The 42,516-nt window shown below is 35.9% G+C and carries 41 protein-coding genes; 16 read left to right on the top strand and 25 right to left on the bottom strand.

Annotated features, from left to right (window positions below; all coding sequences use genetic code 11):
- Window positions 1-140: 140 nt before the first annotated feature.
- From ACFSAH_RS14980 to ACFSAH_RS14940, 9 genes are all read right to left on the bottom strand, one after another.
- A complete protein-coding gene (locus ACFSAH_RS14980) occupies window positions 141-1,502 on the bottom strand; it encodes a right-handed parallel beta-helix repeat-containing protein (protein WP_379663546.1) in 1,362 nt (453 codons plus the stop codon).
- A 104-nt stretch (window positions 1,503-1,606) separates the two neighbouring features.
- On the bottom strand, window positions 1,607-2,800 hold the full coding sequence (gene nagA, locus ACFSAH_RS14975; RefSeq protein WP_379663545.1) for an N-acetylglucosamine-6-phosphate deacetylase: 1,194 nt from the start codon (window positions 2,798-2,800) through the stop codon (window positions 1,607-1,609).
- A gap of 8 nt (window positions 2,801-2,808) precedes the next feature.
- Window positions 2,809-4,122, bottom strand: coding sequence for a sugar MFS transporter (locus ACFSAH_RS14970; RefSeq protein WP_379663544.1), 1,314 nt, complete (start codon window positions 4,120-4,122; stop codon window positions 2,809-2,811).
- 168 nt (window positions 4,123-4,290) lie between these two features.
- Window positions 4,291-5,274 (bottom strand): aldo/keto reductase, encoded by a 984-nt coding sequence (locus ACFSAH_RS14965; protein WP_379663543.1) that lies wholly within the window; start codon window positions 5,272-5,274, stop codon window positions 4,291-4,293.
- A gap of 280 nt (window positions 5,275-5,554) precedes the next feature.
- Window positions 5,555-6,112: a biliverdin-producing heme oxygenase gene (locus ACFSAH_RS14960; RefSeq protein WP_379663542.1), complete on the bottom strand. Its 558-nt coding sequence runs from the start codon at window positions 6,110-6,112 to the stop codon at window positions 5,555-5,557.
- 35 nt (window positions 6,113-6,147) lie between these two features.
- Window positions 6,148-6,789 (bottom strand): hypothetical protein, encoded by a 642-nt coding sequence (locus tag ACFSAH_RS14955; RefSeq protein WP_379663541.1) that lies wholly within the window; start codon window positions 6,787-6,789, stop codon window positions 6,148-6,150.
- 16 nt (window positions 6,790-6,805) lie between these two features.
- Window positions 6,806-9,115, bottom strand: a complete 2,310-nt coding sequence (locus tag ACFSAH_RS14950) for a TonB-dependent receptor (protein ID WP_379663540.1) — start codon at window positions 9,113-9,115, stop codon at window positions 6,806-6,808.
- Between the two features lie 207 nt (window positions 9,116-9,322).
- A complete protein-coding gene (locus ACFSAH_RS14945) occupies window positions 9,323-10,108 on the bottom strand; it encodes an HmuY family protein (RefSeq protein ID WP_379663539.1) in 786 nt (261 codons plus the stop codon).
- Between the two features lie 43 nt (window positions 10,109-10,151).
- On the bottom strand, window positions 10,152-10,949 hold the full coding sequence (locus tag ACFSAH_RS14940) for an HmuY family protein (RefSeq protein WP_379663538.1): 798 nt from the start codon (window positions 10,947-10,949) through the stop codon (window positions 10,152-10,154).
- 247 nt (window positions 10,950-11,196) lie between these two features.
- Between ACFSAH_RS14940 and ACFSAH_RS14935 the strand changes: the two genes are divergently transcribed.
- From ACFSAH_RS14935 to ACFSAH_RS14925, 3 genes are read left to right on the top strand one after another with little or no spacing between them, the layout of a single operon-like run.
- Window positions 11,197-12,030, top strand: coding sequence for a heme/hemin ABC transporter substrate-binding protein (locus tag ACFSAH_RS14935; protein ID WP_379663537.1), 834 nt, complete (start codon window positions 11,197-11,199; stop codon window positions 12,028-12,030).
- Entirely contained in the window at window positions 12,031-13,071 is a 1,041-nt protein-coding gene (locus tag ACFSAH_RS14930; protein ID WP_379663536.1) for a FecCD family ABC transporter permease, read from the top strand.
- A gap of 54 nt (window positions 13,072-13,125) precedes the next feature.
- Window positions 13,126-13,938 (top strand): heme ABC transporter ATP-binding protein, encoded by an 813-nt coding sequence (locus ACFSAH_RS14925; RefSeq protein WP_379663535.1) that lies wholly within the window; start codon window positions 13,126-13,128, stop codon window positions 13,936-13,938.
- 112 nt (window positions 13,939-14,050) lie between these two features.
- Here ACFSAH_RS14925 and ACFSAH_RS14920 read toward each other — a convergent pair whose 3' ends face one another.
- Window positions 14,051-15,010, bottom strand: coding sequence for an AraC family transcriptional regulator (locus tag ACFSAH_RS14920; RefSeq protein WP_379663534.1), 960 nt, complete (start codon window positions 15,008-15,010; stop codon window positions 14,051-14,053).
- A 411-nt stretch (window positions 15,011-15,421) separates the two neighbouring features.
- On the opposite strand from ACFSAH_RS14920, the gene ACFSAH_RS14915 reads away from it, so the two are divergent.
- The gene (locus ACFSAH_RS14915; RefSeq protein ID WP_379663533.1) at window positions 15,422-15,547 is read left to right on the top strand and encodes a hypothetical protein; all 126 of its coding nucleotides are present in this window, start codon (window positions 15,422-15,424) and stop codon (window positions 15,545-15,547) included.
- 8 nt (window positions 15,548-15,555) lie between these two features.
- On the opposite strand, the gene ettA is transcribed toward ACFSAH_RS14915, so the two are convergent.
- Window positions 15,556-17,235 carry an energy-dependent translational throttle protein EttA gene (gene ettA, locus ACFSAH_RS14910; RefSeq protein WP_379663532.1) on the bottom strand — a complete coding sequence of 560 codons (1,680 nt, stop codon included), beginning with the start codon at window positions 17,233-17,235 and terminating at the stop codon, window positions 15,556-15,558.
- A 196-nt stretch (window positions 17,236-17,431) separates the two neighbouring features.
- Between ettA and ACFSAH_RS14905 the strand changes: the two genes are divergently transcribed.
- Window positions 17,432-19,972, top strand: a complete 2,541-nt coding sequence (locus tag ACFSAH_RS14905) for an ATP-dependent Clp protease ATP-binding subunit (RefSeq protein WP_379663531.1) — start codon at window positions 17,432-17,434, stop codon at window positions 19,970-19,972.
- A 62-nt stretch (window positions 19,973-20,034) separates the two neighbouring features.
- On the opposite strand, the gene ACFSAH_RS14900 is transcribed toward ACFSAH_RS14905, so the two are convergent.
- Window positions 20,035-20,238: a hypothetical protein gene (locus tag ACFSAH_RS14900; protein ID WP_379663530.1), complete on the bottom strand. Its 204-nt coding sequence runs from the start codon at window positions 20,236-20,238 to the stop codon at window positions 20,035-20,037.
- Between the two features lie 533 nt (window positions 20,239-20,771).
- Here ACFSAH_RS14900 and ACFSAH_RS14895 point away from each other — a divergent pair.
- Both ACFSAH_RS14895 and ACFSAH_RS14890 read left to right on the top strand, forming a co-directional pair.
- Window positions 20,772-21,197 (top strand): hypothetical protein, encoded by a 426-nt coding sequence (locus ACFSAH_RS14895; protein WP_379663529.1) that lies wholly within the window; start codon window positions 20,772-20,774, stop codon window positions 21,195-21,197.
- 54 nt (window positions 21,198-21,251) lie between these two features.
- Entirely contained in the window at window positions 21,252-21,404 is a 153-nt protein-coding gene (locus ACFSAH_RS14890; protein ID WP_379663528.1) for a hypothetical protein, read from the top strand.
- Between the two features lie 115 nt (window positions 21,405-21,519).
- Here the strand turns inward: ACFSAH_RS14890 and mnmC2 are convergent, their stop codons facing one another.
- The 4 genes from mnmC2 to ACFSAH_RS14870 all read right to left on the bottom strand — a co-directional run bounded on the left by mnmC2 (window position 21,520) and on the right by ACFSAH_RS14870 (window position 24,898).
- The gene (gene mnmC2, locus ACFSAH_RS14885; protein WP_379663527.1) at window positions 21,520-22,206 is read right to left on the bottom strand and encodes a tRNA (5-methylaminomethyl-2-thiouridine)(34)-methyltransferase MnmC2; all 687 of its coding nucleotides are present in this window, start codon (window positions 22,204-22,206) and stop codon (window positions 21,520-21,522) included.
- 7 nt (window positions 22,207-22,213) lie between these two features.
- The gene (locus ACFSAH_RS14880; RefSeq protein ID WP_379663526.1) at window positions 22,214-22,708 is read right to left on the bottom strand and encodes a rhodanese-like domain-containing protein; all 495 of its coding nucleotides are present in this window, start codon (window positions 22,706-22,708) and stop codon (window positions 22,214-22,216) included.
- Window positions 22,709-22,956: 248 nt separating this feature from the next.
- Window positions 22,957-23,814 carry an N-acetylglucosamine kinase gene (locus ACFSAH_RS14875; protein ID WP_379663525.1) on the bottom strand — a complete coding sequence of 286 codons (858 nt, stop codon included), beginning with the start codon at window positions 23,812-23,814 and terminating at the stop codon, window positions 22,957-22,959.
- Between the two features lie 109 nt (window positions 23,815-23,923).
- Window positions 23,924-24,898: a CobW family GTP-binding protein gene (locus ACFSAH_RS14870; RefSeq protein ID WP_379663524.1), complete on the bottom strand. Its 975-nt coding sequence runs from the start codon at window positions 24,896-24,898 to the stop codon at window positions 23,924-23,926.
- A gap of 112 nt (window positions 24,899-25,010) precedes the next feature.
- Here ACFSAH_RS14870 and ACFSAH_RS14865 point away from each other — a divergent pair, with 112 nt between their 5' ends.
- The 5 genes from ACFSAH_RS14865 to ACFSAH_RS14845 all read left to right on the top strand — a co-directional run bounded on the left by ACFSAH_RS14865 (window position 25,011) and on the right by ACFSAH_RS14845 (window position 28,819).
- Entirely contained in the window at window positions 25,011-25,595 is a 585-nt protein-coding gene (locus tag ACFSAH_RS14865; protein ID WP_379663523.1) for a riboflavin synthase, read from the top strand.
- A 16-nt stretch (window positions 25,596-25,611) separates the two neighbouring features.
- Complete coding sequence (locus ACFSAH_RS14860) at window positions 25,612-26,271, top strand: heme exporter protein CcmB (RefSeq protein ID WP_379663522.1); 660 nt, start codon at window positions 25,612-25,614, stop codon at window positions 26,269-26,271.
- 127 nt (window positions 26,272-26,398) lie between these two features.
- Entirely contained in the window at window positions 26,399-27,064 is a 666-nt protein-coding gene (gene ccsA, locus ACFSAH_RS14855) for a cytochrome c biogenesis protein CcsA (RefSeq protein ID WP_379663521.1), read from the top strand.
- 7 nt (window positions 27,065-27,071) lie between these two features.
- The gene (locus ACFSAH_RS14850; protein ID WP_379663520.1) at window positions 27,072-27,278 is read left to right on the top strand and encodes a CcmD family protein; all 207 of its coding nucleotides are present in this window, start codon (window positions 27,072-27,074) and stop codon (window positions 27,276-27,278) included.
- Window positions 27,279-27,385: 107 nt separating this feature from the next.
- Window positions 27,386-28,819 (top strand): Glu/Leu/Phe/Val family dehydrogenase, encoded by a 1,434-nt coding sequence (locus tag ACFSAH_RS14845; protein WP_379663519.1) that lies wholly within the window; start codon window positions 27,386-27,388, stop codon window positions 28,817-28,819.
- A gap of 407 nt (window positions 28,820-29,226) precedes the next feature.
- Here ACFSAH_RS14845 and ACFSAH_RS14840 read toward each other — a convergent pair whose 3' ends face one another.
- Entirely contained in the window at window positions 29,227-30,438 is a 1,212-nt protein-coding gene (locus ACFSAH_RS14840) for a porin (RefSeq protein WP_379663518.1), read from the bottom strand.
- A 102-nt stretch (window positions 30,439-30,540) separates the two neighbouring features.
- Entirely contained in the window at window positions 30,541-31,494 is a 954-nt protein-coding gene (corA, locus tag ACFSAH_RS14835) for a magnesium/cobalt transporter CorA (RefSeq protein WP_379663517.1), read from the bottom strand.
- A 64-nt stretch (window positions 31,495-31,558) separates the two neighbouring features.
- On the opposite strand from corA, the gene mnmL reads away from it, so the two are divergent.
- Window positions 31,559-32,515 carry a tRNA modification radical SAM protein MnmL/YtqA gene (gene mnmL, locus ACFSAH_RS14830; RefSeq protein WP_379663516.1) on the top strand — a complete coding sequence of 319 codons (957 nt, stop codon included), beginning with the start codon at window positions 31,559-31,561 and terminating at the stop codon, window positions 32,513-32,515.
- Window positions 32,516-32,522: 7 nt separating this feature from the next.
- Here mnmL and ACFSAH_RS14825 read toward each other — a convergent pair whose 3' ends face one another.
- On the bottom strand, window positions 32,523-32,996 hold the full coding sequence (locus ACFSAH_RS14825) for a ribonuclease H-like YkuK family protein (protein ID WP_379663515.1): 474 nt from the start codon (window positions 32,994-32,996) through the stop codon (window positions 32,523-32,525).
- 279 nt (window positions 32,997-33,275) lie between these two features.
- Here ACFSAH_RS14825 and ACFSAH_RS14820 point away from each other — a divergent pair, with 279 nt between their 5' ends.
- Window positions 33,276-33,680, top strand: a complete 405-nt coding sequence (locus ACFSAH_RS14820) for a PIN domain-containing protein (RefSeq protein ID WP_379663547.1) — start codon at window positions 33,276-33,278, stop codon at window positions 33,678-33,680.
- A 137-nt stretch (window positions 33,681-33,817) separates the two neighbouring features.
- Here ACFSAH_RS14820 and clpB read toward each other — a convergent pair whose 3' ends face one another.
- From clpB to pyrE, 3 genes are all read right to left on the bottom strand, one after another.
- Window positions 33,818-36,415 carry an ATP-dependent chaperone ClpB gene (gene clpB / locus ACFSAH_RS14815; protein ID WP_379663514.1) on the bottom strand — a complete coding sequence of 866 codons (2,598 nt, stop codon included), beginning with the start codon at window positions 36,413-36,415 and terminating at the stop codon, window positions 33,818-33,820.
- An 812-nt stretch (window positions 36,416-37,227) separates the two neighbouring features.
- On the bottom strand, window positions 37,228-37,623 hold the full coding sequence (locus ACFSAH_RS14810) for an SRPBCC family protein (protein ID WP_379663513.1): 396 nt from the start codon (window positions 37,621-37,623) through the stop codon (window positions 37,228-37,230).
- A 2-nt stretch (window positions 37,624-37,625) separates the two neighbouring features.
- Window positions 37,626-38,288, bottom strand: coding sequence for an orotate phosphoribosyltransferase (gene pyrE, locus ACFSAH_RS14805; protein ID WP_379663512.1), 663 nt, complete (start codon window positions 38,286-38,288; stop codon window positions 37,626-37,628).
- Between pyrE and ACFSAH_RS14800 the strand changes: the two genes are divergently transcribed.
- On the top strand, window positions 38,287-38,889 hold the full coding sequence (locus tag ACFSAH_RS14800; protein ID WP_379663511.1) for an NUDIX hydrolase: 603 nt from the start codon (window positions 38,287-38,289) through the stop codon (window positions 38,887-38,889). The two genes, pyrE and ACFSAH_RS14800, sit on opposite strands and share 2 nt — an antisense overlap.
- Here ACFSAH_RS14800 and coaD read toward each other — a convergent pair.
- The 3 genes from coaD to ACFSAH_RS14785 are packed head-to-tail and all read right to left on the bottom strand — an operon-like array spanning window position 38,875 to window position 40,687.
- Window positions 38,875-39,351: a pantetheine-phosphate adenylyltransferase gene (gene coaD / locus ACFSAH_RS14795; RefSeq protein WP_379663510.1), complete on the bottom strand. Its 477-nt coding sequence runs from the start codon at window positions 39,349-39,351 to the stop codon at window positions 38,875-38,877. The genes ACFSAH_RS14800 and coaD overlap by 15 nt on opposite strands.
- 23 nt (window positions 39,352-39,374) lie before the next feature.
- Window positions 39,375-39,923 carry an RsmD family RNA methyltransferase gene (locus tag ACFSAH_RS14790; RefSeq protein ID WP_379663509.1) on the bottom strand — a complete coding sequence of 183 codons (549 nt, stop codon included), beginning with the start codon at window positions 39,921-39,923 and terminating at the stop codon, window positions 39,375-39,377.
- Window positions 39,911-40,687, bottom strand: coding sequence for a DUF3822 family protein (locus tag ACFSAH_RS14785; protein ID WP_379663508.1), 777 nt, complete (start codon window positions 40,685-40,687; stop codon window positions 39,911-39,913). Before ACFSAH_RS14785 ends, ACFSAH_RS14790 begins: the two co-directional genes overlap by 13 nt.
- Before the next feature lie 62 nt (window positions 40,688-40,749).
- Here ACFSAH_RS14785 and ACFSAH_RS14780 point away from each other — a divergent pair, with 62 nt between their 5' ends.
- Window positions 40,750-42,144 carry an ATP-dependent DNA helicase gene (locus ACFSAH_RS14780; RefSeq protein WP_379663507.1) on the top strand — a complete coding sequence of 465 codons (1,395 nt, stop codon included), beginning with the start codon at window positions 40,750-40,752 and terminating at the stop codon, window positions 42,142-42,144.
- Window positions 42,145-42,516 lie beyond the last annotated feature (372 nt).

Raw genomic sequence — 42,516 nt, 5'->3', positions numbered from 1 at the left:
GCTTCCTTTTTAAAGGATTCAAAATCAAAATCGTATTGTGTTGCCATATTTATGTCGATAGTTTAAAGTTACACTATTGACACAGTTCGTGAAACACCCTCCCTTTTAATAAAGCTCTCTTTGTATAGGATATATTAAAATTAATAATTCATCTCATACATTTTAAGAACAGATAAAGGTAGCTTGGCACCTTTGTTTTTAATTGTAGGGAAAGTTGTTTTTCGAGAATTGAGCTGAACCTGTTTTAATCCGTCAGAATTAACCAAAATTTTATTGTCCGTTTCAGAATTGCTAATTGTATAATGAGTTGTTGGAGAAATAGCATTGAGATTAATCAATAGGCAATTGTTAAGAGTTAGTGTATTATCTTTATTTTTACTTCTTCCTACGCTTGCTCCATTTATTAATGTACAATTTTCAAATTTAATAGCGCCCTTGTCTATCATTGCAAGGGATTTTGACTGATCAAAACCAGTAATTATACAGTTTTTTAGAAGCATGGTTGATTGACCTCTTTGCCATATTTGCTCAAAAGGATGGTTATTGCTTATGATGCAGTCCTCATATACTGCTTTTACTGTTTCAGTAGTATAAATACCAGTTTCAAAAGAGTTGTCTCTGAAAACACACCTTTTATAGGTCACCTCACAATTATTTACATCGCAAGTACCAGAGCTGGCGTTTCTTGCTGCATAACTATCTTCAATCAGAACTTTTGTGTTTCCATGCATTGAAAAGCCTTGTCCGCAGTTGTCTGTAGATATACAATTACGAAAAGTAATATTTTCTACCTCTCCATGCGCGCTAAATCCATCATTAAATGAATATCTTGATCTTAAATTTTGAATAATAACGTTTTTGATGGTCCCCCCTATATTTAAGCCAGTTCCTGCACTTATTCCTGACTGAGGCATTTTTATCTCCATAGATTCGAAAGTTTTGTTTTCTGGTAAATGAAACCATACGGTTTTTTCAGCTTTGTTCCACCAAAAACCTTCTGGGGTATTTTCTAGCTCAGTCTTCGTCTTACAGTTTATTCCCGGTTTACCATTAATCCACCAAACTGTTGGTATTCCTATCCAGTAATCATAATTTTTATTGGACTTCAGGCTGTTAGACATTGGCCAAAAAGACCTGCTATATATACGATTATCTATTAATTTCCATTCTTTTGGGTTAATAATACCTAACCCATTGATTTCGGAGCCATTTCCTTCAATAATTAGCGGGGCGTCATACGTACCTCCAGTTTTAACTTTATTGCCAGCGAGATAAGGAGTTCCAGTATTGATGATTTCGATCCTGCCGGAAGATTTAACTAGGTCCAGGGCCTTTTGAATACTTTTTAATGGTCCGGTATCTCCATTGACTGATTGGCTTAACCCATTAAATTTATCGTTTCCAATTAGATTGTTAACATATAAAGTACCCTCTTTAGAAAGTGCTGAAAAAGACAAAAATGTCAGAACAAAAAGAATGGCTTTTGCTTTATAAATATTCATGATTTCGTTTATACTTGTTAAAAATAGGCTTTGTTTTATTGATGCTCTCCACTCCCTCTTTAAAATTCTTTTATAGGAGAGAAAGAGAAATAAATAAAGGTTCTCTAAGAAGTTTGTGAATTAAAAATCTCTCTACCTTGAATAATGGTTCTTTGGATATTGATATCTTTATCAAAAATTACAATATCAGCATCTTTACCTAAAGTCAAAGAGCCTTTTTTGTTTTCAATTCCCATAATGCGGGCAGGGGTTGTAGCTGCCATTCTTATAGTTTCAATAAGGGGAACATCGGCCATTGTGATCATGTTTCTTACCAATCTGTCAAAAGTAGCTACGCTTCCGGCGAATGAACTTTTATCTGGTAATTTGGCAACCCCACCCTCAATAATAACCTTTAAGCCATTCTTGAGACTACCCAAAATGCTTTCTCCTTCTGGTATGCCGGCACCTCTCATGGCATCAGTAATTAATGCCGTTCTATCAGGACCTTTTATTTTGTAAATAAGTTTTAAAAGAGGGGCAGGAAGGTGAATGCCGTCAGCGATAATTTCGACATCCATTGCATCAATTAAATAGCCAGCTTCTACTACACCAGCATATCTGTAGGCATCTCTTCTGGTTACACCAGACATAGACGAATAGAAATGTGTTGCCAGAGAATATCCGTTCTCAAATGCCTCCAGAGCTTCTTCATAAATAGCATCTGTATGAGCAATTGCAGCCAGTATGCCTTTAGATTTTAACCGTCTTCCAAATTCAATAGCACCTTTTAACTCCGGGGCAGCACTCCATCGGGCAATAGATGCCGAATAGTTTAAAATTTCTTCGTATTCAACAGGATCCGGATTTCGTATATATCTTGGATCTTGGGCTCCACGCTGACTTAAAGCAAAATAAGGCCCTTCTAAATGCATCCCAATAAACTGCGCACCTTTCAGGTTGTTTTTATGGGCAATTTCGTAATTGTCCAGTGTCTTAAAAAGGTCTTCCTTTTCACTGGTTAATGTTGTTGGAGATAAGGCAGTAGTACCATATTTAGCATGTGCTTCTGTAATTTTAAGAAAGGCATCAGCAGTGCCATCCATAAAATCGTGACCGCCACCACCATGTACATGAATGTCTATAAATCCAGGAGAGATGTAGTTGCCTTTTGCATCTATAACCTCGCTATCAGGAACAGCAATATCTCCTTTTTCAATAGCTATTATTTTTCCGTCCCGGATTAATACTGTTCCAGACTTAATGATAGTATAAGGGGTGATGATGTCACCGTTATATATTTTAAGGTAATTGCTCATATTCTTTATTAATTGATTGTCCAGCGTTTTAGTTTATAGCCACGCATGGCGTAAAATACTAGGAAAAGATAACAGGGGAATAGTACCCAATAAGCTTGTCTGGTGTCATGCAAATCTGCAAAATGGCCATAAAAAAGCGGAATTATTGCGTTTCCGCATAATCCCATGATCATGATAGAGGCACCAAGTTTGGTGAATCGCCCCAGGCCGTCTAAAGCTAAAGGCCAAATACCCGCCCAAACCAATGAGTTAGCTAAACCTAACAGTACAACAAACCAAATAGATATATCTGTAGTATGTCCCAATAAAGTGACTTCTCCTTTAGCAAATATAATCAGCAAGGTAAAAATAGTACCTAAAAGAGTACATATCCTCAGTGCATTTTTTTGACTGATAAATCGGGGAATAATAGCGATGCCAATAATATAGCCTATAATGGTTGCTGCCAGTGTGTAAGAAGGAAAAGTTTTTGCTTCCATTAAATCAATTCCCATAGAAGACGCATAACCAATAATAGTATCTATGGCTACTACTTGTGTACCTACATGTAAAAAGATAGCAAGAGCTCCTAAAATAAGATGCGGAAATTGGAATATACTGGTTTTTGTAGAATTGGCAGCAGCAGTAGATTCGTCTTCAGCCTCAGTATTGATTTCAGGTAAAGGCGAATAAAAGACAAAAATACCCAGACATACCAATACGGTACCCACAACAGAATAAGGGATAATCACTCTCCTTATAAGGTCATTTAATACAAGTTCGCGCTCAGTATCCGACATGAGTGGAATTTGCTTAAAAAGCTCTCCATCTGTTGACTTTAGAATAACAGCAGCAAATAGGATAGGAGCTAATATACCTGCTCCTTTATTACATATTCCCATAATGCTAATGCGTTGGGCAGCACTTTCTTTGGGCCCCAGTACAGTTATATACGGGTTTGCTGCGGTTTGAAGGATTGCCAGACCTGCGCCTAAAGAAAACAGACCAATTAGAAAAATCTCATAAGTTCGGGTGTAAGCTGCGGGAACAAATATAAAAGCACCAATGGCCATAATCCAGAAGCCAATCATCATTCCTTTTTTAAAACCTACTGATTTTAACAGATAAGAAGATGGTACGGATACTACGAAATAAGAAATATAAAAGGCAAATGCGACCAGATAAGATTGGAAATTGGTCAATTCGCAAGCTATTTTAAAATAAGGAATTAAAATAGCGTTTACCCATGACACAAAACCAAAAATAAAAAATAGCATTCCAATGATCAGGATGGAAATAGTGGTGTCTCTTTTGCTTAAATAATTAGCTTCTATAGCCTGCATGATAGTTGATTTAGGTTATAGAAGCTAAACTATTTAAAATATAGGGGCTTATTATAGCTTTAAGCCATAAAAATGAATGAGAACGTTCTCGATAGCGTTTTCAATAAATAGTCTGTATTCACCTCTTGATGGCAATGTGTACAAACTTCTTTATACCAAATTTAGTTATTACCACAATTGGTGCACCTGAGGTTTTATTTTATTCTCGTAAAGGGCCTTAACAGCGCTCATCTGTTCAGCAGATAGAGGAGCCAATTTTTCTACCTTAAGGTTGTTTTCTATTTGCTCAGGGGTAGAAGCTCCTGGAATAACACAGCTGATTTCATCAAATTGCAGAATCCACTTTAGAGCAACTAAAGCTAACTCTTGATTTGGGAATATACCTTTTAGCTCATTTACCGCTTCTAATCCAAGTTGATAATCTACACCGGAAAATGTTTCACCTTTATCAAAAGCTTCACCGTTTCTGTTGAAAGAACGATGATCATCTTTACCAAAGTTAGTTGTTTTCGAGAATTTACCGGTCAATAATCCACTGGCCAGAGGCACACGGGCAATTAAACCAATATTATTTGCTTTCACTGCAGCAAACAATTCTTCAATAGGTTTTTGTCTGAACATATTGAAGATAAATTGTATAGTGCTAACATTACTATATGTTATGGCTTGTAATCCTTCGGAAACTTTCTCAATGCTTACTCCCAGATTTCTGATTTTACCTTCTTCTTTAAGTCTATCGAAAAGCTCAAAAATTTCATCTCTGTAAAAAACTTCGGTAGGAGGACAGTGCAACTGTATCAAATCTATAGAGTCCAATTGCATATTTCTGAGCGAATCCTCAACGTATTTACGTAGTGCTTCTACCGTATAAGATTCATTAATATGAGGAGAAAGCTTTCTACCACATTTTGTAGCAACAAAAATTTCCTCCGATCTGGATTTTATTACTTTACCTACGGCTTTTTCACTCTCTCCATCACCATAAACATCAGCAGTGTCAATAAAATTGATGCCATTGTCAATGGCAGAATTCAGGATTCTTTCAGCATTAGTATGGTTAAATTGTTCACCCCATTTACCACCAACCTGCCAGGTGCCCAAACTCACCTCAGATATATTAAAACCTGTTTTTCCTAATAATCTATAATTCATATTGTGTACAAGCTAAACTCAAAGGTAGAAAATAAAGTTGATGGAGGTGAGTGAAGGATAAAGATGCTAAAATTATAGAAAGGGAGTCTTTTTAGCTTTTATATCGAAAAAATAAGGCTAGCTGAAAAGTACTGAGCCATCACATTTTCATTCCGACGTGAGGAGAAATCTCATAGCAGCTTATTCTGATAGAGATTTCTCCTGTTGGTCGAAATGATAAAATGATTTTTTGAACAGTTTCCAGTAATTTATTTACCGAAACTGATCAGAAGGTTATTAATTAACCTGCATTTACCGGTGTAAATACATTTCCGAATAAAGAAAAAGTTTGTCCGGCAGTTTCTATAGCTTGTGCCTGTTCTTCTTCAGTTTGTGCGGTTTTGTTCATGATACCTACAAACATACCCCATTTTTGTCCGGTTTCTGCTCCATAGCCGGAGAAGAAAGAAACACCTTTGGTAATTCCTGCTTTTTCTAACATTTTAACAATGGCGCTACCACCCATGATAGATCCTTCCATTACGTATAAAGCACCTATAGCTTGCTGTGTGTTAGTAATAGTAGGCACAATAGCTGATAAATTGTCTGTGTTTCCACCCAGTTCTTCAATGTCTTTTTTAAGATATGCAGAAGTACGTCTGGTACTGTAGTCTGGCAATACTTCAGGAGTAATAAATGGTTGAAATGCTTTTTCTAAACTGGAGAAATAAGCGTAAAACCCATTTAAAAAGTCAATATAATCAGCTTCTGATTGTATGGCTTTTAATTTTTGTACAACCACTTTTTCCAATTCCTGATGTGGTTGTTTGGTTGCTTCTTTTATTTTTTCACTTAACATGCTCTTGTCGGTTTTGAGATGAGTTACTATTTAAATTATTGTTTTGTGTATATTTTAACACCAAAATTTACTTGTCCTTTATAGGTTTTTGCGGTAGCATCTATAGTGATGTAACCGATACTTGTTGGCTTTATTACATAAATTTTTTCTGCTTTTTCCAAGCTTTCGCCTTTATAAATAATAGCAAATCTGCCTTCAATAGCTGATGGTTTATGGGTTGTCATGTTATAACCGTACCAACCTATACTACCATTATATTCTAAACCCAAAGGTTCTGTATAATAGGCTATCTGAGCTGTTTTTAAATATTCAAAAGTAATATCTTCTATGTTTTTATTGACATCATTGAACATTCCCAGTTTATAGGTGTCAAAATCAGTTACAGCTAAGTTTAGGTTAAACCCTCCGGTGAAAATAACTTGGCCAGATTTAGTTGCAGAAGATTTTTGAGCGTCCAGATCATAAAATATCTCGGGCCAGGTGTCAGCTTGTTTTAAAGCAGTCGGAGATTCAACTAAAATATCGGTTTTAACAATGGCTTTAGACTCTTCTATTTTTGGTTCAACTGTATTAGGTTCTTCCGTTTTAGGATCTTCTGTGGGGTCATTGTCTTTTTTACAAGCTGTAAATGCTACGAAAAGAGCAAATGTTAATGATAAGATGTGTTTTGTTTTCATGTTATATTATATTGATTTAATTTTTAAAGAATCTATATGAAATACCGGCGAGTATAATTCTTCCCGGCTGACCGGGAATATCTCTGTGATAATAATCCAACAGGTTATCAGCGGTTATCTGAATACTTAATTTTTCTTGTATTTTTTTCTCGACAGAAAGATTAAACAGAAAATAACCATCAACGAAATGATCGTACTTGTCGATAAATTGGTTGTTGTTAGTATCTGCAAAAGGATATTTTCCACGATAATTAATTCTGAAGTTGGTTGTTACCCCCATTTCGGGCCAGTAATAAAGTGTTTTAAAATTGAACATGTGTCTAGACCTGTTCTCAATTCCCCAATAATCAGAAGGTTTTGATGTCTTTGTTTCGCCCGTTTCGTTATCCCTGATCTTATTATAAGGATATTCTCCATTTTTAATTTTTTCCAGCACACTCAAATCTTTAGATATTAGGTATTGATAACCGAAATTGACCTCCACGTTCTTAAAAGGATTTATAGAAAAAGAGAACTCGCCCCCTTTATTTACTACCTCAGGTAAGTTCTGGTAAGTATATATATGCCCATTATTTATACTGGTAGCTACTTGTACAGCATTAATTTGGTCGTATATTTTGTGATAGAATATACCAGCCTCTATTTTTAGTTTCTCGGCAGGTTTGTAACCTAAACCCAGGTTGATAGAATTAGATTTTTCGGCTTTTAAATTTTTATCCAGCTGTTTAACCAAATATTCCCTTATTTCACTAATCTGACCTGCATTTTGCAAATCATCCAGGGTTTCCTGTAAAACTTCTGTCCCTATGACTCTGTAATTTGCAAGGGGATTGTAGAAAACCAGATATCTGTTTTTAAAATCGGGAGCTTTAAATCCGCTTCCGGCAGCAAGTTTTAAATTTACCTTTGGACTAATCTGATATTGTAAGCCTAAACTAGGGTTTAAACGTCCACCATAACTATTATGATGATCGTAGCGTAACCCACCAACTATTCCAAACTTTTTATTGATAGTCCAGTCTGCCTGTGTATAGGTGAATCCGGAAAAAACATTACTTGGGTCTGTTGAGAATGTTTTATTGCTCATGCTTTCTATGCTGCCGCCAAAACCGCCCACCAGTTTTAGTTGATTGTTAAAAGCATAATTAATTTGTTGCTCAAACCGATTGAAATTTTGTATAAAAACATCTTCCCCGGCAATCCCCCCGGTTTTCCATTCTACCTGATTGTCATTTTGATAATGGGTATAATAATATCTGCTTAGGCTTTGTATTCTATTTTTAAAAGTCTTGTTGAAATTAGCAGATAAATTAAGGTCTTGTTCGTCTTGCTTATCCTCCGTAGTGTTGTTTAATCCAAAGTCTTTATTCATAAAAGATCTTCTTAAAGCATAACGACCAGAGATGCTGGCAAAAGCAGATTTTCCGGTCTGGTATCTTGCTCTACCTTGAATGTTATAATTATTGTAAGGTGGTGCAGTAACTCCGCTAATGTATTTTGGATCGGTATTAAAGCCGTCTGTGTGGTAGTAGTTTGCAGAAATATTGATAGATCCTCTCTGAGAAGCAAAAGGAGTTTCGCCTTCAAGGGTGGCATCCATGATGTTTAGAGAGCCATATTTTAGAGCCGCATAAGCCTGTGGTTCTATAGCGCCATGTTTGGTGACAATATTAATTGCACCGCCTAATGCATCACTACCAAACAGACAGGAAGAGGCACCTTTTATAATTTCTATGCGTTCTATATTGCTGACACTAATCCGGGACAAATCAAAATTGCCGTCATTACGTCCAGACATGGGTTGTCCGTCTATCAATACCATAATGTATTCGCTGCCAAATCCTTGCATTTGTAAGCCTACAGATCTGGAGCCACCTTTAATATTGTTCACTATGGCAAGTCCGGTTTGTTCTTTCAACACTTCGTCTAATCGTCTGCTTCCCAATAATTCAATGGTGCGTCTGTCTATAACAGTCACAGGCATGGCACCCCGTTCTATATTCAACAGGTTATCTGGGGCATTTACTTTAGAAGAAACCGAAACTTCATTTAACTCCATCTGTCCAGTAAATAATTTAATGTTGATTTCTGTTGGCTGACTGTTTGTAACCTCTACTTTTTGAGTATGGTTCTCATATCCCAATAAAGAAACGTTTAGTTCATAAGTGCCTTTGTAAAGCGACTTGATTATGAATTGTCCATTTTTATCCGATTGTGTATATATTTTATCCGGATTTAATGTAATACTAGCTCCGGCTATGGGTTGATTGTACTGATCACGAATAACTCCATATATCTTCCCGCTTTTATCGTTAGCAAATAACATTTGTTGAGATAATGGTATGGTATAAAAGCAAATCAAAACGAACCGTATATAAAAATTGTTTTTAATTGTAATCATTCTAAATAATATTGCAAATGTTCAAATACTTTTAATACGATTCTTACTCAATCGGGATTATTTAATACTCAATCGGGAATAAATGATGTAAAAAGTAATGTCAATGACATCATTGTGGACTTGCTAATACGGTTATTGATTAATTTCGAATTTGGTACTGCCTTTTGGAACTAAAATATATTCAAACGTAAAGAAAGGAGATTCGCTTTGCCGATTCATATCAATGGGGGCAAAAACATTTTTATAAAGGCTTATCATCTTTATTTTAGCATAATTACCCTTAGCCGTTTTTACAATTAATGTTCTAACCAATGTTCTAACCAATGTTTTTCCATTGTTTAAATTTAAAGGGTTACCCAAGGCATAACATACGTGAGCCTTGTTGTCATCACCGTTACCAATAGTTGTTCCTGTAAAGTCGTAAATAGCCCATCCTATGCCATCTCCAAAAGAACCATTGCTATCCAGAAAAACACTAGTTTTAAATTCACTATCCGCAGGAATATCAATAACCTCATCAAAAGGTTTTTCTGTAATATAAATGCCGCCTATTCCGGAAGATCCGGTACCTAGACTAGAGGTAGATTTTCCATTGTTGCTGCCAATTTTAGCATTATAGATATCAGAGAAAGATAAATCCCAACGATTGCTTTTTTGGTAATTTTCAGATATTCCTTTTTTGGTATCCAAAGAAAAGAAAATAGCATTTCTGGCTCCGTCAACAGGACCATCATATTCTGTATCGCCACCAAAATTTTCTACACGCTGTAATTGGTAAAACATGCTGGCGTCTGTTGGGGTATTATCATCCAAAGAAGGCTCATCTGCTTCTGGTTTCTCCTTTTTACTGCAAGAAATATTCATCAATAATATTGATGCAGATAAAAATGTAATGTATTTGATTTTTGAAATTTTCATGTCCTTATTTTTCTAATTGTATGCCCAAACTTATTTTTGCTATTTATCTTGTTCTCAAATCCTTCGAGCCGTTCTCCTGTACAAAATACCTGAATGTATAATAGGGAGCAGGCCAGTTTAAGTCGGTCACAGAAGGTGGGTTTCCCTGGTATGCATTAAGAATTTCTAACTTGGCGTATTTCCCATCCGGAAGATGTATAAGATATGTTCTGTTCTTAATGGCAACCATAATATGAGAATTCATGCTGTAATAAAACCAGCCATTTTGCTCATTGTCGGATGCCCATCCAATTTTATTGACGTTACTTTGATTAAACTCTTCATCCGAAGGAGCTGTATCTACTTCTGAATACGGTTTGTTTACTTTAACCACGGTTCCGGTTGCGGGTCCCCCGAACCCGGGATTAAATTCATAGCTACCATTATTGATGTAGAGTTCGCTGTTATATGGGCCTGTGAATGCAATGTCCCAGTCTTTTGTTTTTAAATATTGGGTAGAATCGACTTCATTTCTAAGCCATATTTGTTTTTTGTCTTTCAGTCTGAACAAAAAAAACTTAAAATCTCTTTTGTCTTTTCCTTCTCCATTATTACCCATGGCAGAACCGGTATCTCCGGCTAGATCATAGATTACAGTACTTTTTCCATCTTCTAATAAAGGTTCGGAATCTTTTTTCTTGCAACCGGATAGTATAAAGGGAAAAATAATCAGTATAAAACATCCTCTAAAAGGCGAGAAAGCTTTTAGTTTGGCTCCAATAAAAAAATATGAATCTAACGATGAAAATGCTTTTTTTAAGCTTATGTAAAAAAAACATATAATCCGTACTTTGTTTGACATTGCTTTTTATTTATACTAATTCTAAATAATATGCAAATGTTCAATTTTTTTTACAACAAAAATTACTCAATCGGGATTATTTCTTACTCAATCGGGATTATTTTAATGAAAATATAGGTAATTTTTCGCATTATAAATCTGTCTTTTTGTTGTTTGAAAAAAAATGTTCTACAGGTTATTTTTGATTTTTTTAATTGTTTTTATTTAGATTGATTATATATAGTTTTGGGGTCTAAAAAATGCTGTCTTGAAAAGAATACTGTTTTTATTAATTATTTGTCTGGAAGGTCTTAGCCTTAAAGCAGCTAAACCTGATAGAATTATTACTTTAAGTAGTGCCTTAACCGAAACTGTGGATGCTTTTGGTTATGGTTCTAAAATTGTAGCTACTGATGTTACCAGTACTTACCCAGCTTATGTGAACACTTTACCAAAAGTGAGCAGGAATAGGAGTGTAAGTTTAGAATCATTGGCTTCTTTCAGGCCTGATCTTATACTGGCTCCGGAAGGAGCGCTGAGTCAGGCTGTACAGACTCAGCTAAAAGCATTGAAAATAAAATATGTGATTATAGAGCAGGAGTTTTCTGTAAAAGGGGCAACTAACTTTATAAAAGCGATTGGAGTAGCTTTAAACGAACCTAATAAAGGCATATTATTGGCTAAACAAATGGAAGCCGAAGTTAATAAAGCATTACAAACGGTAAAAACGAGTATGAAAAGCTCTCCGAAAGTAGTTTTTATTTACGCCCGTGGCACAGGTACTATGAGCGTGGCAGGAAAGGGAAGTAGTTTGGATGCTATTATAAAACTTGCAGGAGGTAGAAACCCCATTCAGGAATTTTCAGAATATAAACCTTACACAACGGAGGCTTTGGTAAAAGCCAACCCCGATGTAATATTGATGTTTGATTTTGGTATTTCCAGTTTGGGAGGTAAAGATGCGGTGCTGAAAATGCCGGGAATGAATTTAATTAATGCCGGGAAAAATAAAAAAATCATTGCTATGGATGGTAATCTGCTCATTAACTTTAGTACAAGGTTAAGTGAGGCTATTTTAGAACTAAACAAGCAACTGAGATAGATGAGAAGAAAGCTTATTTATCTTGTACTGATTGTAGGTCTGGTGTTTTCTATTGCCTTTTCTTTAGGGATTGGAGCTGTTAAAATTCCAATAAAAGACGTTTTCTTAGTGTTTGCCCAAAAGATAGGCATGTTTAAGAGTTTGTCTGTTGACGAGATGTATGATGGTGTAATTACTGTTGTACGTTTACCTCGGGTAATGATGGGCGTTTTAGTTGGAGCTGCTCTGGGAGTTTCAGGAGCTGCAATTCAAGGGGTTTTTCGTAATCCTTTGGCAGAGCCCAGTTTGATAGGTATTTCTGCGGGGGCTTCTTTATTTGCAGTTCTCATTATTGTTTTGGAGTCGGTAATGTTGGCTGCTATGAGTAAGCTTTTGGGAATTTACCTGTTGGCCTTAGGTGCATTTATTGGTGCTTGTATTGCTGCATTTACAGTATATCAGTTGTCTAAAATGGAAGGAAAACCTAATGTGGCGACCATGTTGTTGGCAGGTATAGCTATCAATGCTTTAGCTGGGGCATTAACCGGATTGGTAACCTACCTTTCGACAGAACAGGAACTTAGAACAATTACTTTTTGGATGCTGGGAAGTTTAGGAGGAGCTTCGTGGGAAGCGGTTATTGCTTTGTTTTGCTTTGTTTTGGCACCTGTTTTTATTCTTCCTTTTTTGGGGAAACCACTTAATGCTTTTGCCCTGGGTGAAGTACAGGCTGAGCAGTTGGGAATACCTGTAAACAGAGTAAAGCTACAGGTGATTATTCTTTCTACTATGGCTGTAGGGGCTGCGGTTGCTGTTTCGGGGGTAATTGGTTTTGTGGGTTTGCTGGTACCTCATAGCATGAGGCTTTTGGGCGGGGTTGATAATCGGTTTGTAATTCCGGCATCGGCAATTTTTGGCGCGTTGATACTGACGCTTGCCGATTTGGTTTCCCGCGTAATTATTGACCCGATAGAATTACCCATTGGTGTAATAACAGCTTTAATAGGAACGCCTATGTTCTTATACATCTTGTTTAAAGATAAAAAGAGAGTGTTGAATTAATGAAAATGATACCGTAGCTACTGGTTTTTTTAGGATTCCAAGGAAAATAAGAATATGTTAATTGTTGATAATGTAAGTTTAAAGGCCGGAGAAAGATCATTGATAAAAAATGTCAGCTTTACCCTGCATCCGGGAGAGTTATTGGCGGTTTTAGGAGCTAATGGTGCCGGAAAATCAACATTGCTGAAAATAATAAGTGGAGAAAAGAAAAAATTTGAGGGGAATGTGTTTCTGTATGGCAAAAATGTCAATGTATACAGTATTAAAGAACTTGCCCGTAAACGTACCGTTCTTAACCAGAAAAATGTAGTTAATATTGATTTTCTTTGTCAGGAGATTGTATTGATGGGAAGGTATCCTTATTTTACCAATGTACCCAAAGAGTCTGATTTAAAAATTGTTGAAGAAGCCATGGAAATTTGTGGCGTTTCGCATTTAACCGACAGATCTTACCTTACCCTTTCTGGTGGCGAACAACAACGCATCCAATATGCCAGAGTTTTATCGCAGATATGGGATCAGAAAGAGGCACTTATCCTTCTGGACGAACCTGTAACAGGAATGGATATTCAGTTTCAGCATCAGACATTGGCAATAGCTAAAGCTTTAACAAAAAAAGGTTATATGGTTATTGCAGTATTACACGAACTTAATTTAGCTGCGCAATACGCTTCCCGTATCCTGATGCTTAAAAATGGCAGAAAATGGAAAGATGGAAATGCATACGAAGTACTCAATCAAAAAAATATATATGCCGTATTTAATATAGACTGCCAGGTAAATATAGATGAAGATACTTTGTCTGTTTATATACAGAACAAAATGGTGGTTTTAGATGCTGATGACTTTTGTAATCCTCTAAAATGAGACTTCTGTAGAGAGTATCTATTGCTTCCTGTTCATAACTCTTTGTGTAAGAGTTAGCGTTTATAATTTGTGGTTTCTCCTCCCATAAAAACCATCAGCAGCTATTAAACAATTACCTGATTTCTTTAGGTGATATACCAAAATATTTTCTGAAAGCGTTACTGAATGCAGGAGGATGCTTAAACCCTACTTTTAAAGCTATTTCATAGATATTCATGTTTTCCTGCAGAAGGTATTCTTTGGCTTTTTCCATTCGGATACGGGTTACATAATCATAAATAGTGGTGTCCAAATATTCCTTAAAAGTTTTCTTTAACTTAAACTCATTTAAAGAAACCTCTCTGCTTAATTCTTTGATGGTTGGTGGGTTGGTAAAATTAACATCCAGAATCTTCCTTGCTTTTTCAATTTTAAATATATCAGATGATGTGGTGACATAATCCGTAGAAGTGTTATCATGCAATTGCTCCATTTGGTACATTAACAGTTCCAGTATTTTGGTTTCAATATGAAGCTTTTTAATATCTCCTTGTTTCTTGTTGTTAATCAGTTCAAAAATAGCTTTGAACATATCATGTGTAACGTAATTGTCCTGATCAAAAAAAGAAGAATAAACCTGATTATTGATGTTTTCTACAAAAGATTCGTGTAAGCGTGAGTTTTGATTGATGAGATGAAAATAATATGGCTTGGAAAGTAATATCATAAAATAATTGATATCGTAACCACCTTCTATATTATATTTTTTTACAAAATGGGGGATGTATCTAATATTGTGTTTACCCTGTGTATGAGCTTTTTTGTCTTTCAACTCTGAGTTGTAAAATACAAACTGACTGGCTATGCATTCTCCGTTGACCTCAATATGAAGTGTTTTTTCTTCATTAAAGAACATCGTGGAATGCAAAATAAATAAACTATCGGTAATAATCTGAGAATTGGTTATTCTGTAATCCTGATGAATAACCTGAGCTTCCTGCTCTCGTAAACTTTCATTTGGCGTGTTAAAATCAGGAATGTTTTCAACAAAAAGCCAATGATCTGTTCCTTCTATTTTACTTCTAACAACCATAGCCCGAAAATTATATTCCAAATATAACTTTATTTAGAATAAATATAAATAGTAAGGTTCAAATAATCAAACAATTTACCTCAAGTTAACGTGGAGTTTGTGATGAGCTAGGTGTTAATTTAAGTGTCGGATTATAAGAGTCAATTGCTCATGTTTTATACACTAAGCTATTATCTTCTTCATCCGCCATATCTATACATGTTCAACACATCTCTAACACATCTTCAACACATCTCAAAGGCATCTATGAAGTATCTCAATCCGTAGGTAGGGGTGCTTTTTAGAGGAAAACAGCCTTTAAAGTATATTAAAAGAAGAAAATAAGGTACTAAGCGGCTTAGGATAAGATGATTTTAGATTTATTGGGTTTGAGTTTGAAATCACTTATATTATCGGAATAATACACTAAGGTTGAATATAATGAGAGCTACCGTGGTTAAAGTAATTGAGAAGGTTTTAGGTTTGACTGGTGGGTATGGTACTTATCATGAGGCTGTTCCGTATGGTTATCATCTGCAATCATACAGAACAGCCTGATGTAAAGGCTAGGCCAGTTTTTTATATTTTATCCGCTTAGGAGCAATATCTCCCAAACGTTTTTTACGGTTTTCTTCGTATTCGGTATAGTTACCTTCAAAGAAGTAAACCTGAGAATCACCTTCGAATGCCATAATATGTGTACAGATACGATCCAGGAACCAACGGTCGTGGGATATAATTACCGCACAGCCACCAAAGTTTTCCAGTGCCTCTTCCAATGCCCTAAGCGTGTTAACGTCAATATCATTGGTAGGTTCGTCCAGTAGCAAAACGTTAGAACCTTCTTTTAAGGTAATAGCCAGGTGGACACGATTTCTTTCACCACCAGATAATACATTAACTTTTTTCTGCTGATCGGCACCATTGAAATTAAATTTAGAAACGTAGGCTCTGGAATTAGTCATTCGGTTGCCCAACATCATGGTTTCAGAACCACCGGTAATATTTTCCCAAACTGTTTTTTCAGGATCAAGGTCGTTATGCATTTGGTCAACATAACCTAATTTAACAGTTTCACCCACTCTAAATGTACCAGAATCTGGTTGTTCCTGTCCGGTAATTAACCTGAACAAAGTAGTTTTACCAGCTCCATTAGGTCCAATAATTCCCACAATTCCAGCAGGAGGTAAAGAAAAAGTTAAGTTATCAAAAAGAACCTTGTCTCCATAAGCTTTAGAAACGCCGGTAGCTTCAATAACCACATTCCCTAACCTTGGCCCAGGAGGAATAAAAAGCTCCAGTTTTTCTTCTCTATCCTTAGTTTCTTCAGAAGCCAGTTTATCATAATTACTTAAACGGGCTTTAGATTTGGCATGACGGGCTTTAGGAGCCATTCTTACCCATTCCAACTCACGCTCTAATGTTTTTTGACGTTTGCTTTCTGTTTTCTCTTCCTGAGATAAACGTTTAGCTTTTTGGTCTAACCAGGAAGAATAATTTCCTTTCCATGGAATGCCTTCGCCCCTGTCCAGTTCCAGTATCCATCCGGCTACATTATCCAGAAAATATCTGTCGTGGGTTACTGCAATTACTGTTCCCGGGTATTGTTGTAAATGTTGCTCTAGCCAATCAATAGATTCTGCATCTAAGTGGTTGGTAGGCTCGTCCAATAATAAAACATCCGGTTGTTGTATCAATAAACGACATAATGCCACGCGTCTGCGCTCGCCACCTGACAAAGTGGCTATTTTAGTGTCCGGTTCAGGGCAACGTAATGCATCCATCGCTCTCTCAAGCTTAGAATCTAATTCCCATGCATTTAAAGCATCTATTTTATCTTGTAGCTCACCTTGTCTGGCCATTAGCTTTTCCATCGCATCCGCATCCTCATAAACTTCCGGTAAGCCAAACTTTTCGTTAATATCTTCGTATTCTTTTAATATATCTGTAATTTCTTTTGCGCCTTCTTCAACAATTTCTTTTACTGTTTTTTCGTTGTCAAGTTCTGGTTCCTGAGCTAAATAACCTACGGAATATCCCGGAGAGAATACAACTTCGCCCTGATATGATTTATCTAATCCGGCGATAATTTTCAGCAAAGACGATTTACCAGAACCATTTAAACCAATTACACCAATCTTAGCACCATAAAAAAATGATAAATAAATATTTTTAAGGACCTGTTTCTGTGGCGGATAAATCTTATTTACTCCAGCCATTGAAAAAATAATTTTCTCGTCTGACATTATTTCATAAATTAAGATTCAAATATCGTCAATAAAGTCACAAGTGGGTAAAAATTGTTAAATTGGTATAAGTGGTAGCGGTTTTTATAAGTTTGGACGTATTGTTGATAAATACTAATAAATGTTCGCTTTGCTATTAAGAACAAATTAATACATTAGAGCGTTCACAACACTTAATAGAGAAGAAAGGTATTATATGGAAGCTAAATTTTCGCCCAGAGTTAAAGATGTGATTTCTTATAGTCGCGAAGAAGCTTTAAGACTAGGTCACGATTATATTGGTACTGAACACTTGCTACTGGGATTGATCAGGGAAGGGGATGGCGTAGCAATAAAGATTTTAAAATCTTTGGGTGTTGATACTTCTAAACTTCGCAAAGCGATAGAAGATGCTGTAAAAGGAACTTCTGGCACTACTGTTAATTTGGGCAACATTCCGTTGACCAAACAGGCCGAGAAAGTTTTGAAGATTACTTATCTTGAAGCTAAGATTTTTAAAAGTGACATGATAGGAACCGAACATCTGTTGCTTTCTATTTTAAGGGAAGAAGACAATATCGCATCTCAGATACTTGCTCAGTTTAACCTGAATTACGAAACTATTAAATCCGAAGTAGAAATGAATAAAGGAAACTTCAGAGACGAACCTTCTAATGCTGCAACCAGCGGAGACGATGATTACAGAGAAGAAGAATCTTTTACACAACCTAAAAAGGTTTCGGATATCAAATCTAAAACCCCGGTTCTTGATAATTTTGGTCGCGATCTGACCAGAATGGCTGAAGATGGGAAATTGGATCCGATAGTAGGTCGTGAAAAAGAAATAGAAAGGGTTTCGCAAATCCTGTCCCGTAGAAAAAAGAACAATCCTATATTGATAGGTGAACCGGGAGTAGGTAAATCTGCTATAGCCGAAGGACTGGCCCTGCGTATTGTACAAAGAAAGGTTTCACGTGTATTGTTTAACAAACGTGTGGTGACTTTGGATCTGGCTTCTTTGGTTGCCGGTACAAAATATCGCGGACAGTTTGAAGAGCGTATGAAAGCGGTGATGAACGAATTGGAGAAATCTCCGGATGTAATCCTGTTTATTGATGAGATCCATACTATTGTAGGTGCAGGTGGCGCTTCGGGTTCGTTGGATGCCTCCAATATGTTTAAACCTGCTTTGGCAAGAGGAGAAATCCAATGTATTGGTGCGACTACTTTAGATGAATATCGTCAGTTTATAGAAAAAGACGGAGCTTTAGATCGTCGTTTTCAAAAGGTAATGGTAGATCCGGCAACACCAGATGAAACCATTGAGATATTAAACAGAATTAAAGAAAAATACGAAGAACATCACGGGGTTTCTTATACTCCGGAAGCTATTGATGCGTGTGTGAGTCTAACTTCAAGATATATTACAGACAGGTTTTTACCAGACAAAGCTATTGATGCACTGGATGAAGCAGGTTCACGTGTACACCTGACCAATATCCATGTTCCGCAAAATATCATTGATATAGAACAGCAGATAGAGGAAATAAAGGTTGAGAAAAACAAAGTGGTACGCAGTCAGAAATATGAAGAGGCAGCTAAACTTCGTGATACCGAGAAAAATCTGTTAGAGCAATTGGATAAAGCTAAGGCTGAGTGGGAAGCGGAAACGAAGTCTAAAAGATATACCGTTACAGAAGAAAATGTTGCTGAGGTTGTTTCTATGATGACCGGTATTCCTTTGCAACGTGTTGGACAAACAGACAGTCAGAAATTGCTGGGTATGTTTGATAAAATCAATGAAAAAATCATTGGTCAGGACGAAGCCATCAAGAAATTGACTAAAGCTATCCAACGCACAAGAGCAGGGTTAAAAGATCCTAAGAAACCAATTGGTTCATTTATATTCTTAGGACCAACCGGTGTAGGTAAAACCGAATTAGCTAAAGAACTCGCTCGTTTCATGTTCGATGCGGATGATGCATTGATACAGATTGACATGAGTGAGTACATGGAGAAATTTGCGGTTTCAAGATTGGTGGGAGCGCCTCCGGGATATGTAGGTTATGAAGAAGGTGGACAGCTGACCGAAAAAGTGAGAAGAAAACCTTATGCAGTAGTTTTACTGGATGAGATTGAAAAAGCGCACCCGGATGTGTTCAATATCCTGTTACAAGTTTTGGATGAAGGACAGTTGACCGACTCTTTAGGAAGAAAGGTTGATTTTAGAAATACCATCATCATCATGACTTCTAATATTGGAGCTCGTCAGTTGAAAGACTTCGGTCAGGGCGTTGGTTTTGCTACATCAGCAAAAGCAGCTCAAACAGAAGAGCATAACAAAACAGTTATTGAGAGCGCACTGAAGAGAGCTTTCGCTCCGGAGTTTTTAAACAGGATAGACGATGTGATTGTGTTTAATTCTTTAGAGAAAGAGGAAATCTTCAAAATCATCGATATTGAACTAAAAGCCCTTTTCGGAAGAGTTGAAGGCTTGGGCTATCAGGTTAATTTAACTGAAGCTGCCAAAGATCATATTGCGGAGAAAGGTTTCGACTCTAGTTTTGGAGCCCGTCCGTTGAAAAGAGCCATTCAGAAATTCCTGGAAGACCCTATTGCCGAAGAAATCCTTAAAGGAGAATTGGCAGAAGGTGATACTTTGGAAGTCGATTATGATAAAGCTTCAGATCAGATTTTGGTAGCTCCCAAAAAAAATAAAAAGAAAAGAAAAGAAGAGGAGAAGGAAGGAAGCGAGTAATATTAGTTTAGAGTAACAGTACAAAGGGTTATGTTTTTAAAAACATGACCCTTTGTTTTTTATCAAGTTTTGTCTTCGTCCTTATCATCCTCTTCATTATCATTTGTGGTTTCATCGGTTAGCACTTCTATTTTTACCTCCATTAGATTTTCTCTTCTTTTATTGATAGGAATAGGGATGCCGCCCGTTAAACCAATACCTAATGTAGATAACGTAATTAATGATGAAAGGATCAAAAGCCTAAAGAGCTTTTTTACCCATAACATAATACATAAATTAAAGTTATAACTAAAGATGTTGGAATGCTTTAGATTTTATTCCTTTAAGGTTTTTGACTGTAGTATGTGGTTGGGGAAAAAATACAGCTTTATTCTATTTAATAGCAGGGCATCTATATCCAGGGAAATGAACCTGATATGAGCTAGTAAATGTAAAATAAGCTTGTTGAGATATATTAAAAGGATATTTAATACAGAAAAAAGGACATTGAAGGGGTGGTTTTTCTTAATGAAATAAAAGAAAGATACTCCTTTATGACGTTTTAATCTATTATCGTATATCTCTATTTTATGTGTAGAGGATCCACGATTAATACTGTTTCCGACGGGATTAAAAAAAGAAACAAAGCTCAGAAGAATTCCTAAAGCAATCAGATGCGGCTTTATGTAATTATTTAACCTCATTTTCTGTTAAAAGTACTATTTAATACCCTGAATTTAAAATATGGTTCTTTTTTTGCTATAGAGGTGTAACAAGAGGCGCTTTTGCTTCGTCTATAATTATAAATATGAGCGTAGAGATGAGAAAATTACTTTTTTTAATGTTAGGTGTGGTTATACTAGGTTTTACTTCATGCCAAAAAGATTACCATAATTACTATACAGTATCCAATAAGACTATTTATACTAATGTGAAAAGCAATGAGTGGGTGCTTTATAGAGACGCAGATCCCAATAAGGATAGAACTTATTTTACTGCATCATTCGATTTTTACGAGTCAGATAATTTTTACAATGAGTATGATGGTATTTTAGTATATGTAAGTTATGCAAATGGTATTTATGAACAAATACCTCAAGTTATAGGTAAGCTATCTTATAATTATGCTACAACTAATAATAATTTAACTGTTTTTATCCAAAATGCAGATAATTCCCCATTTCCTGTAGGAACTACTATGTCTCCGGCATCGTTCAAAATTGTATTGATACCATCTCAGGAATAATTTGTTTTGTGGCATGGTTTTTTGATAGTTATTGTTAAATAAAATCAGAGAGTTATGAAAGATTCGGCGCATCAAAAATTTAATATTCTTATTAATATTGGAGCCAATGAATATAAAGCTCTGCCATTAGAGATACAGCCCGAAGAAACAACGGATGGGCTCCCTTTTTTGTTTGTCAGACAAATGGAATTGAAATTTCTCCGGTAAGAAGAAAAGAGAACAATCAGTGGGAGCAAATCTGGGGTGACTTAGATGAACGTACCGTTAAAAATATTGGGAAAGCAATAGAAATGCATGATTTAAGCCGGTTATAAGCCGGCTTTTATAATTTTAAGGCTCTTAACATTTCTCTTTTACCTGCAGAACCTGGAGCCTTTTCTATTTTAAGACCTAAAGACTTCATTATTCTTTTAAGATTACCGGTAATGGCATAGGTAACAAAGACCCCTCCGGGTTTTAAAAAACTTACGGTATGCGAAATAGCCTCAAAATTCCACATTTCAGGTTGGTTTCTGGAGGCGAAAGCATCAAAGTAAATAATATCAAATTGCTCATCAGAATGGAAGTCTTTTAACTCGGTATGAGCGATATTATATTCACAGAAGCTGTTAAGCATAACCTTTTCTTTTAATGCCGATTCGTAGGTTTTAATATAAGCATTCCAGGTATTCTCAGAAACCAGTTGATGGTAATCAGTAGCTTCCAGTAATTTTTTATCCAATGGATAGGCTTCTACTCCTACATACCTTAAGGGTAATTCTGTTCCTGTACAAAAATCAGCAGTGACTAAAAAATTAAGGCCCGTACCAAAACCAACTTCTAATACCGAAACCTTTTGATGCTCTTTTCCGGCAAGAAAATACCTCAATCCGGAATTTAAAAATACATGGTTGCTCTCTTCTATGGCACCATGCAGACTATGGTAATTTTCACCAACACGAGGGTTATATAAAGTTTTTGAATTATCAGCAGTGATAACAATAGATAGTTCTTCCGTATGATCAGACATATTTTATTTAGTACGTTATGGCGCCCCTGTTCACAAAATGAGACCACTTTTCATTAAAAGTATGTATTTCAGTAGTCTGTACTCCATCTTTTCTATAAATGGGCTTATTCCTGTTTACCCATTCTATCATGCCGCCATATAAGACATGAATATTCTTATATCCGGCTTTTTTTAGCTTTTCTGCAATTTTTTCGCTTCTGTTCCCAACGGTACAGTATAGTACAATTTTAGAGGATTTGGGTACATCGTATAAATTGCGCATATCAAACCACAAATATCCTACATTTTTGGCGTTTTTAATATGGCTTACATCAAATTCTTGCTTTTCTCGGGTATCTAAGATGACTACATCTTTCAGTTCACGTAAAGTATCAGCGTCAATATAAAGCTCTGATCTTTTAATAGTTTCTTCAAGAAATTTATGGTATTCGTTTTCGTCAACCTGCGCAAATAAGGCAAGGTTAAAAACGGAGAATAAACAGGCAACCATAATTTTTTTCATCCAGGCTTTCTTAATTTGTATATGTTGGTACAAACACTAAAGTTAAACGTATAAATATACTTGTTTATGATAGGGATCTTTCTGATTACATCTATGATCAAATCATATAACTGTGTGTTATGAGTAAGAAATATAGAAAAATATCTGTAAAACAAGAAAGAAACAGCGTAATCCTATAAAGAAAACGCAGATAAGGTTAAAATCCTATCTGCGTTTTGTAGGGGAGAGGTGCGTGGCCGAGCTCCAGATTATTGGTTGTTAAACTTTCTAAGATGAAAATCAACCAGATCATCGATAGGAGAGCGTACAATCCTGCCCATTTTCATTCCGTATTCTGCGGCTACTTCTTCCAGTATATTTCTAAAATTATAGGCTACAGAACCAATACAGTTAAAGCTATAGTCTTGATAATTAGGATACCTGCTTACCAGATTTTTGAAAAAGTCATCAAAAGAAGTTTTAACAAGATTTCTGGTGTATTCAATATTAACATTTACATCATAAACAAATTTAGAGAAGCTGGCGCAAAATCTGTTCGGGCGAGGTTTTACATAAATACTGTCAAGAATCTCCTCTTCCGTTAGTTTAAAAGTGTCCCAAAATACTTCTCTTACATTCTGTGGCATATAGCCTCTTACATAATCAGATAAAAGTTTTTTACCTATATAGCAGCCGCTACCTTCGTCGCCCAGGATATAAGCTAAAGAATCAATATGAGCTATAATATCATTTCCGTCGTATATACAGGTATTGGTACCCGTACCCAATATAGCTGCAAAACCCGGATTGTCGCCCAGTAAAGCTCTGGCAGCAGCTAATAAATCATGACCAATATTAACCTTGGCATTGGTGAAGATCCTAACCATCGCATCAGAAATAATCTTTGCTTTATCATCGTTATGGACCCCAGCGCCATAATAGTTGACTTCTTTAATCTGGTCTGCGGCCAAATCTATGGGCAGATTTTTTTTTAATGAATTATATATATAATTAGTATCAGAGAAATAGGGATTGTATCCTTCTGTATTGAAAAGGACTTTCTTTCCGCTATCGTCAATAAGGCACCAATTTGTTTTAGTAGACCCCCCGTCAGCAATAAGTATCATAGTATTTTAATAATTAGTTTTTAAAGATATATATAAATATCTTATTGTACAAAGTACACTAAGGGGGTGTTGCTTGTTTTTTGATTTTAATTGTTTGTTTTTTAGATAGTTATTTTTTGAAAAAACATTGTTTTAATCCCTTTTCCAGAATCTCTTTTTTGAGATTTTTGCCAATAAAAACAATCCTGCTTTCCCGTTCTTGATCATCCCAGGCATCACCTTCCGTAAATACAGGCATACCTTTAACAGATTGCATAATTAACTGTCTGTTTATTCCTTCAATATTAAGAATGCCTTTTATTCTGTAAAAAAATGCGCCCTGCACCATCAGGATTACAGAGAAATAATGTCTGAGCATTAATAAATCAAAACTTTCCTTAAATACAAAGCTTAGGGCGGCAATATCATGGTGACGGTTTTCTTGTTCGAAAATGCTTTTAGAAGAGTTTACTCCCAATTTAAACCTTACGGTATTTTTGTCAAATGCATTCAGTTGTAATAAAGGAGCAGTGTTTACAGATCCGTAGTCGGCAAATTCAAAATCAGCAAACGGATTTAAAGCCTTCGTTTTTTGTTTGATAGTGTCAATAAGATCTTGGGAAACCTCTGTAGATTTATTGTAGATAATGTAATCTGCAAAAGCAATTTGTTGCGAAGCCTCCTGTTCAACCCCCAGAACATCCAATACGTTGGCACAGTCAACCACACAAACAACACCATCCAGTTTAAAAACAGTTTGAATGTTATAATCCGTCATAAAAACAGCAGCTACAGCAGAAGGGTCTGCAATGCCGGTAGTCTCTATAATCAGGTGGTCAAACTCGTAAGGGCCAGTAACCAGTTTATTTAACAATTCAGAAAGTTCACCATTTACAGAACAGCATATACAGCCATTAGAAAGCTCAAAAATATTTTCGTCAGTATTGATTACTAAAGAACTGTCAATGTTTATTTGACCAAACTCATTTTCAATAATTGCAAATTTCTTATCGGGGTTTTCTTTAATGATATGGTTTAGCAAAGTAGTTTTGCCGGCACCAAGAAATCCGGTAAGTATGGTAACTGGAGTTGTTTTTAAAGCCATGTTCAAAAAGTATCAGGTGAAAAAATAATGAGTTGTTCCATAGAGTTTATTACAGGGCAAATATAAAGGCAAAACAGATTAAATACTGTCAATTTCTTATAACTTTGTTCCTATGTTTACAGGAATTATAGAAACTATAGGTAAAGTTGTAGGGATAGAGAAAGAAGAAGGCAATATCCATTTTACCATTCAATCTGCTATTAGCAAAGAATTGAAAATCGATCAATCTATTTCCCATAATGGGGTATGTATGACAGTAGTTGCCTTAAATGATGATAAATATACAGTAACTGCTATACACGAAACATTGGTGAAAAGTAACCTTAAAAGTTTGCAGGTAGGAAATCTGGTTAATCTGGAACGCTGTATGCAAATGAATGGACGTTTGGATGGACATATCGTTCAGGGCCATGTAGATCAGGTAGCTCAATGTACAGGTATAGAAGAACAGGAGGGAAGCTGGTTTTATACTTTTGAATACGATGTTTCGTCTGGAAATGTAACTGTAGAAAAAGGCTCAATCTGTATAAACGGAATCAGTCTGACCGTAGTTGGATCAAAAACCAATAGTTTTTCAGTAGCCATTATCCCTTATACTTATGAGCATACCAATATGAAGGAGCTAAAGGTAGGAGATCAGGTAAATCTGGAGTTTGACATCATAGGTAAATACGTTGCCCGTTTGTTAAACCGTTAGTTTATTTTTAACAGTTATGGCGTTTCTGAAGCAGGTAAAAGCATTACTATACAAAGAGATTCTTTTAGAATGGCGATCTAAGTATGCATTTAACGGGATTTTACTGTATGTAATTTCAACCGTTTTTGTATGCTATTTATCTTTTAGAACCACGCCCCCTTTGGTTTGGAATGCCCTTTTTTGGATTATTCTCCTTTTTACAGCTATTAATGCTATAGCCAAAAGCTTTATGCAGGAATCAAAAGGAAGACTGCTTTACTATTATACCATTGCCAGTCCGCAGGCCATTATCGTCTCAAAAATTGTATACAATGTTATACTCATGGTTATTATGTCCATTATAGCGTTAATATGCTATAGTGTAGTATTTACCAATGAGATAGGTGATGTCTGGTTTTATTTTGTAGCGGTCTTATTAGGTGCAATTAGTTTCTCTACGGTTTTCACTATGATTTCGGCCATAGCATCAAAGGCAGGTAATAATGGTACTTTGATGGCTATATTAAGCTTTCCCATTATTATCCCTGTACTTATGTTAATCATTAAGCTGTCTAAAAATGCAATGGACGGTTTAGACAGAACCGTTTCTTATGATGAAATAGGAGTTCTGGGTTTTATCAATGTTATAGTAGTGGCCATATCCCTGTTATTATTTCCTTATTTATGGAGAGATTAATAACGTATAAGCAGGTTTATACCCTTAAAACGGAATATTCTTACAATGCACAGATGTAAAACCTTAAACTAAGGTTATACATCCGTTTGTTTTTTGTTAATTTAGCGACGATTTTAAAACATATCTTATGCGTAACAACTGGTGGAAAATTTTAGCCTTTTTACTGGTGATATATTCCATAATAGGCGGTTTGTTAATGGAAGTTCCTCATCTTCCAATTTTAAACGAAAGTGTCAGAAATTTATACTTTCACGTTCCTATGTGGTTTTCCATGATCTTGTTATACCTTATTTCGGTAATATACAGTATTAAATATCTTGCCAGTGCTAATGAAAAACATGATCTGATAGCTGTAGAAAGTGTAAATACAGGCATTGTATTTGGGCTGTTAGGCTTATGTACAGGTATGGTATGGGCTAACTTTACATGGGGAGCTCCCTGGCCTAATGATCCAAAACTAAATGGTTCTGCAATAGCAACATTAATGTATCTGGCGTATATTGTACTAAGAGGTTCAGTAGACGAAGAGCAGAAAAGAGCAAAAATATCTGCTATTTATAACGTATTTGCATTCCCAATAATGATTGTACTCATATTTGTGCTGCCAAGAATGACAGATTCTTTACATCCTGGAAATGGAGGTAATCCTGGATTTGGTGCATACGATCTGGATTCGCGGATGAGAACAGTTTTTTATCCTGCGGTTTTGGGGTGGTTGTTAACAGCTACCTGGATAATGACCTTAAAATACAGAACCAGAATATTACAAAACAAGAAAAATCAGATTCAATAATACTATCATGATCAAAAAAATATTCTTATTTCTTTTTATCTCGTTAATCTCGCTTACTACTTTTGCGGATGGGCATGTAGAAATGGCCGATGAGTTAAGATCTTCAGGGAAAATTTATGTAGTGGTGGCAGTAATAACAGTACTATTTATAGGGCTGTTTATTTATCTGTTTTCCATAGACAGAAAAATATCCAAAATAGAAAAAGATAAGTAAAAAATATTAGGTTCAGAAAAACAAAAAAGAATTCTTGTTGCTATATCATATAGTGATGGGTTTAGGTTTTATACCCATAATCCATGCACATTTAAACTATATGAGTTATGGCACAATCAGATAAAAGAAAATCAGAATTTCATTTCTTTGATGATGTTTGCAGCTTTGTAGATAAAGCTGCTCAGTTCACCAGTCACGACAAAGGTCTTTTGTCGCAAATAAAAGCCTGTAATAGCGTATACCGTTTTCAGTTTCCCATACGTAAAGGCAATAGTTTCGAGATTATTCATGCATGGCGTGTAGAACACTCGCACCATATGATGCCCACAAAAGGAGGTATCCGGTATAGCGATATGGTAAATGAGGATGAAGTAATGGCACTGGCGGCATTAATGACCTATAAATGTGCAATTGTAAATGTGCCTTTCGGAGGAGCTAAAGGCGGTATAAAAATAAATACCAGAAATTATACCACAGCCGAACTGGAGAATATAACCAGACGTTATACGGTAGAATTAATCAAAAAGAATTTTATAGGTCCCGGCATAGATGTACCTGCTCCGGATTATGGATCGGGCGAACGGGAAATGGCATGGATAGCAGATACGTATATGACTATGAATCCAGGTTCTTTAGATGCTTTAGGCTGTGTAACAGGGAAACCTTTAGCTTTACATGGAATAGGAGGACGGAAAGAAGCAACCGGACGCGGAGTGGCCTTTGCGGCTAGGGAGTGTGTGTCAGTATCAGAGGATATGAAAGCTTTAGGGCTCACCGCCGGATTAGAAGGTAAACGAATGATTGTACAGGGATTGGGAAACGTGGGGTTAAATGCCGCTAAATACCTGATGGAATTCGGAGCTATTCTGGTCGGTATCTGTGAATACGAAGGTGCTGTTTATCATCCGGATGGTTTAGACCTTTTTGAAATATTGGAGCATAGAAAAAGCAGTGGCTCTATTCTGGGATATAAAAAAGCAAAAAAAGAATTTAAAAACCCGGCAGAAGGTTTGGAGCAAGTTTGTGATATCCTGATTCCGGCTGCTTTAGAAAATCAGATTACCGCAGAGAATATTGAGCGTATAAAAGCCAAAATTATTGTTGAAGGAGCAAATGGTCCAACAACTCCGCAAGCTGCGGCATATTTTATAGAAAAAGGAGGCATTATTGTACCTGATATGTATGCAAATGCAGGTGGGGTTACGGTATCGTATTTCGAGTGGTTGAAAAATTTATCGCATGTAGCTTTCGGTAGAATGGATAGAAGATATGATGAAAATGCAAACTTAAACATCCTGAATACTATTGAAAATGCAACTGGAATGTCGCTTTCACAACAACAGCGGGCAATTATAGTAAAAGGAGCTTCAGAGCTAGAACTGGTAAACTCGGGATTAGAAGATACAATGGTGAGATCATATCATGAGATTAGAGAGAAAATGGTGACAAATCCTAAAATAACCGATTTACGTACTGCAGCATTTGTTTTAGCGATAGATAAGATCGCTACTTCTTATATGAATATGGGAATTTGGCCGTAGGGATTGGGAATACTGATAAGAGGGGAAATGACATTTGGGAATCTATGGGTTTGAGTTTCGGATAGCTAAAAACGGACTAATTATCTCTTTCACCAGTTTACAGATATTGAATCAAGTTATCATTTGTGTTTTAATTAAGGCTCTGATAATGAGTTTGGAAGGGCTTTCGTTTTGTCATTGCGAGGAACGAAGTAATCTCTTGTTGTAATGTCATTTATATTATTCCTTAGCAAGACCAAACTTGTCGGTTTTAGATTAATGTTAATGTGATCAATTTAGGAAGGAGACAACTCCTTCCTAAATGCATATGGAAGAAATCTTTCTCAAAAGTATATGTATTTCAGAGTGGAAAGGTATTTCTTATACATCTTTTTTGTAGTTGTATCCATGAAATACCTTTCATCCCATTAAAAATTAAATTGAGCCTGTATCCTCAATAGATTCCCCTTCTGGTGGTTATTTTTTAAAACAAAATCCTCAAACCTTCTGTCAGAAATGGTGTAAGCAACTACCAGTTCAAGATATTTGTTGGGTTGCCACTCAATACCAGACTCAAACTCTTTCACCAAATAGCTTCTGGCGTCTTTCTCAAACTTTTTACCACCATCGTAATAATGGTATTTCACATACGGGTAAAAAAGGTCCTCTCCAATATTCGCTTTAGCATTTAAAGTAATGTAGCCACCTTTAAGATTTCTTACCTCAATAGAATCTGTCTGAGTGTTAAATTGCGGCCCCTTTCCAATATTATATTCGGCCTGTATGCCAATAGGCTGAGGGTAAACTGTTAAACTAGCACCCACACGCTCGTCCCTGTATGTCTTAAGAAAATTGGTTTTTACCCCATTGCTTAATAAATCAGAAGGCATTGTAAACTCGCCGGAATAAGCCTGTAGTCCCGTTTCTATAAATTGAGAATTGTTGATGAGAAACGGATAAGTAAATCGTCCCGCTACATGTTGTTTTTTATTCAGGTCAGCTTTATTAGCCCCCTGACCATTAAAAAAACCTAAACCCATCATACCGTAATTTCCGGTTCCTTTTAATTTTAGCGCATTTATTTTTTCAAATCTCTCCTGTACAATTTTAGGGGTCCAATAGAAGAAAACTCCCAAATCACGTTCATTCACAAAAGCACTGTTGGTAGCATCGGCACGGTCTATAGATAATCTGATTTGGCTGGACTGTGCATTTTCAAAACCATAAGGAACTTTACTTTGCCCCACCCTTACCCTAAAAACGTTTTCTTTGTCTATTCCCAAATCTACATAAGCATCACGCAGCTGTAAATAATTAAGCGTACTGCCAGATGAGCTCGCAAAATCTGGTTGTACATAAAAATAAACCCGTTCATTTACCCAACCATAGAAAACAAGTCTTAACCTCCTGATAAAAAGCCCCCCATCGCCCCAAGATTTATCACACTGTTCGCAACGTAACTGGTCGTTAGTTTCTAAAAGTCTGTTATACCTAACCTGACCATAACCTCTTAAAGAAATAATCTCATGCCATTTCCGCTCAGATAAAGATTTAGAAGTGCTGTCTTGCTGATTTGCAAAAGAAAATAAGGGGAGTACTGATATAATTATCAGTATAAAAGAGAGATAACCTTTGTTCATTATTAAGCAATTGTTTTCAAATTGTTAAATTGCTGCAAAACTAATAAACAAAAAATTCGTAATGTTAAGTAATTGTTAATTAATCATTAACAACAAGCCGTGTTATAACCACTTTTTCTTTTTGAAATATACCAGCGTACCTAAAGAAGAGATAATCATCAGTACAATAGCACCTATATATCCAAATTCCCAATGTATTTCGGGCATAGAAGTAAAGTTCATCCCATAAATACTGGCAATAAGCGTAGGGGGCATAAAGGCAACCGTGGCAACTGTAAATATCTTGATAATGCGGTTCTGCTCAATATTAATTAAACCCATAAAAGTATCCTGTAAATACTCCAGCCTCTCAAAAGCAAACTTATTGTGCTCCAGTAAAGAACTAATATCTTTGATCATAATCCTTAATACCGCCATGTACTCTTGCGGAAAAGAAGACGATTTAAGTAAAGCAGAAAGCATTCTTTGTTTATCTATGATGTTTTCTCTAAGTAACATATTGTCGTTTTGTAGAGAAGATATCTTTAATAGATCCTGTTCGTCAACCTTTTCGTTAGTAGCCTTCAAACTTTTATTAAGCTCAGATATTTCCTTCGCAATATTTTCTATCAAATCAGCATCCTGATCGATACAGGTTTCCAGAATAGTAGATAAAATCTGGTAACCATTTACATAAAGAGTAGGGTTAGATTTTATTTTCTTTACAGACTCTCCAAAAGTTTTTAAATCGTCATCCCGATAAGTAAATAAAATACCTTTTTCCAGCACAATAGAAACAGGCAAATAATCAAAGCCCTGTGCTTTTATGGATAAAAAGTTTGAATTAATAATGATTTCATTATCAAGTTCGCTAAAACGAGAAGAGCTTTCTATCTCCTGAGATTCCTTACTGGTAGAATATTTAATGTCGAAATATGTTTCGACCGTTACTTTTTCTTCAATAGTAGGATTCTGCAAATCGACCCATACGAGGCTATCCAGAGGGATTTCTCTTAAAAGTTCTATATCTGTTTCTTTTGCTAGTCGGGTGTTCTTTTTATAATAAATTCTTAGCATAAACCTAAGATTAACATTGAAGGATCATTTCTTATCTTTGCAAAAATAAATTTAAATATTAAAGGTGGAAAAATCTTTGGCTTTTGGTGAGAAAAATTATAACTATTACAGTGCCTATTTAAAAAATAAGTATGATGGTAAGAAGGTTTACAAGGTAATAGTAGATGGGGGATTTACCTGCCCAAACAGAGATGGCTCTAAAGGTTATGGTGGTTGTACTTATTGTAATGTAGATTCGTTTACACCAACTTCACGTACCATGGCATCTATGAAAGAGCAGATAGAGTTTGGTATGGAAAGAGCTGCGAAGAATTATAAGGCTGAGAAGTTTATAATTTATTTCCAACCTAATACCAATACGTATGCACCTGCACATTATCTGAAGTCTTTGTATGATGAAGCGTTAAGCGTAAACCCAACAGATGTAGTAGGTTTATCTGTAGGAACACGCCCGGATTGTCTCGATTTTGAGAAAATAGCCCTTTTAGAAAGTTATACCGATAGGTTAGTGGTTGATTTGGAAATGGGAATGGAATCTATCTATAACGAAACCTTGGCGCAGATAAACAGAGGATGTTCTCACGATGAGTTTGTAGATACCATGGCCTTATTGGAAAATACAAAACTAGATATTTGTGTACATACAATTTTTGGTTTACCCGGCGAAACACATGAGATGATGCTAAAATATGCCGATGAGATTAATAGATTTAAACAGATTAAATTTGTCAAATTCCATCACCTGCATATTGTAGACGGTTCTATTATGGGAGTAAAATATAAAAAGAACCCTTTTCCCTTGTTCTCTTTAGAAGCTTATACAGACTTTATTTGTGAGCTTTTACCTTTGGTGCGAGAAGATATTGTAATCCAGAGGTTATTCGGATTATCAGATCTGGATATGCTGATTGCTCCAAACTGGGGGCTAAAAAAATCCCAGATCCAGAATTATATGGATTCTGAAATCGAGAAAAGAGGAGTAGTCCAGGGAGCCAGTTACCAAAAAGTATTAGCCCTGTAAATAGGTATTACTGTACCATTTTATTGGCACAGGTAGAACTGGCAAAAGCCTCTGGCTTAGCTTTAAATACAAAACCCATATTTAGTATATAGCCCATAGCTTCTTTCAAAGCTGTATTTGATTTAAACTGTGGGTTAGTATTAATATCTGCATGTACTTCCAGTTCTACCTCATAAGTATCCAGCAGGTCGCATAAAGTATAAGCTGTTTCAATAGACTTTTGTACTTCGGTAAGCATGCGTTCCTTAATACTCATTTTAAGATGACTTCTTTCCTGGTTAATGTACATAAAGCCGCCTTTATGTTCTCTTAAAAAAGCAATTACCGTTGCAAAATGAATGATACTGCCCTTTACCTGTGAGTCTGTACCAATGCAAACCTTTAATTTGTTACCCAGGTTGTGTTCCTTTAATATGGCATTTTCTACTTCAGATCGAATGGGAGAATGTAGGTTTTCTCCGCTGAATTTTTTCCAGGTCATAGCAAAATATAGTTAAATGAACGACCTTATATTTGAAGGTCTATAAAATTAACGAATTGAAAATCATAGTTTTAGTATAATTAGATTATTTATTTGTTAACAAATAGGTAGTTATTAACAAAGAGATGTTAAGGTTTAGTCTGTTCGCCCGTTTTCTTATTGAGCCTACCTGATTTTTGTGGTTTACATACGTTTTTTAAACATTTGCTTAACAAGCTATAGATAATTGAAGTAGTCGGTTTTTATATACGTGTAAAATAATGAGAATAAACAGACGTAATTCTTGACTTCTTTTTTGATAGGGATCCCTTTTCAGAATATGCATCCAAAGTTTTAAGTTTATGCGAAAAAGAAGAACTACAAGGCTTTGTTACACCAGTAACGATCAGCAATGTTTACTATCTTTTGAGAAAAGTAGCTAAACGCGAAAAAATTATTGAAAACCTAAAGCTTCTACTGAGTTTCCTTGATATAGCAATAATAAACAGAAAAACCGTTTTAGAAGCTTTAAATTCTAATTTTAAAGATGCGCTACAGAATTTTTCGGGGAAAAAGGAAGAAGAAGTAAAAGTGATTGTAACCCGCAACATTAAGGATTATAAAACAAGAAGCTTATCTGTAATGACCCCTGAAATTTACCTGAAAACGATTGAAGGAGAAACATCTTTCTTCGGTTCGGTTTAGTTAATTATCCGATACCCAAACCCAATAACGCACAATTAAGAAGCAAAAAAGCCATTCCGAAATACCTTCGAAATGGCTCTATGATAATTTTAGCTAACCAGTTTGATAAATCTTATCTTCTTAGCGGTTAGAAAATATTACTTATCTGCATTCAGAAAAACAAATTGATTGTCAAAAACATCCAGTTTAATCTTACTGTCCTTATCTACTTTTCCAGACAAAATCTGTTTAGAAAGTTCATTCAGAATACGTTTTTGAACAACCCTTTTTAAAGGTCTGGCACCAAATTGAGGATCGTAACCTAATTGAGCTAACCAGTCCAAAGCTTCTTCCGTTGCATCCAGTTCAATACCCATGTCAGCCAAAGTTCGTTTTACACCCTCAAACTGCATGTTCACAATATTCCTGATCTCACTTCTGTTCAGTGGGGTAAACATGATGAGCTCGTCAATCCTGTTTAAAAACTCTGGTCTTATAGTCTGTTTCAGCAATTCAAAAAGCTCATTTTTTGTTTTGGCAATTACATCTTCCCGGTTATTGTCGTTCAGATCCTTAAAATTATCCTGAATCAAATGAGCCCCAATATTAGACGTCATAATAATGATGGTATTTTTAAAGTTTACCACCCTGCCTTTGTTATCAGTTAAACGTCCATCATCCAACACCTGTAACAAAATATTGAACACATCCGGATGCGCTTTTTCAATCTCGTCCAGTAAAATAACAGAATAAGGTTTTCTTCTTACAGCCTCAGTTAACTGTCCACCCTCATCGTAACCCACATATCCCGGAGGCGCACCAATCAATCTGGAAACCGCATGTCTTTCCTGGTATTCACTCATGTCAATCCTAATCATAGATTGTTCGTCATTGAACAGGAACTCAGCCAGTGCTTTTGCCAGCTCAGTCTTACCTACACCGGTTGTACCTAAGAAAATAAAAGAACCAATAGGTTTTTTCTGATCACTTAAACCAGCTCTTGATCTTCTTATAGCATCCGAAATAGCTTCAATAGCTTCGTCCTGACCAGCCACACGTTTATGAAGCTCATCTTCCAGATTAAGCAATTTCTCTCTTTCGCTGGAGATAAGTTTAGTTACCGGAATACCAGTCCATCTGCCTACAACGCCAGCGATATCTTCAGCAGTAACTTCCTCTTTCAGCATTCTGCTATCATTGGTTTTACCAGCCAGTTCAGCTTTTAGCTTCTCAACCTCATCCTGAGCCTCTTTAATACGACCATATCTTATCTCGGCAACTTTTCCATAATCACCAGCCCTTTCAGCTTGCTCCGCTTCCAGCTTAAGGTTTTCAATACTTTCAATATTAGTATTGATTTTATCAACCAAATCCTTTTCACTTTGCCATTTAGCTTTATACTCATCACGTTCTGCTGCTAAATCGCTTATTTCCTTAGAAAGATCCTGTACCTTTTTCTCGTCATTCTCCCGTTTGATAGCCTCGCGTTCAATCTCCAGCTGCATAATTTTTCTATCCAGCTCGTCTACCGCTTCAGGAACAGAGTCCATCTCTAATCTAAGTTTAGATGCCGCTTCATCCATCAGGTCAATAGCCTTATCAGGTAAAAACCGATCAGAAATATAACGTTGAGACAGTTCCACAGCCGCTATAATAGCTTCGTCTTTTATTCTTACTTTATGGTGAGTCTCGTAACGCTCTTTTAATCCACGCAGAATAGAAATAGCATCCTGAGTGTCCGGTTCATCAACCATTACTTTTTGGAACCTTCTTTCCAACGCTTTATCTTTCTCTAAATATTTTTGATACTCATTTAAGGTAGTTGCACCAATAGATCTCAGTTCGCCTCTGGCCAAAGCAGGTTTTAGGATATTGGCAGCATCCATAGCGCCTTCACCACCACCGGCACCAACAAGCGTATGGATTTCGTCAATAAACAGAATAATTTCGCCATCGCTATCCGTAACCTCTTTAACAACAGCTTTTAAACGTTCTTCAAATTCTCCTTTATACTTAGCGCCGGCAACAAGGGCACCCATGTCCAGAGAAAAAACAGTTTTAGTTTTTAGGTTTTCCGGAACATCACCCTTAATAATCCGATGGGCAATACCTTCGGCAATTGCCGTTTTACCCACGCCCGGTTCACCAATTAATATAGGATTGTTTTTAGTCCTTCTGGATAAGATTTGAATAACCCGTCTGATTTCCTCGTCACGACCGATAACCGGATCTAATTTTCCAGATTCAGCATACTCATTTAAATTACGCGCATACTTATTTAACGCATTATAAGTAGCTTCCGCATTTTGGTCAGTTACCTTAGAGTCGCCACGTAAATCTTTAATAGCCTTTTTCAGATCTTTTTCATTAACACCCTGATCCTTCAAAAAAGTAGAAGCCTTATCGCTAGAATCTAAAATTGCCAATAAAATGTGTTCTACAGATACAAATTCGTCTTTAAACTCTTTTAAGTAAGATTGAGCCTTAATTAAAGTAGAATTAGTAGTACCGGATAAATACACATTACTGCCGCTTACTTTTGGGTAAGCAGCAATGGTTTCATCCAGAGATTGATTAAGTCTGTTAATGTTTACGTTTAGTTTTTTTAATAAGTAACCCACTACGTTTTCGTCCACAGAAAGTAACGCTTTCAGTAAATGAGCGTTTTCAATGGCTTGTTGCTGAAAACCGGTAGCTATTTCTGAAGCCTTTTGTATAGCTTCCTGTGCTTTTATTGTGAAGTTGTTGAAATTCATATTTTAGTCCTCCAGATTCTTCTCAACAAAAACAAAACCAAACCTATTAGTGTTTTTGAAACCTGAAAATAAGTCGGATGCTTTAAATTAAAGAAGACAAAATGTCTTGTAGGTTTATTTTTAGCTGTAAAAATGTCTTATGAGATACAGTGTGAAATTTCTTGTGGGATGATACAAAATGTAGATGAAAACAGATAGTCTGCTTTTTAACTCTCATGTTTAGGAGGGTTTAACCCCTGTTTATTATAGATGAGGATTCTAATAGCTCTGTTATTGATTAAAGAGTTATTGTTTAAATGTTCTGCCATGTATATTCCGAAATCCTTTCTACTTTTTATTTAAGAGAGAAATAAGCTGTTATATTCATGTTTTTTTGTGGAAAGACCAAGGGGTGTGATTTTTTCGAGTCTTATTGAAGACAGACTGGAGAATGACTAAAGACAGACTCGACATATCTTTGAGTTTTATTCCATGTTCCTTCGGGATTTACAGGGGAAATATCGAAGAAGCTTCGGGTTTTGCCGAAGCTTTGTCGAAGAGTTGTCGAAGAAACACCCTGTTTTGTCGAAGGATTGTCGAAGAACTCTCGAAGAAAACCCTTGTTTTATCGAAGCTTTCTTGAAGACTACCCGAACCAGTCTCGAATCTGTCTTAGGTTCATCTCGACTACATCTCGAATAAAATCTCTGGGCAGAATGGTGTCATTTACCTGTTTTTCAGTAACTGCTATGTCTGCTACTGAAAATAGGGGGTAAATAAAAAAAAGCTAACCTTATTAAAGATTAGCTTTTTCAATGTTATAAATTTTATGTTTAGCCTATTTTACCAGCTAAAGCATTTGTCTGATAGTCTGTTAATTTTTGCAAAGGACCACTGGCCAACATTTTCATCATCATGTTTAATTCAGCAGAGATGGTTAGTTTAGCTTCTGTAGTATCGCCATTATCTGTTAGTGTCCACTTAAGGTTTAGTGCAATAGGAGCTTCTTCTGCAGGTACAATCAGTACCTCTTTATTCTCTATCCTGGAGTCTATTTTTAAAGCTAATTTAGCCATGTTCTGTATGGTAAATCTGGCTTCATCCTTTGTGCTTGACCAGTTGTATACATTTTCGGGCATTAAACCTTCATGGTTGTTTAAATCTTCCAGAAAAGCATACACCTTAGATATCGGTTGGTTTAATAAAACCTTACTTTCAAAAACAGTCATATTTAAAGTTCTGTGTTTTCAGTTTTTTTACCCCATTCAGAAGGGTTTACCCGCCAATCTTTCAATAGTTCCAGATCGTTTTTAGGGAATAAGTTGTGTTCTATGGCGTACTCCAACAAAGCATTGTAGTTAGATAGCGTAACAAAACGACATTTAGCCTCTTTGAAATTTTCTGTGGCAATATCAAGATTGTAAGAGAATATAGCTACCATACCCACTACATTACATCCGGCATCTCTTAATGCATTAACGGCTTGTAAACTACTTTTGCCGGTAGAAACCAAGTCTTCAATTACAACTACGCGTTGTCCTTCGTTAACTTCACCTTCTATCAGGCTTTGCGTACCGTGTTCTTTGGCTTTAGATCTTACATAAATAAATGGAAGTCCCAGTTCCTGAGCTACCAATACTCCTTGTGGAATTCCTGCTGTAGCTACACCAGCAATAACATCTACTGAGCCAAACTCTTCTTGAATGGTCTCAGAAAGCTTTTGTCTGATGTAAGTCCTTATGGACGGATAAGATAAAGTTATCCTGTTGTCACAATAAATTGGAGATTTCCAACCAGAGGCCCAAGTAAAAGGATTAGTAGGTTGTAATTTAATTGCTTTTATTTGCAACAAAAATTCAGCAATTTTCTGTTCAGTCTCACTTTTGTTGTACATGATGCAAAACTACAATATTTATATCAACGAAAAAGCCCTAATTATAACTTCTGTTTTAAAAGAGGGTACTAAAGATGCTCAAATCATTGATGTTCAGTCTTTTGATTTTTGTAAATTTTATTATGAAATTTCCAGTCTTACCGAAAATATCTTTTATCTGGTTTCCGAAGACCCTGAGCGGGCTTTTGAAACACTTAAATCTAAGGTTAAAAATATAGAGGCTGCGGGAGGATTGGTTAAAAATCCAGATAATGGATATTTGTTTATTAAACGTTTAGGTAAATGGGATCTTCCTAAAGGAAAGTTAGAACCAAACGAAAAAATAGAAGAAGCTGCCGTACGTGAAGTAGAAGAAGAGTGCGGTGTAACAGTGACCAGGTTAGGGCATAAGATTGTGGAAACCTACCATATGTATAATATTAAGGAACAGGTTGTTTTGAAAACCACTTATTGGTATGCTATGGAAGTAGACTCTGAGCAATCTCTGACTCCGCAACTGGAAGAGGATATTACGGAAGCAGTATGGATTAAAAAACCAGATTGGAATCAGGTAACAGCAAATACTTATCCTTCTATTATTACTGTTTTAGAATTGGCATGATTTTAAAAAAGGGATGGCGGCAGGGGGCACAAATTTTTCAACCTCTCCGCCATATCTTAAGATGTCTCTTACAATGGTAGAGCTAATGGAAGAATAACCCGGTTTACTTAAAATAAATATAGATTCTATATCCGGGACAAGGGCATGGTTCATTTGAGCAATAGCTTTTTCATATTCAAAATCCGATACCGTTCTAATTCCCCTTATCATGTATTTTGCATTAATCTCCTTGCAAAATTTAACCGTTAGTCCCTCGTAGGTAATCACCTCAATTTTTTCGTTATTTCCAAAAACAGCTTTAATAATTTCTAGCCTGGTCTGGGCATCCAGCAATGATTTTTTATTACTGTTTAAGCCTATGCCTACAAAAACCTTATCAAATAAAGATACGGAACGTTCCAGTATATCTACATGGGCTATAGTTATAGGATCGAAAGAACCGGGGAATAAAGCTATTTTCATGAGTGTGCTGTTTAAATATAAAACTATAAAGAATTATTGGTTTGGCTAAAAAAGCTAAAAGTGGCATAACCATACTTTCTGCTTTCAATAAAGTGAGGATTTGCAGATAAATTCTGCATGCTTTGGTGTTCTATAATCAAAACACCGTTCTCTTTAAGAAGATTTCTGCTAAATACTATTGTTGCAATTTCTGGTATTTTAGGAATATCATACGGTGGGTCTGCAAAAATCAAGTCAAACTGTTCTGTCTCTTGATTTAAGAACTTAAATACATCTGCCTTTATACATTTAACCTGATGGAAACCGCAATCTTTAGCTGTGTTTTTAAGGAAGTTTACACAGCCAAAATTAAGATCTACAGAAGTAATGTGTTGTACTTCTCTGGATGCAAATTCCAGAGATATATTTCCGGTACCGCTAAAAAGATCCAATACATTTAAATCCTCAATATCAAACCTGTTTTGGATAATATTAAATAAAGCCTCCTTAGCCATGTCAGTTGTGGGTCTTACAGGCAGGTTTTTAGGAGGAGAAAATCTTCTACCTTTTAAAGTTCCACCTATAATACGCATTTTGTCAGGCTTAAAAGTGAAAAGTAACGGTGCATTTCAATAAAGCTGTTATCGTAGGTAATAAGCTTAGAAGCTTCATTGATAGATAAGTTTGGAATAAGCATCCGTAATCGCTGAAAAGTAAGAGAAGATTCGTGAATGTCTCCGCTTATTTTTAAAAGAGCCGAAGCAGCATCTATTCCTTTTTGTTGTAATACTAATAATAGGAAATACTGTAATTCATTATCGTTTTTGAATTCAAATACATTATAAAATAATATGCTTTGATTTTCTACAATCAATAACTCGAAACAAGTATTACGTATATTAATATATATACCGTCATTTTTAATATTGCCCTTAACAAATGGTTGTACTTGTGAACATAACTGATGAGCAGGGAAATGTCTATCCAGGTTTTCTTTATCCGTATCTGGTATATTAAATAGGTTAACGATTTGCTGATTAATCAGAACTTCCTCATATAAAGAGGTGTTTTCTGCGTCTATGTTCATTAAATTGGAAAAAGAAGACTTATTGCCAATGAAATCGAAAGGAACTAAAGAAAAAGAAGGAGTAAAAGCAGAGACCAGAACGTTTTTGAATTTCCTTTGCAGAAGTGGAATTTTGGAAGCTAAGCTATCATCGCTTCCTATGGCCTTTAAGTTGCTCAGAGCTGAATCAGCAATTGCGAAATTATAATGATCTTTGCCGAGTTCTAAAAATAAGATATCTGTTTCAGACTCTTCGTAATTTCCAGATTTTATCAAAACATGCTTTTCCATCCTAGCAAAAGTAAAGTTTTTAATTTATCCGCTGTTCACTAATTTTGACGAATTTTACAATAATGGTAATTTCGCAGGCTTTAACAAGTACGTTTTCACATCAACCTAATTCAGGACAGCTCGATCTGTTTTATAAACTGGAACGTTTTATTCAGGATAAAAATCACGAATCATGTTTTATTCTTAAAGGATATGCTGGTACAGGAAAAACCAGTGTAGTAAGCGCTTTGGTTAAAGTAATGCAAAAACTAAAGCTTAATGTGGTTTTATTGGCACCAACTGGTAGGGCAGCAAAAGTATTATCGTCTTATTCAGGGGTGCATGCATCTACCATACACAGACGTATCTATAGAAAAAAAACAGCATCAAACGTAGATTCCAATTACAGTCTTTCGCCTAATATGTCTAAAAATACATTATTCGTGGTTGATGAGGCCTCGATGATAAGCGATGACAAAAATGGTTTTGATGGAAATAGTCTTTTAGATGATTTAATACAATATGTATATAACGAACAAGGTAATCGTATCCTCTTTATAGGAGATGCAGCTCAGCTTCCTCCGGTACAAGCAGAGCATAGCCCGGCCTTGTCCGTAGATTTTTTAAGAGGATATGGGTTTGATGTTTATCATCAGGAATTGACAGAAGTAGTTAGGCAGGAAAAAGAGTCCGGTATATTATATAATGCTACTCAGATAAGAGATCAGATTCGTGACCAGGCAAATTATACATTTCCACAATTAAATACAGCTAAATATAAAGATGTATATAGAATGAATGGGGAGAAAATTATAGAGGGGTTAAATTATGCCTATGATAAATTTGGAATGGAGAATTCATTGGTAGTTTGTCGCTCAAACAAAAGTGCCAATATCTATAATCAGCATATAAGAAATCAAATACTTTGGAGAGAAGATGAAATTACAGGTGGAGATTTGATTATGGTGGTGAAAAACAACTACTATTGGATGCCCGAAGAAAAAGGAGGTTTTATAGCAAATGGAGAAATAGCCAAAATAACAAGAGTTAAAAATGTAAAAGAGCTTTATGGTTTTAGATTTGCCGATGCGCAGATACAATTTTCGGATTCTGAAGAGTATAATATAGAATGTAAGATATTATTAGATACATTATATACAGACAATCCTAGTTTACCCTATGAAGATCAAAGACGGTTCTTTAACGAAGTATTAAAGGATTATGAAGGTCTGCCCCGGAGAAAGCAATTAGAAGAAATGAAAACTAACCCTTATTATAATGCCTTGCAAATAAAGTTTGCTTATGCGGTTACCTGTCATAAAGCACAAGGGGGGCAATGGGAAGCAGTATTTGTAGATCAGGGCTATCTTACAGAGGAAATGATCAATAAAGAATTGTTGAGATGGCTATATACAGCAACCACCAGAGCTACAAAAGAGCTGTTCTTTGTTAATTTCACAGATGAATTCTTTATCTGATGCCTTTGTTTGATCGTTAACCTAAAAAATAACACATTCTTAGTCAATGAGTTGATATATTTTTATAAAAAAAGGCAATAAAAAGTTTGCTGGTATAGTATAAATATCTACTTTTGCACTCCCAATCGCAAGGAAATGGGGATTAAAGAGGAGAAGGGCAGGAGAGGAAGGTTGACATGAAGCAAACAGGAAGAAGGGCGAAGCTCGGTGCCTGGAGTTACCTTTAAGAGACCATTTAAACAGGTTTCGGTAGCTTAGAAAAAAAGTTTAAAAAAAACTTGCACCGAACAAAAAAGTTCTTACCTTTGCACTCCCGATCGCAAGGACGGGAATCCGGAGCGATCCGGTACTGAAAAACGAGGTTCAGGGAGT

Origin of the sequence: Pseudopedobacter beijingensis, assembly GCF_042678145.1 — a bacterium.
In the GTDB taxonomy this organism is placed as follows: domain Bacteria; phylum Bacteroidota; class Bacteroidia; order Sphingobacteriales; family Sphingobacteriaceae; genus Pseudopedobacter; species Pseudopedobacter beijingensis.
This window is presented reverse-complemented; position numbering and strand designations above follow the sequence as displayed.

Bases quoted from the DNA above. Each gene is read 5' to 3' on its own strand.
- nagA (WP_379663545.1), bottom strand. From the start codon at position 2,800: ATGAGCAATTACCTTAAAATATATAACGGTGACATCATCACCCCTTAT.
- ACFSAH_RS14890 (WP_379663528.1), top strand. From the start codon at position 21,252: ATGAAAGATTCGGCGCATCAAAAATTTAATATTCTTATTAATATTGGA.
- ACFSAH_RS14950 (WP_379663540.1), bottom strand. From the start codon at position 9,115: ATGTTATTTGCTAACGATAAAAGCGGGAAGATATATGGAGTTATTCGT.
- ACFSAH_RS14965 (WP_379663543.1), bottom strand. From the start codon at position 5,274: ATGAATTATAGATTATTAGGAAAAACAGGTTTTAATATATCTGAGGTG.
- ACFSAH_RS14810 (WP_379663513.1), bottom strand. From the start codon at position 37,623: ATGACTGTTTTTGAAAGTAAGGTTTTATTAAACCAACCGATATCTAAG.
- ACFSAH_RS14790 (WP_379663509.1), bottom strand. From the start codon at position 39,923: ATGCGTATTATAGGTGGAACTTTAAAAGGTAGAAGATTTTCTCCTCCT.
- ACFSAH_RS14780 (WP_379663507.1), top strand. From the start codon at position 40,750: ATGGTAATTTCGCAGGCTTTAACAAGTACGTTTTCACATCAACCTAAT.
- ACFSAH_RS14940 (WP_379663538.1), bottom strand. From the start codon at position 10,949: ATGTCAAACAAAGTACGGATTATATGTTTTTTTTACATAAGCTTAAAA.
- ACFSAH_RS14845 (WP_379663519.1), top strand. From the start codon at position 27,386: ATGGCACAATCAGATAAAAGAAAATCAGAATTTCATTTCTTTGATGAT.
- ACFSAH_RS14785 (WP_379663508.1), bottom strand. From the start codon at position 40,687: ATGGAAAAGCATGTTTTGATAAAATCTGGAAATTACGAAGAGTCTGAA.
- ACFSAH_RS14900 (WP_379663530.1), bottom strand. From the start codon at position 20,238: ATGTTATGGGTAAAAAAGCTCTTTAGGCTTTTGATCCTTTCATCATTA.
- ACFSAH_RS14880 (WP_379663526.1), bottom strand. From the start codon at position 22,708: ATGAAAAAAATTATGGTTGCCTGTTTATTCTCCGTTTTTAACCTTGCC.
- ACFSAH_RS14870 (WP_379663524.1), bottom strand. From the start codon at position 24,898: ATGGCTTTAAAAACAACTCCAGTTACCATACTTACCGGATTTCTTGGT.
- ACFSAH_RS14930 (WP_379663536.1), top strand. From the start codon at position 12,031: ATGAGAAGAAAGCTTATTTATCTTGTACTGATTGTAGGTCTGGTGTTT.
- ACFSAH_RS14865 (WP_379663523.1), top strand. From the start codon at position 25,011: ATGTTTACAGGAATTATAGAAACTATAGGTAAAGTTGTAGGGATAGAG.
- ACFSAH_RS14825 (WP_379663515.1), bottom strand. From the start codon at position 32,996: ATGACCTGGAAAAAATTCAGCGGAGAAAACCTACATTCTCCCATTCGA.
- coaD (WP_379663510.1), bottom strand. From the start codon at position 39,351: ATGAAAATAGCTTTATTCCCCGGTTCTTTCGATCCTATAACTATAGCC.
- ACFSAH_RS14970 (WP_379663544.1), bottom strand. From the start codon at position 4,122: ATGCAGGCTATAGAAGCTAATTATTTAAGCAAAAGAGACACCACTATT.
- ACFSAH_RS14800 (WP_379663511.1), top strand. From the start codon at position 38,287: ATGATGCAAAACTACAATATTTATATCAACGAAAAAGCCCTAATTATA.
- ACFSAH_RS14850 (WP_379663520.1), top strand. From the start codon at position 27,072: ATGATCAAAAAAATATTCTTATTTCTTTTTATCTCGTTAATCTCGCTT.
- ACFSAH_RS14925 (WP_379663535.1), top strand. From the start codon at position 13,126: ATGTTAATTGTTGATAATGTAAGTTTAAAGGCCGGAGAAAGATCATTG.
- ACFSAH_RS14905 (WP_379663531.1), top strand. From the start codon at position 17,432: ATGGAAGCTAAATTTTCGCCCAGAGTTAAAGATGTGATTTCTTATAGT.
- corA (WP_379663517.1), bottom strand. From the start codon at position 31,494: ATGCTAAGAATTTATTATAAAAAGAACACCCGACTAGCAAAAGAAACA.
- ACFSAH_RS14960 (WP_379663542.1), bottom strand. From the start codon at position 6,112: ATGTTAAGTGAAAAAATAAAAGAAGCAACCAAACAACCACATCAGGAA.
- clpB (WP_379663514.1), bottom strand. From the start codon at position 36,415: ATGAATTTCAACAACTTCACAATAAAAGCACAGGAAGCTATACAAAAG.
- ACFSAH_RS14920 (WP_379663534.1), bottom strand. From the start codon at position 15,010: ATGGTTGTTAGAAGTAAAATAGAAGGAACAGATCATTGGCTTTTTGTT.
- ACFSAH_RS14840 (WP_379663518.1), bottom strand. From the start codon at position 30,438: ATGAACAAAGGTTATCTCTCTTTTATACTGATAATTATATCAGTACTC.
- mnmC2 (WP_379663527.1), bottom strand. From the start codon at position 22,206: ATGTCTGATCATACGGAAGAACTATCTATTGTTATCACTGCTGATAAT.
- ccsA (WP_379663521.1), top strand. From the start codon at position 26,399: ATGCGTAACAACTGGTGGAAAATTTTAGCCTTTTTACTGGTGATATAT.
- pyrE (WP_379663512.1), bottom strand. From the start codon at position 38,288: ATGTACAACAAAAGTGAGACTGAACAGAAAATTGCTGAATTTTTGTTG.
- ACFSAH_RS14945 (WP_379663539.1), bottom strand. From the start codon at position 10,108: ATGAAAATTTCAAAAATCAAATACATTACATTTTTATCTGCATCAATA.
- ACFSAH_RS14980 (WP_379663546.1), bottom strand. From the start codon at position 1,502: ATGAATATTTATAAAGCAAAAGCCATTCTTTTTGTTCTGACATTTTTG.
- ACFSAH_RS14875 (WP_379663525.1), bottom strand. From the start codon at position 23,814: ATGATACTTATTGCTGACGGGGGGTCTACTAAAACAAATTGGTGCCTT.
- ACFSAH_RS14895 (WP_379663529.1), top strand. From the start codon at position 20,772: ATGAGAAAATTACTTTTTTTAATGTTAGGTGTGGTTATACTAGGTTTT.
- ACFSAH_RS14860 (WP_379663522.1), top strand. From the start codon at position 25,612: ATGGCGTTTCTGAAGCAGGTAAAAGCATTACTATACAAAGAGATTCTT.
- ACFSAH_RS14955 (WP_379663541.1), bottom strand. From the start codon at position 6,789: ATGAAAACAAAACACATCTTATCATTAACATTTGCTCTTTTCGTAGCA.
- ettA (WP_379663532.1), bottom strand. From the start codon at position 17,235: ATGTCAGACGAGAAAATTATTTTTTCAATGGCTGGAGTAAATAAGATT.